At 27.3% G+C, this 40,667-nt stretch carries 40 protein-coding genes and 1 other annotated feature; of the genes, 11 read left to right on the top strand and 29 right to left on the bottom strand.

Annotation, left to right across the window (positions count from 1 at the left end; translation table 11 throughout):
• Positions 1-212 precede the first annotated feature (212 nt).
• Genes dnaJ through hrcA form a run of 4 tightly spaced genes read right to left on the bottom strand, consistent with a single transcriptional unit; the run spans position 213 to position 4,826 of the window.
• Positions 213-1,328 (bottom strand): molecular chaperone DnaJ, encoded by a 1,116-nt coding sequence (gene dnaJ, locus ABGF45_RS07430; protein ID WP_134711939.1) that lies wholly within the window; start codon positions 1,326-1,328, stop codon positions 213-215.
• A gap of 55 nt (positions 1,329-1,383) precedes the next feature.
• A complete protein-coding gene (dnaK, locus tag ABGF45_RS07425; RefSeq protein WP_134711938.1) occupies positions 1,384-3,207 on the bottom strand; it encodes a molecular chaperone DnaK in 1,824 nt (607 codons plus the stop codon).
• A gap of 57 nt (positions 3,208-3,264) precedes the next feature.
• The gene (grpE, locus tag ABGF45_RS07420) at positions 3,265-3,804 is read right to left on the bottom strand and encodes a nucleotide exchange factor GrpE (protein WP_134744228.1); all 540 of its coding nucleotides are present in this window, start codon (positions 3,802-3,804) and stop codon (positions 3,265-3,267) included.
• A 2-nt stretch (positions 3,805-3,806) separates the two neighbouring features.
• Positions 3,807-4,826 carry a heat-inducible transcriptional repressor HrcA gene (gene hrcA, locus ABGF45_RS07415; protein ID WP_134744229.1) on the bottom strand — a complete coding sequence of 340 codons (1,020 nt, stop codon included), beginning with the start codon at positions 4,824-4,826 and terminating at the stop codon, positions 3,807-3,809.
• Between the two features lie 255 nt (positions 4,827-5,081).
• Here hrcA and ABGF45_RS07410 point away from each other — a divergent pair, with 255 nt between their 5' ends.
• Both ABGF45_RS07410 and ABGF45_RS07405 read left to right on the top strand, forming a co-directional pair.
• Positions 5,082-5,522: a hypothetical protein gene (locus tag ABGF45_RS07410; RefSeq protein WP_134744230.1), complete on the top strand. Its 441-nt coding sequence runs from the start codon at positions 5,082-5,084 to the stop codon at positions 5,520-5,522.
• Complete coding sequence (locus ABGF45_RS07405) at positions 5,519-5,929, top strand: hypothetical protein (protein ID WP_134768849.1); 411 nt, start codon at positions 5,519-5,521, stop codon at positions 5,927-5,929. The genes ABGF45_RS07410 and ABGF45_RS07405 overlap by 4 nt, the downstream gene beginning before the upstream one ends.
• A 144-nt stretch (positions 5,930-6,073) precedes the next feature.
• Here ABGF45_RS07405 and ABGF45_RS07400 read toward each other — a convergent pair whose 3' ends face one another.
• Genes ABGF45_RS07400 through lepB (ABGF45_RS07385) form a run of 4 tightly spaced genes read right to left on the bottom strand, consistent with a single transcriptional unit; the run spans position 6,074 to position 10,101 of the window.
• A complete protein-coding gene (locus ABGF45_RS07400; protein WP_167554117.1) occupies positions 6,074-7,114 on the bottom strand; it encodes a hypothetical protein in 1,041 nt (346 codons plus the stop codon).
• On the bottom strand, positions 7,104-8,921 hold the full coding sequence (lepA, locus tag ABGF45_RS07395) for a translation elongation factor 4 (protein WP_134711932.1): 1,818 nt from the start codon (positions 8,919-8,921) through the stop codon (positions 7,104-7,106). The genes ABGF45_RS07400 and lepA overlap by 11 nt, the downstream gene beginning before the upstream one ends.
• A 2-nt stretch (positions 8,922-8,923) precedes the next feature.
• Complete coding sequence (lepB, locus tag ABGF45_RS07390; protein ID WP_167554116.1) at positions 8,924-9,475, bottom strand: signal peptidase I; 552 nt, start codon at positions 9,473-9,475, stop codon at positions 8,924-8,926.
• 2 nt (positions 9,476-9,477) lie between these two features.
• A complete protein-coding gene (lepB, locus tag ABGF45_RS07385) occupies positions 9,478-10,101 on the bottom strand; it encodes a signal peptidase I (RefSeq protein WP_245151240.1) in 624 nt (207 codons plus the stop codon).
• A 151-nt stretch (positions 10,102-10,252) separates the two neighbouring features.
• Here lepB (ABGF45_RS07385) and rpsT point away from each other — a divergent pair, with 151 nt between their 5' ends.
• Complete coding sequence (gene rpsT, locus ABGF45_RS07380) at positions 10,253-10,519, top strand: 30S ribosomal protein S20 (protein WP_134711930.1); 267 nt, start codon at positions 10,253-10,255, stop codon at positions 10,517-10,519.
• Between the two features lie 89 nt (positions 10,520-10,608).
• Here the strand turns inward: rpsT and holA are convergent, their stop codons facing one another.
• The 14 genes from holA to ABGF45_RS07310 form a co-directional block, all read right to left on the bottom strand.
• On the bottom strand, positions 10,609-11,637 hold the full coding sequence (gene holA, locus ABGF45_RS07375; RefSeq protein ID WP_134711929.1) for a DNA polymerase III subunit delta: 1,029 nt from the start codon (positions 11,635-11,637) through the stop codon (positions 10,609-10,611).
• 81 nt (positions 11,638-11,718) lie between these two features.
• Positions 11,719-12,120, bottom strand: coding sequence for a F0F1 ATP synthase subunit epsilon (locus tag ABGF45_RS07370; RefSeq protein ID WP_134711928.1), 402 nt, complete (start codon positions 12,118-12,120; stop codon positions 11,719-11,721).
• Between the two features lie 8 nt (positions 12,121-12,128).
• Positions 12,129-13,526, bottom strand: coding sequence for a F0F1 ATP synthase subunit beta (atpD, locus tag ABGF45_RS07365; RefSeq protein WP_134711940.1), 1,398 nt, complete (start codon positions 13,524-13,526; stop codon positions 12,129-12,131).
• Positions 13,527-13,542: 16 nt separating this feature from the next.
• Positions 13,543-14,406 carry an ATP synthase F1 subunit gamma gene (atpG, locus tag ABGF45_RS07360; RefSeq protein ID WP_408112695.1) on the bottom strand — a complete coding sequence of 288 codons (864 nt, stop codon included), beginning with the start codon at positions 14,404-14,406 and terminating at the stop codon, positions 13,543-13,545.
• A gap of 12 nt (positions 14,407-14,418) precedes the next feature.
• Entirely contained in the window at positions 14,419-15,921 is a 1,503-nt protein-coding gene (gene atpA / locus ABGF45_RS07355) for a F0F1 ATP synthase subunit alpha (RefSeq protein WP_408112696.1), read from the bottom strand.
• Between the two features lie 4 nt (positions 15,922-15,925).
• Positions 15,926-16,462: an ATP synthase F1 subunit delta gene (gene atpH / locus ABGF45_RS07350; protein ID WP_134711925.1), complete on the bottom strand. Its 537-nt coding sequence runs from the start codon at positions 16,460-16,462 to the stop codon at positions 15,926-15,928.
• Entirely contained in the window at positions 16,455-16,961 is a 507-nt protein-coding gene (gene atpF, locus ABGF45_RS07345; protein WP_134711924.1) for a F0F1 ATP synthase subunit B, read from the bottom strand. The genes atpH and atpF overlap by 8 nt, the downstream gene beginning before the upstream one ends.
• Positions 16,962-16,986: 25 nt before the next feature.
• On the bottom strand, positions 16,987-17,247 hold the full coding sequence (atpE, locus tag ABGF45_RS07340) for an ATP synthase F0 subunit C (RefSeq protein WP_134711923.1): 261 nt from the start codon (positions 17,245-17,247) through the stop codon (positions 16,987-16,989).
• A gap of 17 nt (positions 17,248-17,264) precedes the next feature.
• Entirely contained in the window at positions 17,265-17,963 is a 699-nt protein-coding gene (gene atpB, locus ABGF45_RS07335; RefSeq protein WP_134711922.1) for a F0F1 ATP synthase subunit A, read from the bottom strand.
• The gene (locus ABGF45_RS07330; RefSeq protein ID WP_167554115.1) at positions 17,953-18,369 is read right to left on the bottom strand and encodes an ATP synthase subunit I; all 417 of its coding nucleotides are present in this window, start codon (positions 18,367-18,369) and stop codon (positions 17,953-17,955) included. Before ABGF45_RS07330 ends, atpB begins: the two co-directional genes overlap by 11 nt.
• Complete coding sequence (locus tag ABGF45_RS07325; protein ID WP_134711920.1) at positions 18,356-18,580, bottom strand: AtpZ/AtpI family protein; 225 nt, start codon at positions 18,578-18,580, stop codon at positions 18,356-18,358. The genes ABGF45_RS07330 and ABGF45_RS07325 overlap by 14 nt, the downstream gene beginning before the upstream one ends.
• 273 nt (positions 18,581-18,853) lie before the next feature.
• The gene (locus ABGF45_RS07320) at positions 18,854-19,072 is read right to left on the bottom strand and encodes a hypothetical protein (RefSeq protein WP_408112697.1); all 219 of its coding nucleotides are present in this window, start codon (positions 19,070-19,072) and stop codon (positions 18,854-18,856) included.
• 254 nt (positions 19,073-19,326) lie between these two features.
• Positions 19,327-22,419 (bottom strand): isoleucine--tRNA ligase, encoded by a 3,093-nt coding sequence (ileS, locus tag ABGF45_RS07315; protein ID WP_134711919.1) that lies wholly within the window; start codon positions 22,417-22,419, stop codon positions 19,327-19,329.
• A gap of 298 nt (positions 22,420-22,717) precedes the next feature.
• Positions 22,718-22,918, bottom strand: a binding site (T-box leader).
• 136 nt (positions 22,919-23,054) lie between these two features.
• The gene (locus ABGF45_RS07310) at positions 23,055-24,167 is read right to left on the bottom strand and encodes an FtsW/RodA/SpoVE family cell cycle protein (protein ID WP_134711918.1); all 1,113 of its coding nucleotides are present in this window, start codon (positions 24,165-24,167) and stop codon (positions 23,055-23,057) included.
• 111 nt (positions 24,168-24,278) lie between these two features.
• Between ABGF45_RS07310 and nth the strand changes: the two genes are divergently transcribed.
• Positions 24,279-24,935: an endonuclease III gene (gene nth / locus ABGF45_RS07305; RefSeq protein WP_408111815.1), complete on the top strand. Its 657-nt coding sequence runs from the start codon at positions 24,279-24,281 to the stop codon at positions 24,933-24,935.
• Positions 24,936-24,979: 44 nt separating this feature from the next.
• Here the strand turns inward: nth and galU are convergent, their stop codons facing one another.
• Entirely contained in the window at positions 24,980-25,867 is an 888-nt protein-coding gene (gene galU, locus ABGF45_RS07300; RefSeq protein WP_408112698.1) for a UTP--glucose-1-phosphate uridylyltransferase GalU, read from the bottom strand.
• Entirely contained in the window at positions 25,854-27,236 is a 1,383-nt protein-coding gene (locus ABGF45_RS07295) for a hemolysin family protein (protein WP_134711915.1), read from the bottom strand. The genes galU and ABGF45_RS07295 overlap by 14 nt, the downstream gene beginning before the upstream one ends.
• 169 nt (positions 27,237-27,405) lie before the next feature.
• On the opposite strand from ABGF45_RS07295, the gene ABGF45_RS07290 reads away from it, so the two are divergent.
• From ABGF45_RS07290 to ABGF45_RS07265, 6 genes are all read left to right on the top strand, one after another.
• On the top strand, positions 27,406-28,062 hold the full coding sequence (locus tag ABGF45_RS07290; protein ID WP_134711914.1) for a phosphatase PAP2 family protein: 657 nt from the start codon (positions 27,406-27,408) through the stop codon (positions 28,060-28,062).
• A gap of 31 nt (positions 28,063-28,093) precedes the next feature.
• The gene (locus ABGF45_RS07285; protein WP_167554114.1) at positions 28,094-28,240 is read left to right on the top strand and encodes a hypothetical protein; all 147 of its coding nucleotides are present in this window, start codon (positions 28,094-28,096) and stop codon (positions 28,238-28,240) included.
• The gene (locus ABGF45_RS07280; RefSeq protein WP_134711913.1) at positions 28,240-28,860 is read left to right on the top strand and encodes a DUF1307 domain-containing protein; all 621 of its coding nucleotides are present in this window, start codon (positions 28,240-28,242) and stop codon (positions 28,858-28,860) included. Before ABGF45_RS07285 ends, ABGF45_RS07280 begins: the two co-directional genes overlap by 1 nt.
• A gap of 22 nt (positions 28,861-28,882) precedes the next feature.
• Complete coding sequence (locus ABGF45_RS07275) at positions 28,883-29,353, top strand: DUF1307 domain-containing protein (RefSeq protein WP_134711912.1); 471 nt, start codon at positions 28,883-28,885, stop codon at positions 29,351-29,353.
• Between the two features lie 65 nt (positions 29,354-29,418).
• Positions 29,419-31,047: a MutS-related protein gene (locus ABGF45_RS07270; RefSeq protein ID WP_167554113.1), complete on the top strand. Its 1,629-nt coding sequence runs from the start codon at positions 29,419-29,421 to the stop codon at positions 31,045-31,047.
• A gap of 71 nt (positions 31,048-31,118) precedes the next feature.
• The gene (locus ABGF45_RS07265) at positions 31,119-32,444 is read left to right on the top strand and encodes a D-serine ammonia-lyase (RefSeq protein ID WP_134711910.1); all 1,326 of its coding nucleotides are present in this window, start codon (positions 31,119-31,121) and stop codon (positions 32,442-32,444) included.
• A 306-nt stretch (positions 32,445-32,750) separates the two neighbouring features.
• Here the strand turns inward: ABGF45_RS07265 and ABGF45_RS07260 are convergent, their stop codons facing one another.
• The 3 genes from ABGF45_RS07260 to ABGF45_RS07250 are packed head-to-tail and all read right to left on the bottom strand — an operon-like array spanning position 32,751 to position 37,537.
• Positions 32,751-35,477 carry an AAA family ATPase gene (locus tag ABGF45_RS07260; RefSeq protein ID WP_134744237.1) on the bottom strand — a complete coding sequence of 909 codons (2,727 nt, stop codon included), beginning with the start codon at positions 35,475-35,477 and terminating at the stop codon, positions 32,751-32,753.
• The gene (locus ABGF45_RS07255) at positions 35,464-36,603 is read right to left on the bottom strand and encodes an exonuclease SbcCD subunit D (protein ID WP_134711908.1); all 1,140 of its coding nucleotides are present in this window, start codon (positions 36,601-36,603) and stop codon (positions 35,464-35,466) included. Before ABGF45_RS07255 ends, ABGF45_RS07260 begins: the two co-directional genes overlap by 14 nt.
• 1 nt (position 36,604) lies before the next feature.
• Positions 36,605-37,537: an Abi family protein gene (locus ABGF45_RS07250; protein WP_134744238.1), complete on the bottom strand. Its 933-nt coding sequence runs from the start codon at positions 37,535-37,537 to the stop codon at positions 36,605-36,607.
• A gap of 102 nt (positions 37,538-37,639) precedes the next feature.
• Here ABGF45_RS07250 and ABGF45_RS07245 point away from each other — a divergent pair, with 102 nt between their 5' ends.
• Positions 37,640-39,238, top strand: a complete 1,599-nt coding sequence (locus tag ABGF45_RS07245; RefSeq protein WP_134744239.1) for an FAD-binding protein — start codon at positions 37,640-37,642, stop codon at positions 39,236-39,238.
• Between the two features lie 229 nt (positions 39,239-39,467).
• On the opposite strand, the gene ABGF45_RS07240 is transcribed toward ABGF45_RS07245, so the two are convergent.
• Together ABGF45_RS07240 and ABGF45_RS07235 are read right to left on the bottom strand one after the other, a co-directional pair.
• On the bottom strand, positions 39,468-40,181 hold the full coding sequence (locus tag ABGF45_RS07240) for a hypothetical protein (RefSeq protein ID WP_134711905.1): 714 nt from the start codon (positions 40,179-40,181) through the stop codon (positions 39,468-39,470).
• A gap of 313 nt (positions 40,182-40,494) precedes the next feature.
• A complete protein-coding gene (locus ABGF45_RS07235; RefSeq protein WP_408112539.1) occupies positions 40,495-40,617 on the bottom strand; it encodes an NPXTG-anchored protein in 123 nt (40 codons plus the stop codon).
• Between the last annotated feature and the right edge of the window lie 50 nt (positions 40,618-40,667).

The following is a 40,667-nucleotide window of genomic DNA, read 5'->3' as shown; positions in this document are numbered from 1 at the left end:
TCAGCTTTTTTCCATTTTTTTATTATGAAGGGGCTATTTCAAGATTTTTATGTTAACATTAACACACAGGATATAATCCGAGGACTAGCAGCGTAAACAAACTTCTTATTTCTTAAAATTTCATTCATTCTCCATCTATAAAAATAAAAGTTTGTTTAGACACCTCCGCAGGATGTAATCCGAGGACTAGTGACGTAAACAAACTTTTATTTTTAATCAAACCACTCTTTAATCTTTTCAAAAAATCCTTTTTCAGGTTTTACATCTTCACCGGTAACTTCGGCAAATTCTTGAAGTAGTTCTTTTTGTTTTTCATTTAATTTTTTAGGAACGATAACTTTAACATCAAAATATAAATCTCCTTTATATCCCGTTCTTACATCAACCATCCCTTCTTTATCTAATTTAAATCTAGTATCATTTTGTGTGCCTGCAGGAATTTCAAATTTAGTTGTCCCATCTAATGTTGGAATATCTATTTCATTCCCTAAAGCTGCTGTAACAAACGAAATTGGTAATTCATAAAATATATCATTACCATATCTTTTAAAAATTTCATGCTCTTCTACAGAAACCGCAATATATAAATCTCCTGAAGGTCCTCCATTTTCTCCATCATGTCCTTCTCCTCTAACAGGTATCATATTTCCATCTGCAATTCCTGAAGGAATCTTAATCTTGATTTTTGAAGTTTTTAGAACCCTTCCTTCTCCATGACAAGTTTCACATTTTTCCTCAATAACTGTCCCCGCCCCATTACATGTTGGACATGTGTTAACGGTTGAAAATTGACCAAATGGAGTCGATTGAGTACTTCTAACTTGACCTGTTCCATGACAACGAGTACAAGTTTTCTTTGACGTACCGGGTTTTGCCCCAGAACCTTCACATGTATTACATTTTTGATATTTTCTATAGGAAACTTCCTTTTCAACACCGGTGACAGATTCTCTAAATGATATGTTTACATGAATTTGAATATCTTGGCCTCTTTTAGGAGCATTCGGATCCCTTTGTCTTGTTCTGGAAGATCCTCCAAAAAAGTCAGAAAATAAATCTGAGAATATATCTCCCATTCCTCCTGAAAAACCACCAAATCCAGAATTTGGATCAAATGCAGCATCTCCATATCTATCATACTTAGCTCTGTTTTCTTCATCTCCAAGTATAGAATAGGCTTCATTAATTTCTTTTAATTTTTCTTGAGCTTCTTCACTACCACCATTTAAATCTGGATGATATTTTTTAGCTAATTTTCTATACGCTTTTTTTATTTCTTGAGCACTCGCACTTTGCGAAACTCCCAGCACTTCATACGGATTATTCATATTACCACCTTAACTAATAAAGGGGAGCAAGCTCCCCTCCTACTAATTATATATTTTACTTACCTTCTTCATTTTCGTCAACCACTTCATAATCAGCATCAACAACATCATCTTTTTTTTGTTGTCCAGCTTCACTCTTTTGACCAGATTGAGCATAAAGTTTTTCACTCATCTTATTTAACTCTTGAGTTAATTCTTCAATTTTAGCTTTGATTTCATCAACATTTTCAGAACCTAAAACTTTCTTTAATTCTTCATTTTTAGCTTTAATTGCTTCTTTTTCAGAATCTGAAATCTTTCCTTCTAGATCTTTTAATGTTTTTTCTACTTGATAAGAAATACTTTCTCCTTGATTCTTTGTTTCAATCAATTCTTTTTTCTTCTTATCTTCGTCTGCATATTTTTCTGCATCCTTAACTCTTTGATTAATTTCTTCTTCACTTAAATTTGCTGAAGCTGTAATTGTAATTTTTTGTTCTTTACCTGTACCTAAATCTTTAGCAGATACATTTACAATACCATTTGCATCAATATCAAATGTAACTTCAATTTGTGGTACCCCTCTTGGCGCAGCAGGAATATCTGTTAATTGGAAATTACCAATCATTGTATTATCTTTAGACATTTGTCTTTCACCTTGTAATACCTTGATATCTACTGATGTTTGGTTATCTGCTGCTGTTGTAAATACTTGTGATTTCTTTGTAGGAATTGTTGTATTTCTTTCAATCAATACTGTTGTAATATTACCCATTGTTTCAATACCTAATGAAAGTGGTGTAACATCAAGTAATAATAGATCATTTACATCTCCTGCTAAAATTGCCCCTTGTACAGCTGCACCTAAAGCAACAGCCTCATCAGGGTTAATATCTTTTTGAGGAGCTTTTCCTGTTAATTTCTTTACCGCCTCTGCTACAGCAGGAACTCTTGTTGACCCACCAACTAAAAGCACTTTATCTATTTCTGAAGCTTGTAATCCTGCGTCTTTTAAAGCATCTTTTACAGGGATTAATGTTTCGTCAATCAAGTCTGAAATTAGTTCTTCAAATTTAGATCTTGTAATATCCATATTTAAGTGAGCTGGTTGACCATTTATAGCTGTGATGAATGGTAAATTAATTTGAACACTCATTTGAGTTGATAATTCTTTTTTAGCATTTTCTGCTGCATCCTTCAATCTTTGTGCTGATGTTGGATCTTGTAATAAATCCACACCATTTTCTCTCTTAAATTCTGAAGCAATATAATTCATCAATCTGTTATCAAAATCATCCCCACCAAGTCTGTTATTACCTCTTGTTGCCAATACGTCTATAACTCCGTCGTCTACTTCCAAGATAGATACGTCAAATGTACCACCACCTAAGTCGAATACCATTATTTTCATATCATTATTTTCTTTTTGCATTCCGTATGATAATGCAGCTGCTGTTGGTTCATTAACAATTCTCTTAACTTCTAAACCTGCTATTTTCCCAGCATCTTTAGTTGCTTGTCTTTGCTCATTTGTAAAATATGCCGGAACAGTAATAACTGCTTCTGTTACAGTTTCACCTAAATATGCTTCAACATCTGCTTTAATTTTTTGTAAAATCATTGCAGAAATTTCTTCTGGTGAATATGATTTATCATCGATTTTTACTTTATAATCTGTACCCATTTCTCTCTTAATTGATGAAATTGTTTTTTCAGGGTTCATGATTGCTTGTCTTTTAGCTGTTTTACCAACTAATCTTTCTCCGTCTTTTGTAAATGCTACTACTGAAGGTGTAGTTCTATCTCCATCAGCATTAGGAATTATTGTAGCTTGTCCACCTTCCATTACTGCTACTGCTGAGTTTGTTGTACCTAAGTCAATACCTATAATTTTTCCCATAATTTTCTCCTTTTTGTTTAATACTATAATTTACACTTATACATTTTTCTAAATAACTCACTTACTTACTTTCACCATCGCCGGTCTTATTACTTTATCTTTTAATTTATATCCCTTTTGGAATGTTTCAATGATGTGTTCTGATTCAACTTCATCATTTTCTTCCATAAATACTGCATGATGTAAGTTTGCATCAAATTTTTCATTATCGGATACTATTTCTTCAACTCCTTCTTGAGTAAGAATATTTTCCAACTCAGATTTAATCATTACAATTCCTTTTGTTAATGTGTCTTCTTCATCAGCACCTTTCAATGCTCTATCAAAATTATCCATTACAGAAAGTAGTTTAATAACTAAACCTTCTGAAGCATATTTATATATATCCGATTTTTCTTTTTCTTGTCTACGTTTATAATTTGTGAAATCTGCTTGTAATCTTGCAAATGAATCTTTTAATTTTTCAAATTGTTCATTTACCTGTTCAGTATCTTTAGTGATTTCTTCAGAGTTTTCTTTAACTATTTCTTCATTTTTCTCTTCTACAACGTCTTTTGTTTTATCATTTATATCTTCTATCTTTTCTTTTTCATCCATCACTACCTTCTTTCAATATATCCATTTATATACTTACTTACCAATACCAAATCTGCAATTACTTTATCATATTTCATACTATTTGGTCCTAAAACTCCAAGCTTACCTTTGATACCATCACTATTTCTAAATGTAATAGTTATTACACTAAATTTTTCGAATTCCTTTATTCCTAATTCATCTCCAATATATACTTGTAAATCCGTATCCATATTATCAGATAAAACTTCAAGTAAAGGATTATCTTCTTTTATAAAATTTAAAAGATTTTGATTATTTTCTATTAAATCATTATTGTAAACAAACAAGTTTCCAAGTCCTTCATAAATCATCCTTGCCTGAGAATTTTCAAAGGTTGTCTTTTCGATAACCGGTATAATCTCATTTAACACGGAATGCCTTTCTCTTAAAACTTCATAAACTTGTGAATGTAATGCCTCTATCATATTTTTATGATTCAAATCCAATAAAGTCGATGTCAGTAAACTATTTATAAGGTCAATTGTATTTTTATCAACAGGACTTTTCAATCGTATGCTATCACTTATAACTTCTTTTGAGTTATAAATATATATAATAACCAAATCTTTAGGCCCCAAAAATACAACATTTATATATTTCAAATATATTTTTGACATTTCAGGCAACATTGCTAAAGCAGTATAGTTTGTGATAGCTGATAACATCTTAGTTGCATTTCTAATTACATTATCAAATTCTGACGAATCTTTCATATTACTCATATCAAAAATTTGTCTGGGTCCTAACTCAAATGGAATTTCGTCTGATAACAACGCATCTACATAAAGTCTATATCCACTATTAGAAGGAATTCTCCCTGATGAGGTATGTAATTTTTCCAAATATCCAAGTTCTTCCAAATCGCTCATTTCATTTCGTATGGTCGCAGCACTAACTCCTATATTACTATCCTTAGAAAGTAATCTTGAACCTACCGGCTCTTTTGAATCAATATATGACTTTATTATTGAATTTAATATTTTAATCTTTCTATCATCCATATTGATCCTCTTCCTTCAAATTTCATTTTTTGTTATCACTCACTAACCCCGAGTGCTAACTATATTATATACCATATTTTTAAAATGTCAAGTTTTAAATACTATGAGATTGAGAAAAACTTGACAATATGTATATATACATATATAATAAATTTGAAAACGAAGTCATATATTATTTAGGAGGTTATATGAAAAATATTCACAAAAAACATTTTTATAATTTTATTTTCAATATTATTTATATTCAATTCAGTAATGATAACAAATGTAAACGCCAATAAAATAGAAGATATCCCGGATTCGTTTACATATTATGATAATGGAGCATATTGGAAGATATCCAATATATATGATCTAAACAATGTTAAGTTAGAAAGATTATTTAGTGTCGGTATCAGAAGAACATGTTTTCCTGGAGATCCATGTTATCCATATTGTAATTGTTCAAATCCCGATTCAGGTAATGATAAAAGAGATGACCCTATAACAAAGTTTTTAGATTGCGTATTTAATAATATTAAACGAAATATAATAGGTGATTTAAGCTTTAATGCTATATTAAAGGGTTCTCGTGCGATATTAATTAAATATGGCAAAAAAGCTCTTGCAAATCATTTAGCGAAAATTATACCCGGAGTAAATTATGCTTATGCCGTTAAGTTACTTTACGATTCAGCTTATGGTTGTATATTATGATTAAATACTTAAAAAAAATAACTATAAAAAATATAATATTTTTTGTAATATTATATTTTTCAACTTATGTATTAGCAGAAGGATTAAATTTTATATTTTCAACTATTGATATCACTTTAGTATATAAGAACATAATTATAATTTACATATTTTCTCTATTAAACAGTATATTTTTTATTAAAGTAGCATATAAAGAATTTAATATATTAAAAATATTCGGTGCGTCAATTTTCATTACAATAGCACTTTTGCTATTTTCATATATTGGAACATCATTGATACCATTAATCTTTTCTGATAACAAAAAGGATTTTGTGAAATTCTTAAATGATGCTATTTTTATAAGCAGAGTATTCTTTAGTTTTTTAGTTATTGATTATATTATAGAAAATTTAAACAAGGATTAATCCTTACCTATATTAAAAATATTAAGAAATGGGATATTAAATAGTGTCGGTGGATAAAATTCACTTTCACTATTTTTTTTAATAAAAAATTAAACAAGATATAGACTATTGATAATTAATGAATTTTAAGAGTGGGTACCATATTTACAAAACGTCTATAAAAAACTCATTTGATAAATACATCCCTTTATCTGTAAATCTATAATTATCTAGATGTTTTTCTATAATCATATTAGATATAAATTTTTTCAAAGTTTCAGCATACTTAAGCTCAAAATCGATATTAAATTTTTCTTTATATTCTTTAGTATCTATCCCCTCTTTAGTTCCCATTTTTAAAATTATATATGTTTTTTCTAATTTTTCACCATCTAAAAGATCTTTTTCATAGCAAGGGATTTCTTCCAAATTAATTTTATCAAAATACTTTTCAAATTCTAATTCATTTTTATATAATACCCCTTTAATAAAACTACTAGCCCCAAGTCCGATACCTATATATTCATCTAAATTCCAATACTTATAATTGTGTTTAGATTCATATCCTTTTTTACAATAGTGATTAATTTCATAATGAATATAGTCCATTTTTTTTATAAAATTTTGAATAACTGACAATTCTTCCTCTTCTATATCGTTTAAATATCCATCATTTAGAGAGTAAAAAGAAAGATGAGGTATATCAACTAATTTTAAGAAGTTTAATTCAGTAATTTGATTTTTATAAGCAAAATAAATATCTAAGTTAATGTTATAAACACCTTTATTGTTTATATATTCTATCATCTCTAAAATATTTTTTATTAAAATATCCCATTTTTCATTCTTAAAAGGGAATACTTTTATTGAAAATCTATTAACTCCACAGTCAATGTAATTTTTTATTTTTGATAATTCACAATATGGATTAATTTCAATAGTAATTTCACTATTTTTTTCTAGTTTCATACTATTTAATAAGGATGTTATAAAATCAGAATATATACAAGATGGGTCTCCTCCGCCAATATATACGGAATCAATATTATAGTTTTGGATATTCCTAATCTTCATTTCTTTATGTAAATTATCAAAATATTCTTTTTCATACAAATTCATCCCATAATAGGAATTAGTCTGTAAATAATTTACTTCTTCATTTCTAAATGGGATGTGTATATATAGTCCTATATTTTTATTTTTCATCGCCCTCATCATATTTTAGAACCGATAAAAATGCTTCTTGTGGCACTTGTACTTTACCAACAGCTCTCATACGCTTCTTACCTTCTTTTTGTTTTTCCAGAAGTTTTCTCTTACGTGATATATCTCCGCCATAACACTTAGCGATAACGTCTTTTCTGTAAGCTCTAACAGTTTCTCTAGCAATAACTTTTTGTCCTATTGCAGCCTGAACAGGAATTACAAATTGATGTTTCGGTATTTCATCCTTTAGCTTACTTGCTATTTTTCTCCCTCTTTCATAAGCTTTGTCCCTATGAACAATTATAGATAAAGCATCAACACTTTCTCCATTTAACAAAATATCTAGCTTTACTAAATCAGATTTTTCATATTTTAAGAATTCATAATCAAATGATGCATATCCCCTTGTTTTAGACTTTAACGCATCAAAGAAATCATAAATTACCTCATTAAGTGGTAAAACGTAGTTTATTTGAACTCTGTATTTGTCAAGATAAGTCATATCCTTAAACACGCCCCTTCTTTCCTGACATAATTCCATAATAGCCCCTATATATGATTCAGGAGTCATGATATGAGCTTCTACTAATGGTTCCTCTACATAGTCAATAAGTGTTTCATGTGGGAAATCTGTAGGATTTTGAATATCTTTAACTTCTCCACTATTCATGTGAACCCTGTAAATTACTGATGGAGCAGTTGCTATAATATCTAAATCAAATTCTCTATCCAATCTTTCTTGAATGATTTCCATGTGCAAAAGTCCAAGGAAACCAGTTCTAAATCCGTACCCCAAAGCCGCAGATGTTTCAGCTTCAAAATCTAAAGAAGCATCATTTACTTTTAATTTTTCCAAAGCATCTCTAATATTATTATATGATTCACCTTCTGCCGGATATAATCCTGAGTAAACCATTGGAATTGCTTTTTTATAACCCGGAAGCGGTTCAGCAGCCGGATTATTTAAGTCTGTAACCGTATCCCCTACTTGAGCTTGTTTAATATCTTTAATTGAAGCAACCACGTAACCTACATCCCCCGCAGATATAGCATCTGTCTTATATTCACCTTTCATTGAGTAACCAACTTCCGTTACATCAAATTTAGCTCCTGTAGACATCATCTTTATTTGTTGCCCCGGAAATATCTTGCCCTCCTTAACTCTAACATACATTACAACCCCTCTATAAGAGTCATAATATGAATCAAAAATCAAAGCCTTTAATGGAGCATTATCATCTCCTGTTGGAGCCGGAATTCTTTGAACAATAGCTTCTAACACATCTCCTATGTTTAATCCTTCTTTTGCAGAAACACACGGAACCCCTTCAGTATCTATAGCTAATATATCTTCTATCTCTTCTTTTACTTCCTCAATACGAGCAGATGGTAAATCTATCTTATTAATTACAGGAACTATTTCTAAATCTTGATCCATGGCCAAATATGTATTTGCCAATGTCTGTGCTTCTACCCCCTGAGTCGCATCAACAATTAGTAAAGCTCCCTCACATGCCGCCAAAGATCTTGAAACTTCATAATTAAAATCTACGTGTCCCGGTGTATCAATTAAATTTAATGTATATTTATGCCCATCCTTAGCTTCATAAAAAATTTTAATTGCTTTTAACTTAATAGTAATCCCTCTTTCTTTTTCTAATTCCATACTATCAAGCAATCTATCACTCATCTCTCTTTTTGTAACCGCACCGGTCTCTTCAATCAATCTATCAGCTAATGTTGATTTCCCATGATCAATATGAGCTATGATCGAAAAATTTCTTATAAATTCTTTGTTATCTTTCATATTTACCTTTCTGAACTAAAATTATGAATAACCTTTCCGTTAATACTTTTTATATTAACATTTCCCATAATTCTAGAATCCTTAGACATATCTTTTAACCTATTATCCCCCAAAACAAATACTTCATTATCCGTAACAAACCATTTATTTTGGTTGTATACCAATGTTTCCGTTCCTTTAATGTAACCTTCTATTTTTTGAACTCCATTAATAAAAACTTTACCGTTAACAATCTCTATAACATCTCCAGGTATACCTATAACTCTTTTAATATAATTTTTTTCATCATTTCCCTTGAAAGAAATAATATCATCATGATTTAAATCTTTAATATCTATACCTATTTTTTTAATTAACACTTTATCCCCTTGATAAAGTGTTCTTTGCATTGAATCTCCTTCTATTGATACTATGGAGAACAATAATTTATCAATAACAAAAGCTAAAAATATAGCAACTAAAATAACTATAGCTAAAATCTTTAGTACATTAATAATCTTTTTTCTATTTTTCTTTTTTCGCTTAATTTTTTTTAATAATAATATATCTTCCAAAACTATTTAAGCAAACCAAATCCACTAAATGGATAAAATCTAAAGTTTGCAACCCCCTTTATTCTATCAAGTTCAATCGGTCCAAAAACTCTTGAATCAGTACTTCCATTTGGAAGCCTATTATCACCCATTACAAAATATTGGTTGTGACCTAATTTCCACTCGAATCCATTTATTGTTTCTGTATATTGTTGATTTATATATGGTTCTTCATAAACTTTACCGTTTATATATACTTTACCATCAATTATTTGAATATATTCTCCGGGTAATCCTATAATTCTTTTAATATAATCCTTATTTTCATCAAACTTCATTACAATAATATCTTTTCTTTTAATTGGGCTAAACTTCATCGTAATTTTATTTACCAAAACTCTATCATTATCATGAAGAGTATTTAGCATTGAACTTCCGGATATTCTGGTCGGTTCAAATATAAATGTTTTAATTAAAAATGCTAAAATTATAGCTATTAATATCGCTCTGGCCCATTCCATAATTATACTTGTTTTATTTTCTTTTTTCTCATTATAATCTGTATTTTTTTCTTCATTATTTAATTCATTAATATCTTTAACTTTTTCTTGATTATCTTCTAACTCTTGACGTTTATTTTCAGACATAATTAACCTCTTTCTATTTTTTCGATAATATATATTATATCATTTTAATAAAATTTTCTAAAGTATAAATAATATTTTTCTTGATTTAAATACAACATTTTGATATACTTATTGATGTTATCGAAATAGATTATTTACGGGAGGTGACTATATGGCAAATATTAAATCAGCAATAAAAAGAATTGATGTTACTAAAAGACAAACATTAAAAAATAGAGCTAAAAAAAGCGAATTAAAAACTTTAACTAAAAAATTTGATTTAGCTGTTGAAGAAAGTAGATTAGAAGATGCAACAAACTTATTAAAAGTTTTAGATAAAAAATTAAAAAAAGCTGTATCAAAGAGTGTTTTACATAAAAACGCTGCTTCAAGAAGATTAAGTAAATTAAGCTCAAAATTAGGTAAAGCTAAAGCTTAGTTAATAAATTAATATTGAATTTATAAAAGGTGCCTATGTGCATCTTTTTTAATTTTAAAATAAAAAATAGTAAACATATTCTACATTCACTATTTTTTCATACAAAATTCTAATATTAACCTTTCAATTATATCTTCGATTTTCCTTTTTGAAGTTTTAAAATTTCTCTCACTCTTAAAACAAAGATCATGAAGCAATAATAAATCCTTTAATTCATAATTTCTCACTAATTTATCAAGCTTTTTATATTCAAATGGCGATAAATTACAATAAGACTGACCTGTTTGAATATTTAATCGCTTATCATAACAGTCTTTTACACAAATCATATTTCTAACTTGGCGTATTATCATGTAATAAATCATCATTTGATCTTCGTTTTTCATCGTGCTATATGAATATAACGATTTTTTCAAATCTTTACTACTCATATAATCTAATAAACCAAATATTTTTTCCTCAAAAGTATCAATTATACTTTCTTCTATTTCATCATATGTTGGAGATTTACTCTTTATATTATTTAAAAGTTTTGATAATTCATTTTCCACTTCAAACAATGTCTTTTTAGAATCTCTATCTAAATATCTAAGTCTTTCCGTTATTAATCTAATAGAGTTAATATCAATACTAACGCCATTATTAATAAAAAATTTCCTTACAAAGCTAACAAAATTTTTTTGATCTAACCTTGAAAAACAATATATATGTCCAAATTTTTCTATTTGCTTTACAAATTTCCCCTTAAATAACTTATCTGAATTATAAACAAAAAATAAATATGTCATAGTATTGAATTTTTCAAAAAAAGATGAAATGTAATTTAGTAATTCTTCATATTTTTTTAATGAATCTTTGTTGAAATCACAATTATCTATAACAACCAATCTTCTATCAGACATTAAAGGAAGAGTTTCAACCATAGTTTGAAATTTTTCTTTCTCTAATGTTTGAAAATCAACTTTTTCATAATTAAAATCTAAAAAATCATTTCCAATAAAATCATTTTTCAATGTTTTTAAGCTCAAATCAAGAAAATATTTATCTTCCACTTGTAATAAGTTTATATTTTTTAAATTATTTTTATCTATGTTATTTAACAAATCTATATAATTCATGACTACCTCAAAAGTGTTTTAACATAAAAAATAGCTGTTGCTTAATAACTGGTAGTGTTATTTTGCAACAGTTATTCCATTTTAATAATTATCTTTAACATTTAATCTATTTAATGCTTTTTTCAAAGAAATTTCCGCTTTATCTATATCGGATGATTCTTTTGCTTCCTTAATACGTCTTTCAGCCCTTTCTTTAGCTTCTAGTGCTCTATTTTTATCAATTTCTTCTGTCCATTCACAAGCATCTGACATTATTGTAATTTCATTATTTTTATAAGTTAAATATCCCCCAGCAATAGCAGCATATCTAAACTCTCCATTAATTTTAATTTTTAATGCTCTTATATCTAACGATGCAATTAACGGAACATGATTTTTCAAAATTGCAAAATCTCCGTTTAAGCCTCTAGCTATCAACATATCAATGCCATCATCATAAAACAATCTATCCGGAGTAACTATTTTTAAATGTAAATTTTCCATAGCTCCTCCTATTCCATAGTTTTAGCTTTTTCCACCGCTTCATCTATTGTCCCAACAAATAGAAATGCTCCTTCCGGCAAGTCATCATGCTTACCTTCTAGAATTTCTTCAAATCCTCTTATAGTTTCTTCAATTGGTACATATTTACCATTTAAGCCTGTAAATTGTTCAGCTACAAAGAATGGTTGTGATAAGAATCTTTGTACTCTTCTTGCTCTAGCAACTGTGATCTTATCATCTTCAGATAACTCATCCATACCTAAGATTGAGATGATATCTTGTAAATCTTTATATCTTTGTAATGTTTCTTGAACTTTTCTAGCACATTCATAATGTCTTTTCCCAACAATATCTTCTGATAAAATTCTAGATGTTGAATCTAGAGGATCTACAGCCGGGTAAATACCCAATTCCGAAATTGATCTGGATAATACTGTTGTAGCATCTAAGTGTGAGAATGTTGTAGCTGGAGCAGGGTCTGTTAAGTCATCCGCAGGCACGTAAACAGCTTGAACGGATGTAATGGAACCTGTTTTTGTTGATGTAATTCTTTCTTGTAAAGCTCCCATTTCTGAAGCTAATGTAGGTTGATAACCTACAGCAGATGGCATACGACCTAAAAGTGCTGAAACTTCAGAACCTGCTTGTGTAAATCTAAAGATATTGTCTATAAATAATAGCACATCTTGATTTTGTTTATCTCTAAAATATTCAGCCATTGTTAAACCAGTTAAAGCTACTCTCATTCTAGCTCCCGGAGGTTCATTCATTTGCCCAAATACTAGAGATGTCTTATCAATAACTCCTGATTCCTTCATTTCGTAGTAAAGGTCATTACCTTCTCTTGTTCTTTCTCCAACCCCGGCAAATACAGACAATCCACCGTGTTCTTTTGCTATATTATTTATTAATTCTTGAATTAAAACAGTTTTTCCTACACCGGCACCACCAAATAATCCAACCTTACCACCTTTTGCATATGGAGCCATAAGGTCAATAACCTTAATTCCCGTTTCAAATATTTCTGTTGAAGGTGATAAGTCTTCAAAAACCGGAGCTTTTCTATGTATTGGAGCTTTTTCAACTTTTTCCAATCCAGCTTCATTATCTATAGTTTCACCTAGCACATTGAAAAGTCTTCCTAAAGTCGCATTACCAACCGGGACTGATATCGGACCACCTGTGTCGACAGCTTTATCTCCTCTAACCAATCCATCAGTAGATGTCATAGCTATACATCTAACTACATCATCACCAATATGTTGCGAAACTTCAGCAATAATTGTTTTATCTTTATTTTTAATTTCAATGGCATTTAATAAATTAGGCAAGTTACCTAAAGAAAACTTAATATCAAGTACAGGTCCTATAACTTGGACTACTTTACCTATATTTTCATTCGCCATATTTATTCCTTTCTTCTTAGTTAAGAGCATTTGCTCCACCAACTATTTCAGATATTTCCTGAGTAATTGATGCTTGTCTTGCTCTATTAAATTCTAATTGTAAATTTTCAAGTAAATCTTCTCCATTAGAAGTTGCATTTTCCATAGCTGTACGTCTTGATGCTTGTTCTGAAGCAGATGATTCCAACAAACAGCCGTAAATTGTTACATTTACATATTGTTTAATCATTTGAGTTAAGACTGTAGAAACAGATGGTTCAAAATCAAAATCAAATTTTTTAATGCTTTTTTTCCCTTCGGCTTCAAATCCTGTAGCAGGCAATAATTTTATAATCTTAGGTACAAATGACACCATAGAATCAAATTTTGTATAAACAATAACTACTTCATCATAAACTTTTTCTATATATTTATTTACAAAAAATGATCCCATAGCTGATGCATCTTCTATAATCGGATCATTATCAATATGTGTAAAATCCTTATTTACATCAAATCCTTTTCTTTTTAACAATTCTATAGATCTTATACCTGTAGTATAAATTACAGTATTTTCAGCATCACTATTTTTTACATATTCTAATGCCTTATTTACAGCATTTATATTATATCCTCCAGCAAGCCCCTTATCACTTGAAACCAAAATAACTGCTCTATTTTTAACTTCTCTTTTCTCCATTAATGAAGAATTAGCTGAAGTAGCAGCTAATATATCATTTATATTTTCAAACACTGTTTCAAAATACGGTTTAGTGATTTCCAATCTTTCCCTTGACTTTCTTAACTTAGCTGATGCAACTAATTCCATGGCATTTGTAATTTGCATTATGCTTCCGATACCTTGAATTCTTCTCTTAATATCTTTTGTACTTTGTGCCATTTTTTCCTCTTTCTAAGCGTAAGATTTCTTAAATTCTACAATCATGTCATGTATTTCTTGTTGTAATTCTTTTGAAAACTCTTCTGTTAAAATCTTTTCTCTTAATTCAGAATAGTTATTTTGTGCATATTCAATTAAGTTTGCTTCAAAATCTTTAATTCTTTCAACTTCGATATCATCTAATAGTCTATTTGTTGTAGCATATAGAATAATTACTTGATCTCTAACGTCAACCGGTGAATTTTGAGGTTGTTTCATTATTTCCATTACTCTCTTACCATGATCTAATTTAGATTTTGTTGATTTATCTAATTCCGAACCGAATTGTGAAAATGATTCCAATTCTCTAAATTGAGCTAGTTCAAGTTTAATACCACCTGAAACCTTCTTCATCGGCTTTAATTGAGCTGATCCCCCTACTCTAGAAACGGATAGTCCTGAGTTTACCGCAGGTCTTTGTCCTGAGAAGAATAATTCTGATTCTAAGAATATTTGTCCATCTGTAATAGAAATTACATTTGTAGGAATATATGCCGAAATATCTCCGGCTTGTGTTTCGATAATAGGAAGTGCAGTTATTGAACCTCCTCCCAATTTATCACTTAATTTTGCAGCTCTTTCCAATAATCTTGAATGCAAGTAAAATACATCTCCGGGATATGCTTCACGTCCCGGTGGTCTTCTAAGCAACAAGGACATGGCTCTATATGCAACGGCGTGTTTACTTAAATCATCGTAAACTATTAATACATCTTTTCCTTGATGCATAAAATATTCACCCATTGCCACACCTGAATACGGCGCTAAATATTGCAATGGTGCCAGTCTTGATGCAGATTCAGATACAACAATTGTATATTCCATCGCACCTTTCTTTTCAAAAAGATTTACAATACCTGCTACTGTAGACTCTTTTTGTCCGATAGCCACATAAATACAAATTACATCTTTACCTTTTTGATTAATAATTGTATCAGTTGCAATTGTAGTTTTACCTGTTTGTCTATCACCTATAATTAATTCTCTTTGTCCTTTTCCAATCGGTATTAATGCATCTATAGCTTTTATACCAGTTTGAAGTGGTTCATTAACTGATTTTCTGTCTATAACTTGAGGTGCCGGAGATTCTACAGGTCTAAATTCTGTAGTTTCAATCTTTCCTTTACCATCAATAGGTTGTCCTAAAGCATTAACAACTCTACCAATCATATTTTCTCCAACGGGAACTTCAGCAATACGTCCCGTTCTCTTTACTTTTCCACCTTCTTTTAAGTTATTATCATCACCTAAAAGTACAGCCCCTATATTGTTTTCTTCAAGGTTAAGAGCCATTCCATATACCCCACCTTCAAATTCCAACAACTCTCCCGCCATACAATCTTCTAGTCCATGAACACGTGAAATACCATCTCCGACTTCAATAATTGTACCTTCGTCAACTATTTCAGTTTTTTGATCATATTTATCAATCATAGTTTTAATGATTGAACTGATCTCTTCCGGTTTTAGTTTCATCTATTCACCCTCTTTCTTTAAGTGAGCTTCTCAAAACTTCAAGTCTTGACTTAATACTATTGTCTATTCTCTTTCCATCAATAAATACGGAAATTCCACCAATTAGTGTTTCATCAATTTTATTTTCAAGCTCAACTTTTTTTTCGAATTTTTTTTCTAATATTAATATTAAATTGTTTAGATCAGATTGATCCAGCTTATTCGCTGAATAAACTATTCCTTCCGCTATATTTTTATTAATATTATAATTTTTTCTATATTCTTTTACTAATTCCTTAAATACTAAAAACCTTGATTTATCAATTAATACCTTTAGCAAATTTAATGTATCTACATCAATATCTGAAAAAACTTTTGATATTAATTGCTTTTTATCATCTTTTGTAACATTAGGATTTAACAATAATTGATTAATTTCTTCATATTCATTCAAAACTTTTTCAATTTCAAGTAAATCCTTTTTATGAATATCAAGTTTGTCCTTTTCTAAGGATAATGTGAAAAATGCTTCTGAATAAACTTTACTTACACGATTATTCATAAGACTCCTCCAAATCCTTAATAAATGATTTTACCAAGTTTTTATCAGTATCTGTATTTACCTTTTCTCTTAATACTTTTTCCGCAGCACTAATTGCCATATCAGCAATTTCATCATTCATTGATTTCATTACTTTGATTTTTTCAGTTTCTAAAGCTAATACACCTTTTTCATATTCAACTTTAGCCAATTCTTTGGATTCTTGTATTGCTTTATTTTTAATTTCTTCTCCATAAGATCTTGCCTTTGAAATGATTTCAGATGATTCTTGCTTAGCTTCTAAAATCTTTGTATCATACTCTGCTTTGATTCTTTGTGCTTCGGCATTAGCATATTCACTATCTCTTATACTTTTTTCAATAAATGCCTGTCTTTTTTCTAGTAAGTCCTTTACAGGTTTATATAAGAAATATCTAACAACTAAGAATAAAATCAATGTCGCTGCTAATTGTATTAATACTCCAGGAAACTCAGGAATAATCTTTACTTCAATTCCCATTTATATTCCTTTCTAAATACTTATATTATCCTAATAATGGTTTTAAGAATAATAATATTGATGCGATAATTAATGAATAAATACCTGTTGATTCAGCAACAGCACATCCTGTTAGTAAAACTTGTATGATATCTCCTTTTGCTTCAGGTTGTCTACCTACCGCTTCTACAGCTTTACCTGCTGCAAAACCTTGTCCGATACCAGGTCCTAACCCTGCGATCATTGCTATTCCAGCTCCTAAAGCTGACATCCCTAAAATAAACGCTTCACTACTAATGTTTCCCATATTTTCCTCCTAAATTTTTAAATAATTTCTCTATCTCCTATTGCCAATGATACATTTACCATTGTCAACATTATAAATACAAATGTTTGAATTAAGCCTGCAAAAACATCAAAGTATGCGTGGAACACCGGCGTAATAAATGGTGTTAAAAACACCGAGATACTATTTAGCGCCGCATAAAGTAATGTTGTTACTATGACCCCACTCAATATATTACCAAACAAACGGAATGATAATGATATTGGATTAGCTAATTCCCCTAATAAATTAATAGGTAATAAAACTGGTATGGGTTCAATATATCCTTTAAGATATGCTCCTATACCATTAAATCTTATATTATTAATATGTATCATCAATGTTGTAATTATTGCTAAAGTAAATGGCACTGTATAATTTGATGTTGGAGGTTTAAGACCTAACAACCCTAACAAATTTGATGTTGCTAAAAACATTGCCAAACTTGTAATATAAGGTGTAAATCCAACATTCGCTTTTCCCATGGTAACAGTAACCAGATTTTCCATTCCTTCAACAAAAATTTCCGCTAATAGTAAAATACCTTTCGGCTTTTCTTTAAAATTAGCACGTTTAGCTTTAATTCCTATAATTATGGAAATTAAACTCAAAACAAAAACAACAAGTACTGAATTAACTAATTCTGGAGAAATAGTATAAATTTTACCATTTAGTACAATATCTATACTAATGTTCATCTTTACCATCCTTTCTGACAGAATTATTTTTTCTTTCTTCGATAAAAGAAAACAAATTATTTATATAAAAAACAAATTTAATTGACAACATGCCAATTAAACATGTAAATATATTTAAATAAATTGACTTGGCTGCAATAAAAAATATTAATCCTGAAATTAAATACCTGACTGAATAATTTATAGCCATATACCTTTTAGCCTGTGCTTCACTTTTTTCAATTGCCACAACAATGTTAAGGTAAAGTATTTTAAAAAATGCTATACTAACAAATCCACCAAGTAAAAGTCCTAATATTTTAGGCAGAACCTTATCAAAAAATATCAATATAATAGTACTTTCAACAATCAAAAGAATAAGAACTTTAATTATGATACTATTTACATATTTTTCATTTTCTATCACATTCTTTTTCACCTTTCTCAGTAGAATTAAGAGACATAATCAATTTATATGAATTAATAAATCCTGATGCAACACCCATTATTAACAATATTATAGAAAATATCCATTTAGTCCCAATCCATTTATCAATATAATTACCAAGTAAAAGTCCTAAAATAATAGGAACAGACATAGTAATTGCTAATTGTGTAATTAAAACTAAATTTTTCATATTTCACCTCTTGTCTATTACATTTTATCTAATAATGAAGTAAATATCAATAATAAATAAAAACAAAAAATGTTACAATTATTTAATTAAAATTGAATATTCAATTTTAATAATAATATAAAATATTCAATTACATTTTATTCTTCTTTATTTAAGCAACCACAATAAATTTCCAAAATTAAAGTATCTGCAATTCCTAACATTCCATCAAAATATTCTGTTTTTTGTGCAAATTCAATTATTAAATTTTCAGATAGTTCTATAATTAAATCTCTATATTTTTTTATTATACATAAACAACAATTTTATAAATCCTGTGCTCCCTGAATCAATGTAAGGAGATCCTGTATTACTTCTTATAGGGATAACCCTATTACCATTTATTGTAATTAATTTATTAATAATTTTATTTATTCCGTAATCAACTAAATAAGGATTATATGATTTACCTTTCGACTTAATATAATTAAATAAACCCCCCTGAAAGTCCATATATTCCTAATCTGTTTCTTTATCAAACATATATATAATATTTTCAAATTCATTAAAATTATATTCATTATTAAATTCAATAAATATATTATTTTTTATATTAATTTTGTATTAAAATATTAGCAAAATTCTAAAATATTAACCTTCGATTTATCTTACAAAAACTTGCAATATTGTAAAAAAACAAAAATCCCACTAGCCACCTCAGCATCTACTTCGCAGCGAGGACTCGTGGCTTTATGGGATTTTTGGTTTTATTTTTTATTTAACTTCAATTTCACAACTTTATCATTCAATGGTATTTCATCTTCAAATAATTCAATTTTTTCTAATTTAACAGCCAAAGTTTCCTTCATTATTTCTGAACCAAATGATTCTAATACAGAACTTAATTCATCGTCTGCTTCATAAAAAATTTCAATTGAATCCATTACTTCATACCCGTTAGATTTTCTCATTTGTTGAACTTTTGAGATGAATTCTCTCATGTAACCTTCTTTTAATAACTCAGGTGTTAATTCTGTATCTAAAATTACAAATAGATTTTTATCCATCTTAATATCAAAGCCTTCTTTACTTGAGATTCTAATATCAACATATTCTTTCTTAATTTCAAATTCTTCACCGTTAATATCCATCATTAAAGAACCTTCTTCAAGTTTTTCAACTAACTCTCTAGCATCGGCATTTTTTAATACTTGACCAAATTGACCTACATATTTGCCCAGTATAGCTCCTGCAATCTTAAAGTTTGGCTTTAATTCAAAATTCATAAATTCTTGTATGTGATCACTGAAAACAACTTCTTTAACATTCAACTCTTCTTTAATCAATGAAACTAGAGTTTCTAAATCATTTTTATACTTTTTATCTAATAGAATTTCGCTAAGCGGTTGTCTTACTTTAATAGCAGCATCTTCTCTTGATGATCTACCAAGTGTAACAATTCTTCTTGCTATATCCATCTTTTCTTCCAATTTTTCATCGATTAAACTTTCATCTAACTGTGGTAATTTTTCCAAATGAACTGATTTTTCTCCAACAAGTTTTCTATATAATTCTTCAGAAGTGAATGGTATCATAGGAGCAAGTAATTTTGTTAGTCCAACTAATACTTCATAAGTTGTATTGTATACTGATTTCTTATCATCATTTATTTCCGATTTCCAGAATCTTCTCCTATTTCTTCTAATGTACCAATTTGATAAATCTTCAACTAGAAAATCTAATACTTTTCTTGCAACATTAGTATATTCAAATACATCCATTTCCCTGTCATAATATTTAATTAATGAATGATATTTTGAAATTAGCCATCTGTCAATTTCAGGTCTATCCTTATAGTCTACAAAAAATGATGTAGGGTCAACCTTATCTGTTTGTGCATATAATTGGAAGAATGAATATGTGTTTCTCAATGTTCTAAATAATTTAGCTTCAACTTCTCTTACACCGTCTTCATCAAATTTTGTTGGCACCCATGCCGGTGAAACATAAATTGAGTAAAATCTAATTGCATCTGCACCATGTTTGTCAAACATTTCAAATACGTCAAGAGTATTTCCTCTTGATTTAGACATTTTCTTCCCTTCTTTGTCTAAAACTAAGTCATTTACTAAAACGTTTTTATATGGTGCAACTCCCTTATACATTGTTGAAATTGCCATCAACGTATAGAACCATCCTCTTGTTTGATCTATTCCTTCTGAAATAAAGTCAGCTGGAAACAGATTTTCAAATTTGTCTGTATTTTCAAACGGATAATGATTTTGCGCGAATGGCATTGCTCCTGAATCAAACCATACGTCCATAACATCCGGGACTCTTGTATATACTGAGCCATCTTCACCTCTTAAGTGAATATTATCAACAAATGGTCTATGCATATCTAAAGTTTCAATATTAACATCTTCTATTGCCTTTTCCGCTAATTCTTTTCTTGAACCGACAGTCATGATATCACCAGCTTCATTTTTCCAAACAGGAAGTGGAGTCCCCCAATATCTTGATCTTGAAATTGCCCAGTCTTTTAGATTTTCCAACCAATTTCCAAACCTCTTTTCTCCTGTAAATGCTGGGAACCAGTTTACACCTTTATTGTTTTCAACCATTTTATCTTTAACATCAGTTACTCTCAAGTACCATGATGGTTTTGAATAGTAAATCAGTGGTGTACCACATCTCCAACAATGTGGGTAATTGTGTTCCATTTTTTGTTTCGAAAATAATTTATTATTTTCTCCAAGGTAAATCACGATATCTAAATCACAATCCATTACAAATTTACCTTTCCATGGTGTTTCCTTAAATTTACCTTCTTCATCAACCGGATTTACTAATGGTAAATTGTACTTTAATCCTACTTGATAGTCATCCTCACCAAATGCAGGTGCAGAGTGAACTATACCCGTACCATCTTCAATACTTACATAGTCAGCTAATGTTACAAAAAACGCCTTTTTATTAACATTGATATATGGAAGAAGTTGTTCATATTCCATATATTCCATATCTTTACCTCTTAAATTTTCAACTACTTCGTAATCTTCACCAAGAACTTTTGTAGCTAATTTTTCAGCAAGATAATAGTACTCATCACCTTTCTTAACTTTTACATAATCAATTTCCGGACCTACAGTCAAAGCAACGTTTGAAGGTAGTGTCCATGGAGTTGTTGTCCACGCTAAAAAATATTCATTTTCTTTATCTTTTAATTTAAATTTAACTGTTGCAGTTTGAGATTTAATAATTTTATATCCTTGTGCAACCTCATGAGAAGCAAGTCCTGTACCACATCTTGGACAATATGGTAAAATCTTAGCTCCTTCATATAGCAATCCTTTTTTATTAAAATCATCTAATAAATGCCATGCTGTTTCAATATAATCATTATCCAATGTAATATATGGATTATCCATATCAGCTAAAAATGCCATTCTATCTGACATATCTTTCCACATTCCACTATATGTAAATACTGATTCTCTACACACTTTATTAAATTTTTCAACACCATATTCTTCAATTTCTTTTTTTGAATTTAGGTGTAATTTCTTTTCAGCTTCAATTTCAACAGGCAATCCGTGAGTATCCCATCCTGCCTTTCTTTCAACATAATATCCTCTCATAGTTTTATATCTACAGGTCATATCTTTTAAGGTTCTGGATATAACGTGATGAATACCGGGTTTGCCATTAGCTGTTGGTGGTCCATCAAAAAATACATAACTAGGTCCATCTTTTCTAGTTTCTGTTGATTGTTTCAACAAATCAATTTCTTTCCAATAATCAGAAATCTGTTTTTCTCTATCTTTAACGGAACTTTCTGATAATGCTTCAAATTTCATAACTACCTCCAATTTTTATTTTTACATTATATTTTACACATTTAGTAGGAATGTTAATAATTTCAATTTAATTAATATTATAAATAATTGCGTTTGACGTACTTTTGTCTTCAGTCGATGCTTCGCATCGTCTGATACTTCTCCCCTTACGTCATTTCCCGCCTGCTACCTTCAATTCAAAGCTCCCTCTTCGGTCGCTTTTCATTGGGTAGCTTTGCGTTTGACGTACTTTTGTCTTCAGTCGATGCTTCGCATCGTCTGAGCGACAAAGTTACGTCATAAAAAAATCCCTGCAAAATGCAGGGACGAAAATCCGTGGTACCACCCAAATTTACTATTTATAATAGCCTCATAGCATAACGCCGCCAAGCGAATTTCCTTAATTATTTCAGGAAATTATCTCATAAGTGATTTTCATTAATAGCTTCAGTATCTTTTTCAGCTAACAAGATCTCTCTATTCATCCACCATTAATTACTGTCTTAGTCTCAGATTTTCATATCATTTTAATAATATATATTTTTCATGATTTTGTCAATTTTTTAATATTTTGTTTAGAAGTATTTTAAATCATTTAATTTATACATTTTAAGTTTTCCTGTCAAATTAAAACAAATAAATTTATATAAATATAGTTAAAATTCTAATGATTTCTTATTCATACTGATTGAAAGGACAAATCCCATCAATAATAAATTAATTAATTGGAATGTTCCCCCATGCGAGAAAAATGGAAGCGGGATACCCGTTACAGGCATAATTTTCATAGTCATCCCCATATTTTCAAATACGTGTACAAATAAGAGTGCTAATACCCCTATAACAAATGTAGTATGATAGAGATCATCTGATTTATATGCTATTAAAACCATTCTGGTGAATATAATAAAATAAAGCAGCATAGCAAAAGCTCCACCTAAAAATCCAAAGTCCTCTACCAGCACAGGAAATATAAAATCTGTATGTTGCTCCGGTATGTATCTATTTTGAGAAAATGGCCCGGATTTATATCCTCTTCCTAATAATTGTCCAGAGCCTAAGGCGATTAAACCTCTATCAGTTTGATGTGTTGATGTTGATAAATTTCTGGATGAATCCTTAAAATCTAAAATCCTGTCCTTTGCATATCCTGCAAGATTTGACCATATAAACGGAAGACTTATTACAAGAGCTAAAATCGCAACTCCTAGTAATATACCGATTTTTTTCCATTTTAATCCTGAAACAAAAAGCATTGAAACAACTATAAATAAAACAACCATAGCTGTACCTAAATCTCTTTGAACAATTATCAAGCCTACTGGAAATAAAGCTAAAATTAAGTATTTAAAAATAAATTTCCAACTATTTATATTATTTTTATTCTCTCCTAATAAAATCGACAAAAATAATATATGTAATACTTTTGATATTTCGCTGGGTTGTAAATTTATCGGTCCAATCCTTAACCATAAATTAGCCCCCCAACTATCTCCACCATATCCAAAAAATATTGTCATAAGAATTAATCCAACTGAAACAATGTAAATTAGCCACTTTAATTTCTTGAATATATCCAAATTTAATATAAATATAAAACCCATCCCTATAAATCCAAATATAGTCGATATAATCTGAGATTTAATAGTCCTTCCTACCGGTGTTATCGCAGCATTTAATACTACAAGTCCAAATACAACCAGTATAATTAGTGAAAAGAGTAATATGAAATCTAATTTTTTTATATTTTTCCACGAAAAATTAAACATTAATGAAACTCCTTGATATAACTACAAAATAATTTGTATTATTTTTTTATGATATAATTTATTATAGACCAAATAATAATTAAAAAAAAGTAAAATTTTACAGGAGTTTAAATGAAAAATAAATTATCAAAAAAAGAAAAACTGGAAGCATTACAAATTTTATATGATTACTTTCCTGATGCAAAAGCCGAATTAAATTTTTCAAACGAATTTGAACTTTTAATTGCCGTTATGCTATCTGCTCAATGTACTGATGAACGTGTAAATATTGTAACTTCAAGTCTTTTTAAAAAATATCACATTCCTGAAGATTACATTAATGCTGACATTAAGGACATTGAAAACGAGATAAAATCATTAGGCCTATATAAAAATAAAGCAAAGAACTTAAAAAAAATGTGCGAAATTTTAGTTTCAGATTTTAACGGAAAAGTCCCGAACAATAAAGAAAATCTTATTAAATTGCCAGGTGTAGGAAGAAAAACAGCAAATGTTGTAATGTCTGTAGCTTTTGGTATACCCACAATTGCTGTTGATACACATGTACACAGAACCGCCAACAGAATTGGGCTTGTAAACTCTGAAAATGTATTAGATACCGAAAAACAACTTATGGAACTTATACCTAAAAAAGATTGGTCTAAAGCTCATCATGTTTTAATTTTTTATGGAAGAAGAATTTCAAAATCAAGAAATCCAGATTGTGAAAATGACCCAATAAAGCACATTAGCTTACATTGCAGAAAAATGCTGAATTTAGACAAATAAAAATCGACAATGTATTTCAAATGCGATACATTGTCGATTTAATTTTACAATTCTTTACATATACCTTTTAGATATTCTCTAAATTCATCTTTAAGTTCATTATCTCTTAAAGCATATTCAACAGTTGCTTCTAAAAATCCAATTTTACTACCAATATCATATCTTTTTCCATTATAGATATAACCCAAAACACCTTCATTTTTAGCAAGCAAATCAATTGCATCTGTAATTTGAATTTCTCCACCTTTTCCTGGTTTTGTTTCTTCAATATATTTAAAGATATCCTTAGTAAAAACATATCTTCCTAATATAGCAACATCTGATGGTGCTTCCTCTGGCTTTGGTTTTTCAACACACCATTTTATTTTATATGTTCTATCATCTAATTTATAAGCTTCTATCGCTCCATATTTATCAATTTCTCTTATAGGAACTTTTTTACATCCAACAACACTTTTTTCTACTTTATTAAATTTTTCAATAAGTTGCCCAATAGCTGGTTGTTTAGGATTATAAACAATATCATCACCTAAAACAACAGCAAATGCATCATTACCTACAAATTCTTTTGCTTGTAAAATAGCATGTCCTAATCCTTTAGTTTCTTTTTGTCTTTTATAATAAAAATTAGCTTGATCTGCAATTTTTCTAATAGCTTCATATTCTTTCTCTTTTCCATTTTTTTGAAGAGAGTGTTCTAATTCAATTGTATAATCAAAATGATCTTCTATTTCATGCTTATTTCTATTTGTAATGAATAAAATTTCTTCAATGCCGGATTCTACTAATTCTTCAACAATTAATTGAATAGTAGGAATATCTACTATCGGCAACATTTCTTTTGGAACAGCCTTTGTAAATGGTAAAAATCTAGTTCCAAATCCTGCAACTGGTACTACAGCCTTTTTTACATTTAAATTATTTGTCTTCATTTTCTCCGTCCTCTTTTTTATGAGTAAACTCATCAAACACTGTAATTTTAGCTTCTACTATCCTTTTATCTTTTACTTCCAATACTTCCACTCTCAAATTTTCAAAATCAAATGAAGGTTTTTCCCCATCTTCGGGTATGTATCCTAAATGATAAATTATAAATCCTCCTATAGTGTCGTAATCTTCCGAATCATCATCTATTTGACTTCCTGTTTGATTGTTAAAATCTTTTATAGAAATAGATGCAACAACTTTATACACATCATCTGATATTTCAATTAATTCAGGCTCATCATAATCATATTCATCATCTATATTACCTACTATTTCTTCAATCAAATCTTCCATAGTTACAATTCCTGCAAATCCGCCATATTCATCAATAAGTAGTGCCATATATTTATTATTTGTTTGTAACTCCGAAAATAATTCATTTATATTTTTTCTTTCAGGTACAAAATACGCCGGCTTTAAAATTTTCTTTATATCAACATTTTCAAAACCAACACTATAACTTTCCAAAAGATAATCTTTTAAATATAGAATTCCTTTTATGTTATCTACATCATCCTCATAAACCGGGATCCTGGAATATTTTAAAGACATCATATCATCTTTGTAATTTACAAATTCATCATTAATGTCTATCATAAAAACTTCCGTACGAGGAGTCATTATCTCTTCTGCGTAAGTCTCATCAAAACTTATTACCGAATTAATCATTTCACTTTCAACTTTATCTATCACGCCCTGTGAATGACCTAATTGTACTAAGGACTTAATATCATTAATTGTAATTTTAGAATCTAATTCATCAGTTTCAATGCCTAAAATCTTCATGAACACTTTTGTTATACCTGATATAAACCAAACTATCGGCTTAAAAATAAATATAATTAAAGACACAAAACCTATGGAGAATTTTGCAAAACTTTCAATATTTCCAAAAGCAATTCTTCTAGGAATCAATTCTCCAAATATTATTATAACCAAGGTTAAAATCAAAGTAACTAATATTTGTGCTAATAACAACGGATAAGGTATATTAATTTTGTTAAAATATAACGCTAATCTTGGCGAAATCAATAAAGCGGTAAGTGTAACATTTAAAAACGACACTAAAGTAGATACTAAATGCATTACTGACAAAAACTTAGTCTGATTTTCCAAAATCAATAATATTTTTTTTGCTCTTATATCCCCGTCTGATGATTTTTCTTCAAGTAAATTCTGATCTACCGAAGATATTGCAAGTTCAGATGCTGATAAAAAAGCATTTATTAAAACTAAAATTATAGATAATATTATATATCCTGTTAATGATCCGCTATAGAGATGAATATCTTGAACGGCCTGCGGTAATTCCATATTTCCTCCAAATAATCTTTATATTTTTACATTATAATATCACAATAATAAGCTTTATTCAATTTTCAAATAGACTACTATTATTACAATTTTTTTATTTTACTTGAAATTATTACATTAAAGTTGATATTATATTTGTGAATATTATTACAATTTATTTAGGAGAAATATGAAACAAAAAACATCTACAATTTTAAAAATAAAAAATATACTATTTGAGAAAAAATATGCTTTCTCATGGCTAATCATTTATATATTATTTTGTGCGGCAACATATGAATTATTCAATAGACCATTTGGTACAGTTAGAAACATTAAAATACCATTAGATGATATGATTCCTCTTATAAAAGAGTTTATAATTCCATATCATACCTATATCCCAGCATTAATAGTTGCAGCTTATATAATCTATAAAAGGAATTTTAACGAATACAAAAAATTGATTTTATCGCTATTTTTAGCTCAAATAACAGCTTATATTGTATTTATGTTATTTCAAACATATGTGCCACGATATGATATTAATCTTTTAGGAAATGATATTTTTTCTCAACTAATCAAACAAACATATTTAATTGACGGCACATATTCCGGAGCCCCTTCTATGCACGTATGTGTAATGAGCTTGGGAATTTTCTACTTATTAAAAATAAAATTTAATAACATTGCTAAAATACTATTAATTGCATATATGACATTAGTATGTGCTACAACTGTTTTAGTAAAACAACACGTATTTTTAGATATTCCTTTCGGATTTTTGCATGCATTTTTAAATTATTTAGCAATTGAATTGATATTTTTAACAAAATCAAAGAATTGATATGATATAATAAAAGAAAAAGGAGAATGTTATGGATATAAATAGACAAAAAATGGAAAATGATCTAATAATTGAAAAAGAAGTTGAATTAGATCAAGAAATTACAGAAAAACAAGAAGGTAATTTAGAAAAAGAAGACTTAGAAAAAGAAGACGAAAAAGAAAAAAAGGATAAATAATGAAATTAAAATTTAAATTGTTAATTCTTTCATTTGCGTTAGTTTCACTAGTAGCTTGTGGCAAAAATAATGTAAAAAATATACAAGAAACAAAAATAGAAATAAAAAAAGATACTAAGTCGGAAGTGAAAAAAGAAACTAATTCAGAAAATAAAAAGGATACTAAAAAAGAAACCAATTCAGAAAATAAGATTGATAATAAAAAAGAAACTAATTCAGAAAAATTAGGAAAAGAAGAATTAAAAGGAATTGTCACCTCTGATAAAAATGGTTCTGTAACTAAAACAAATTATTATGCAATTAATAATATTGTTACAAAAGTTGAACAAATAACGGATGCAGATTTATCTAAATTTGATCCGGAAACTGTAAAAATTTTTAAGGAAAACATAGAACCAACTAAACAAAAGTATTCTAAAATAAAAGGTATAGAGTATTCCGTTAATATCGAAAATAATAATCTTCATGAGGTTTTAGTCATGCATGTAGATAATCCTGAAATATTAAAAAATCTAATAGCTTCAAGATTAATAGCAGTTGAAAAAGGTACTACTCAAATTCAATTGGATAAGATATTAAATCAATTCGAAAAAGCTGGATTTAATGTAGAAAGAAGATAATTAAGGAGTATAAATTAAATATATGTGGAAAAAAATAATTTCAATATCATTATCAATATTTATGATTTTTTCATTAAGCGCTTGTTCAAATAAGACAATAAATACTAATGCTGATGCTATTGCAACTTATGAACAAGATGGGAAAAAAACTAAAATAGAATATTTTAAAAATGGAGATAAGGTTTCTAAAATAATTCATACAAATATATTAAAATTAGATAAAATCGATTCTAAAACTCTTGAAAATATTGAAAAAATAGCAAAAAAATTTGAAGATACTCAAAAAAGTATAAAAGGATTAAAATACAATTTTTCAAAGTATGACAAAGAAATAAAAGAAATATTAAATTTAGATTTAAGCAGTAAAGAAAATATTAAAAGCTTGATAGATAATCAATTATTACCATCTGAAGCATCTGAAGAAAAAAATATTAATTTAAATAACATATTAAATAAGCTTAAAGAAAATGGATGGAAAATAGAAAAAAAATAAAATTTAAAATGATGTGGCAACCTAACCTTGTGTTTTTGCGACATCATTTTTTTGAAAGGAATACCATGGAAAATTTGACTGAAATTTTTATATTTTTAGCTATTTCAGCTTCTATTATCATATTTTCTGCGATAGCTAATTATAAATATATAATCAAAAAAATCTCTTCTTCATGGGGAAAATATAGACTTTATGAATTTTCACCTCCAGAAAATGAAGAATTTTTAAATTATTCTTACTATACATTAAAAAAATATTCAAATTCAAATACCTATATCGATGATTTAACATGGAATGATTTAGATATGACTAAAATATTTAATAAGATTAATACTACTTATTCAAGTGTTGGAAGTGCCATATTATATTACAGATTAAGAAATTTAAATCCCTCAAAAGAAGATAAAGAAATTTTTGAAAACATTCAAAATTATTATTCTAAATATGATAAAGATAGGATTAAAACACAATATAATTTTTACAAATTAGGTAAATTTGAAAATAACAAAGTATTGGAATTTGTGGATAATGCTAAGTCTAAAAAGTTTTATGAAGTTTATTTATATATAATCTTAGGTTTGCTTCCTATTTTTATACTATTAGGATATTTTTTTATATCTGAAACTTTTATAGCATTTTTATTACCATCTTTAGCAATTAATGCCGGTTTTTCATATTATAAAAAACTTAATACCGAATCTGATTTTAACAATATTAATTACATTATTAGTGTAGTTAAAACTGCTAAAAAAATTTCAAAATTTAATTTACAAATTACAAATAAAATAAAACAAAATATATCAAAATTAAATAAACTAACTAAAATGATTTTAGTTGCCGAATCACATGCTTCTTCGTCTGTTGATTTTTTAGCATATTTCTTAAATAAAATATTTATGACTCAACTTATTTTTCATAAACTTGCATTAAAAGAAATATCTAAAAATAAAACTGAAATTTTTGATTTATGGAAAAATTTAGGTGATGTTGAATCAGGAATAGCTATATTAAATTTTAAAAATATTGTAAAAGATTATTGTATTCCTAGTTTTTCAAAAAAATATGAAGTTTATGGAAAAAACATATACCACCCACTTATCAAAAATCCTATAAAAAATGATGTAGATTGGAAAGAAAATATCTTGATTTCAGGATCTAATGCATCAGGAAAATCTACATATGTAAAATCTGTTGCCATTAATATAATATTTTCTCAAACAATTTATATGGCATTAGCTTCTGAATTTATTTTAAAACCGGAAAATGTATTAACCTCAATGGCTATAAAAGACAATATAGATTCTGGAGAAAGCTATTTTATTGCAGAAATCAAATCCTTAAAAAGAATTATGGACGATATAGCGATTAATAAATCATATTATTTTATTGATGAAATACTAAAAGGTACAAATACTACAGAAAGAATTGCAGCATCTTCAAGTATTATTGAATATTTTATTGATAAAAATGTTCTTTCATTTATAGCTACACATGATATTGAGTTGACTCAAAAGTTTGAAAATAAGCTTGTAAATTTACATTTCAGGGAATCATTTACAGATAATAATAATTTAATATTTGATTATAAAGTACATAAAGGTGCATCTAAAACAAAAAATGCAATAAAATTACTAGAAATAATGAATTTTCCTAAAGAAATAGTAGAACATTCTAAAAAAGAAGTATTATCTTAATAAAGTATTTATATTTTAGAAATTTATTGATAAAATATATATTTGTAGATATTAATTAAGGAGTAAATAAAATGCATACAAAAGAAGAATTAATTTCAATTAATCCTCTACTAGAAAAAGTTGCAAATTTAGAGCCAACAGTTTGGATAAATCCAGATAGAGAAACAGGTGAAAAAGCATGGGCAAATGTTGAATTTACTATAGACGATATAATTGATGCTGAAAAGAGAATGAAAAGATTTGCACCATTGATGGTAAAACTTTTTTCGGCTGTTGAAGGTGTTGAAGAATCAAAAGGAATATTAGAATCTCCTTTAGTACACTTAGAAAATTTAGAAAAAAAATATAAGGATGAAAAAAACTTAAAAGGAAACTTATACCTAAAACTTGATTCTCACTTACCTGTTTGTGGTTCTATAAAAGCTAGAGGTGGATTATATGAAGTTTTAGTTTTTGCTGAGACTTTAGCAAAAGAAAATAATTTAATAGACGATTCAAAAGATTATAGTCAATTTTCAGATAAAAATTTTAAAAAATTATTTTCAAAATATACAGTTCAAGTTGCTTCTACCGGTAATTTAGGAATTTCAGTTGGAGTAATGGGAGCTGCATTAGGTTTTAATACAATAGTACACATGTCAAATGATGCTAAAGAATGGAAAAAAACTCACTTAAGAAATAAAGGTGCAACTGTTATAGAATATGATGGAGAATTTTCTAGTGCAATAACTCAAGCAAGAGAAATTTCTATTAAAGATCCTTATAGTTATTTTGTTGATGATGAGAACTCTAAAACATTATTTAAAGGATATTCTGTAGCTGCATTAAGAGTAAAAAAACAATTGGAAGAAATGAATATAAAAGTTGATGAAAACCATCCTATATTCTTATACATGCCATGCGGGGTAGGTGGATCATCAGGAGGTGTTGCATTTGGATTTAGAAAGGTTTTAGGAGATAATGTTCACGCATTTTTTGTTGAAACTACACACATTCCAAGTTTCTTAATTGGAGCATCCACTAAATTACACTCTGAAGTTTCTGTACATGATTTAGGAATTGACGGTATTACAGAAGCTGATGGATTATCCGTAGCAAGACCATCAAAATTCTCAGGATTCACAATGGAAACACTTCTAAGCGGTATATTCACTTGTAATGATGATGTATTATTTGAACATTTGAAAAAATTAAATGAATTAGAAGATATAAGAATTGAACCATCTTCATGTGCATCAATTGATGGTGCTGTTGATTTATTTAATTATGAAAACGCAAAAGAATATTTGGAAAATCATAATTTAATGGATAAATTAGATAATATTACTCACATTTGTTGGGCAACCGGTGGAAATTTAGTCCCTGAAGATGTTATGAATGAATACCTTTCAAAATAGTACCATTTTTTTAAAAAAGTATTAAATTTTTGTAACAATAATGACATTAACAAATTATAAAATCTGTTGTAATATATAAATATGGAGTTGATATCACTAACACTTCCTTTAGTCCTCTCTAAAAGAAGTGTTTGTTTAAGGTGGAGTCACCGCCATCTTAGATACCATGCTATTTAGAGCTGTCAATAGTATATTGAATTTATAATTTTATCTCTATGGATTACTCTCACCCATATTTATAAATTCATAGGTGACATCGATCGAGTAAATAAAGGAGCCCAAAGCTCCTTTTTTATGTTTTAAATATTAAATTACTCTAGAAATTCCATCAACAGACTTTTCCACTATTATTTTCTTATCTATTTGCTCTTTAAGCATTTCCACGTGAGAAATTATACCTATTAATTTATTATCTTGACTAATATCGAATAATGTAGACATAACTTTGGAAAGTGTATCTCTATCTAATGTTCCAAATCCTTCATCAATAAACATTGAATTTAATTCAATACCCCCTCTTTGCATTTGAACTACATCTGATAATCCCAATGCAAGTGATAATGCAGCTTGAAATGATTCTCCCCCTGATAATGTATTTATATCTCTTTGACTTTTATTATGATGGTCTACTACCTCTAAATCCAATCCCCACTGTTCCATAAGATTACTTGCTTCAGTCTTTCTCCTTAAACTATACTTTTCATTAGTCATCTTATTAAACCTCAAATTTGCATGATACAAAATCTCATCCAAAAATATTGTTTGTACAAAGGTTTCAAACTTAATTCTTGATGTACCACTAACTTTACCTTTAATAACATCATTAAGTTCAAGTATACTTAAATATTTATTTTCTACACTCTTAAAACTATCTGAATTACTTTTCAATTTTTTCAATTGTGTTTTATTATTTTCCAAATTAAAATGAATATCGGATAATTTCATATTTTTATCTTTTAATTGAATTTCCAATCCCTTCAATTCACTTTCCAACCCATTAATATCAATATTATATTTTTCATCAAGTTGTGATTTTAGTATATCTAATGTTTTAGAAATTTCTGTATAATATTTTGAATATTCAAAATATTTATCTCTCACATCTTTTATTTCCATCGTAAGAATATTTTTATTTTGAACTAATCTATCTATTTCATTTTCAACATCTATTTCTGATTTATTTCCTAATTTGATACTTTCTTCAAATTTTTGTTCATTTAAATTTTTAATATTTTGTTCATTTTTAATCAAATCATCATTTAATTCTTTTAATTCATTTTCAAAATTTTTCTTACTTATTAAAATTCTTTCCTTTTCATAAATTTTCTCATCAATTAGTTTTTTTATATTTTCTAAATTTGATTTTTCGTTTTTCAATAAATTATAATCATTATTTAATTTTTCACTTAAAATTAGTGATTCATTGTTATTTAAATCTTTATATTCCTCAAATTCTGAAATTTGCTTATTATATATACTAATAGTTTTATCGGAAGAATTTATTTCATTTTTTAAGTTTTCTAGTTCTTTTCGAGATTTTTCAAAATCTTTTTTTAATTTTTCTACAGATTTTTTATCAGGTAAGTCGTCCTTAAAAATTGCTAATTTAGGATGTTCTATAGAACCACAGACCGGACAAGGTCTACCTTTTTCTAAATTTTTTGCTAAAATGCCTGCTTGGGATTCAAAAAATATCTCTTCTGCTTCTTCATATTTTGATTGTTTCTCTTTAATAATCGGCTTCAACTTTTCATAGTCTATTATTAAATTATCTTTATTATTTGTTTCTTTTAGTATATTATTTATTATTTCTATATACTTTCCTAAACGCTCAATAGATAATTCTAAATCTTTTATTTTTAGCTTATTATCAGATATTTGTTTTTCAATATTTTTATTTTCTTTTAAAAAGTTTTCTATATCCAAAATTTTAATATCAATGTTATATATATCTTCCTTTTTCAAGACTAAATTTTGATATATATTTTCATTATTTTTTTGTTCAGATTCTATTTTATTTGTAATTTCATTTAATTTAGTAAATTTATCCTTTTCAATATTAAGCAAGTTTATATTCGCATTTATATTTTCCATTTCATTTTCAATAGTTGAGATATTATTATATTTTTCTTTATACTCAATAAAATTTTTATTTATATTTTTAAATTCTTTTTCTAATTTAATTATTTGCTCTTTTGTTAAATTATATGATTTCACATTTTCCAATGAATGTTTCTTTAAGTCAATATCTTCTTGTAATTTTTCAATTTCTCTATTTAACACTTCATATTGTGTACTATATTCAACATTTACTCTTTCTATATTATTTATCACTTCTTCAACAGAAATATTTTTTAAATCTTCAAATTCATCGTCATTCTTATAATTATATCTAAAATTACTAAAAATTTCTTCTCGAATATAAATTAATTCATCTCTTTTTTTAGATATTTCCTTTAGTTTATTTGCTATTTCAAATTCCAGTTTATTATACTTTTCCGTAAAAAATATTTTTCTAAAGAGTCTTGATTTTTCTTCATTTGATGCTTTTAATAATTTCATAAAATTTCCTTGAGCTAACATAACTATTTGTCTAAACTGGATAGAATCCACACCTAACAAATTTATTATAAATTGATCTGCTTGCTTTAAATCATCTATTATTTTTCCATCAGATAATTTAATAATTGTTTTTTTACTACCTTTTGAAGTAAAACCTTCTCCTCTTTTTTTCGCCCTTTCATATTTAGGTGTACGTCTAATATTAATAACTTTACTTTTATATTCAAATTCCAATTGAACATAAGTTTCAACATTAGGGTCTGATGCAATATATCTAATCATACTTTCATCTCTTTCCCCACCACTTGAATCTCCAAACAATGCAAATGTTATCGCATCAAAAATAGTAGTTTTACCTGAACCTGTATTTCCACTTATTAAATATACTCCATTATTAAATTTATCAAAATCAATGCTTATTTTATCCCTGAAAGGACCAAATGCTTGCATTGTAAGATTAATTATTTTCATTATCACTCCATATTTTTTCAATTATATCCTTCATAATTTTTTTCTTATCATCACTTAAATCTTTACCTGTTCTTTGTTGATAAAATTCTTCAAAAATTTCCAAAGGATTTTTATTTTTAATAGTTTTTTGTAAGCTGTCAAAATCATCATTTCCATATGTTTTATTTATATATTTCATAGTTAATGTATTTGGATATATTTTTCTGATTTTCTGCATTCCATCTAATATATCATCTTCATCCTCTAAAACTAGGTGAATGTAATCATCCTTATTTCTATCATTAATTGAATTCTTTATAATTTCCTCAAATTTACCTTTAATAGTTCTCATATCTCTCAAATAATTAATTTTTTTCTCATATATTTCTATATTTCCCTTTTCCTTAAAATCAACTAACGTAATAGATTTATCATAACCTGTTTCACTAGCAGAATACTTTAATAGTGAGCCGGGATATCTCAATTTTCCATTTAAAAATGATTGTTTTTTATGAATATGTCCCATAGCAATATAATCAAATTTTTCATAGTAATAATCCGGCACAGCTTCTAAAAGTCCGGCATATATTTCTTCAGATTCTGAAAGTTTCGCATTTAATATAAATTGGTGTGATAATATTACATTTCTCTCATTTCTATTAATTTCAACATTTTCTAAAACTATTCTTACTGCATCACTGTAATCTTCAATTTTCTCTTCCGGATAAAACTGCTTAACATGAATAGGCTTAACATAAGGGAATAAATAAAAATTAATTTTTCCATATTTATCACTAAAAGTTACTTTTTGAATCTCTCTATTATATGGTCTGGAAATATATATATCGGCACTTGATAAAATATCAGACGCAAATGCCAATCTTTCTGATGAATCATGATTACCACTAATAATTAAAATTTTAATATTTAATCTTTTTACTGACGTTATAAAATCATCAAAAACCTTAATAGCTTCTGCCGACGGCACAGAATTTTGATATATATCTCCTGCGATTAAAAGAACATCCACTTCTTCTTTTTCTAATAGATTTACAATTTCTTTTAAAGCATAAATTTGATCTTCTATCATAGAGTATCCGTCTACATTTTTACCTATGTGTAAATCTGCCAAATGCATTATCTTCATTTTAACCTCTTTTATATCCTACTTGATTCATAACTTTATCAAATACTGATTTATCAATATTTTGTCTTAATTTTTCAACTTCATACTTAATTTTCATTTCAGTTTCTACATAATATTTTTTAGGCAATAATGCTTGTAATACTACTACGGTATCAAATAATCTATTTCTTTTATAAGTTTGATTGATGCCATATACTTCATGGATAGCCGAAAAATACTCAATAGGATTAAATTCAAAATCTAAAATTAAATTATCGTGAGCACAAATATTTCTAATATCTTTAGCATTCTTCAAAAATGATTCTAACTGTGATGGGGTCAAATGACCCTCTATATTTTTTTCAATATTTTCTTCAACAAATTTTTGAAATTCATCTGCTATTTTTTCCTTTAATGAAAAGTCAAAAGTTTCATATATATTTATTATATTTCCAAAGGTCATAAAGTTTATAATAAACCAAAATGGTACAGAATTATATTTTGACAAATAATATTTTATACTTCTATTATAATTTTTCTCTTCTTCAAACTTTTTAATTGATTCCTTCATTCTTTCAATATTAATATTTACAAGCTCTAAATCTTTACAATCAAAGTTTTTTCGATTTAAATATTCACCCGGTTCTTGAAATTTTTCAACAAATTTATATGAAATGATACTTCTGGCAATTCTCTCAATTTCTAACATAGCTGCTATCAAAATTTTTTTTAACTCTTTATCAAACTCATGTAAATCTACCAAATCATTAAATTTTGTACCTTTCTTATACATATTTGTTTTTTTATCAATTAAAAATTTATATGTACCATTTATAATTTTATAATAGTTATATCTTAACAAAATATCCCTTGCATAATCTTCATTATCTATAACTAATCCTCTTGATTTTAAAATATTAATTTGTTCATCTATAGTTTTAAAATAATTTGACATAAGCACCCCTTTTACTACATTTTATCATAATATTAAAATTAATCCTTTATTATTTAATATTTGCTTAGTATAATAAATATATATCTAAAAAGTGAGGAAGAAATGCTTTACAGTTTAAAAGAAAAATACGTAGAATATGAAAAAAATATAAAAAATTGGACAAATAAATTTTTAATAAAAAATACATTCTCAAAAAAAACAATAAAAAAGTTAAAAAAAGACAAGTTGTTTGGATTTCATAGTCCTAAGATATATGGAAGCTTTGGAAGAGATTATCTAAATCATGTTTTAGCAATCCAAGAAATATCTAAATTTAATTCTAATACCTCATTTAGTATTATTTCAAATAATTATTTTATAAATGGACTATTTAAATATGGCAATTTTAATCAAAAAATAAAATATTTATCTCCTGTTGATAATGGTGAATTAATTGCTTCAGTACTATTATCGGAAGAAAAAGATAATTTAGACTTAAAAAAATCAAAAACATCAATAATTAAAAATAAAACTAGATTAATACTTAATGGCAAAAAATATTTTCCATATAATTCAAATGAAGCTGATGTATTTCTTGTTTTAGCTAAAAATAAATCAAAAAATTTAACTCTTCTAATTGTTGAAAAAGATTTAAATGGAATAAAAATAGAAAATATTGGTAAAGATATATATATTTCATTTGATAATGTAGAAATACCGGAGACGAATGTATTAGGTGATTTTAATAGTGGTTATGAAATTTGCATAAATTTACTTATTGAAAATCATCTTTCATTAGCCGCACATTACTTGGGTATTTCTCTAGATTACTATGATAAAATAATTTCGTCATTAACTAAAATTAAAAATTTAAGTAATAATTCAAAAATTCTTGAAAGTTTTTCAAAAATAAGTGCAAATATTGAGGCAGCAAAATTGCTTACATATAAGGCAGCAGAAATAAAATCAAATGGCTTAGATTCCTCTAAAGATTCATTATTAGCTAAATTATTTAATGAAAACTTAGCTTTAGAAATTATAAATTTTGAAATTCAGCTAAATTATAATAATGAAAAATTAATAAGTGAACTTAGATCTAAAAAAGATATTAACTTTAATAATATTTTCAATTCAAATTTAGAAAATATAAATTTAATTATCACTGATAAAATAATTGAAAAAATTGCATGTGTAGATGTTTTAAATAAAAACTCAAATGATATAAACACAAAAAAAAGAAAATCCATCATTTTCGAAGATAATGATTTAGAACAAAACGTAGACAACCTTATTGAATATATTATAAATGATATAAAAAATTCAAAAAACTCTGAGAAATTATACGGTAATATAGAGTCAGCTGAAAATGTTGTTTCATTTGGGTTAGGAATTGAAGATAAAGATAATATAATAGAAGTTGAAAAACTTGCTAAAAGTATCAGTGCTACAATCGCTTGCACAAAACCTATTTCAGAAGAACTTGAATGGTTACCAAATGAACGCTATATAGGTTCTACCGGTAAAAAATTTAATGGCAAGATTTATTTTGCACTTGGAATATCAGGTTCCATTTACCACTTAAATGCCATAAATGCTGATACAATAATTGCAGTTAATACAGATAGACATGCAAAAATATTTGGTAATTGTGATTATGGTATAGTTGCAGACTTAAAAGAGTTTATCATCATTTTCTTAAAAAAATTAAAAGAAAAAATATAGATATTTTAAACTCTAATATACTAAGCTTCACATAATTAGATAAAATAAAAATACCGAAATTAAAAAGATTAATAAATAAAATTGCTTAAACATCAATATACTAATATATAAAATTATTACGATCTCTATTTACATTGCCAAACCCAAAGTCAAGGGTTCATTTTACCCAAAATCCCCCCTTGACTGTGTCTTTAGTTTTGTATAACTAAAATTATGAAAATTTGATAAATTATTTTACATTCAATGCTTCAGTTGGAATTTTAATTTCACCATTAACTTTCTTAATTTCAGATGTATTTAGTTGCATATTTTTATTGAATAGTTTTATTTCTTTAATAAAATAATTTGAAGCATCTACTCTAATTTCAACTTTATTATCATCATTAAACATTTCATCTTTTTTTAATAAATCTCTATCAAAATCACCTAATAATTCTTCTTTGATTTTTACCATAGTTGTAGCTAAAACATAAGTAGAATTTTCTTTTGAAACAGTAAATGCTTTGCGTTCAAATAATTGATTTATTAGAGAAGTAATTTTTTCTTCGTTTGATTTACCAGATATTTTTGCCTTATCTATGATTTGGGTTAAATCTTGTTGTATTTTATTCCATTTTCCAAATATATTAACATAAAATTTAGCACTATTTAATGTAGATAAATCAGAATAGATTGAAGCTACAAAATCTTGATTTTTTAAATTTGCAAAAATTTTTTTATTTGAATCAATTTTAAGCTTAACTTTTAAATCTTCTTTAATGTTTTTTACTTTATTATTTTTTTGCTTAATATATAAATCCAACTCTAACATTTTATAATTTTTATAGTAATTCATTATTCCTTGTTTAATTTGCTTTGGTGTCTTATTACCAAATAAACCGCATGAAGTTAATAAGATAATGAAACAAAAAAATAACAAATTTAATTTTTTAATTTTTTTCATAACATCCTCTCCTATATATATTATAGGTTATTTATAATATATAACATTTATAAATACAAATATTTAACAAAAAAGTAATTAATAAAATATTCTACTAAAAATACAAACTTATTACTTAATCCTAATATCTAGTAAAAATTTGGACTCTTTTCTACAATATTTTATAAACACTACTCCATCATGCTAACATTATAACATTTATACGCAAAAAGATTAGAAATCCTTCAATCTCTAATCTTTTCACTATTATTTAATAAGCATTATTTGCCTATCATTAAATAAAAATTAATTTTAATATATTTAAATATTTCTATTAATCTTTTTTCTTTTTAATCCCTACAAATGCAGCAGCTGCTGTAACTAATGTAGCAATTGATGAAAATATTGATGAATCTCCTGTATTTGGATTTGGATTAGAATTTACAGTTGTATTTATGTTTCCAATTTCATATGTTACAACATTTTCAAATACTAAGTCTTTTCCTG

Source organism: Helcococcus sp. KG196 (genome assembly GCF_046035495.1).
Classification (GTDB): domain Bacteria; phylum Bacillota; class Clostridia; order Tissierellales; family Peptoniphilaceae; genus Helcococcus; species Helcococcus ovis.
This window is presented reverse-complemented; position numbering and strand designations above follow the sequence as displayed.

What these genes read in the sequence shown, in the direction of transcription:
- ABGF45_RS07285 (WP_167554114.1), top strand. Translation starts at nt 28,094, where the DNA reads ATGGATATAAATAGACAAAAAATGGAAAATGATCTAATAATTGAAAAA.
- atpE (WP_134711923.1), bottom strand. Translation starts at nt 17,247, where the DNA reads ATGGGAAACATTAGTAGTGAAGCGTTTATTTTAGGGATGTCAGCTTTA.
- dnaJ (WP_134711939.1), bottom strand. Translation starts at nt 1,328, where the DNA reads ATGAATAATCCGTATGAAGTGCTGGGAGTTTCGCAAAGTGCGAGTGCT.
- hrcA (WP_134744229.1), bottom strand. Translation starts at nt 4,826, where the DNA reads ATGGATGATAGAAAGATTAAAATATTAAATTCAATAATAAAGTCATAT.
- holA (WP_134711929.1), bottom strand. Translation starts at nt 11,637, where the DNA reads ATGAATTATATAGATTTGTTAAATAACATAGATAAAAATAATTTAAAA.
- ABGF45_RS07400 (WP_167554117.1), bottom strand. Translation starts at nt 7,114, where the DNA reads ATGAAAAATAAAAATATAGGACTATATATACACATCCCATTTAGAAAT.
- dnaK (WP_134711938.1), bottom strand. Translation starts at nt 3,207, where the DNA reads ATGGGAAAAATTATAGGTATTGACTTAGGTACAACAAACTCAGCAGTA.
- ABGF45_RS07280 (WP_134711913.1), top strand. Translation starts at nt 28,240, where the DNA reads ATGAAATTAAAATTTAAATTGTTAATTCTTTCATTTGCGTTAGTTTCA.
- ABGF45_RS07370 (WP_134711928.1), bottom strand. Translation starts at nt 12,120, where the DNA reads ATGGAAAATTTACATTTAAAAATAGTTACTCCGGATAGATTGTTTTAT.
- lepA (WP_134711932.1), bottom strand. Translation starts at nt 8,921, where the DNA reads ATGAAAGATAACAAAGAATTTATAAGAAATTTTTCGATCATAGCTCAT.
- rpsT (WP_134711930.1), top strand. Translation starts at nt 10,253, where the DNA reads ATGGCAAATATTAAATCAGCAATAAAAAGAATTGATGTTACTAAAAGA.
- ABGF45_RS07325 (WP_134711920.1), bottom strand. Translation starts at nt 18,580, where the DNA reads ATGAAAAATTTAGTTTTAATTACACAATTAGCAATTACTATGTCTGTT.
- ABGF45_RS07320 (WP_408112697.1), bottom strand. Translation starts at nt 19,072, where the DNA reads ATGGACTTTCAGGGGGGTTTATTTAATTATATTAAGTCGAAAGGTAAA.
- atpH (WP_134711925.1), bottom strand. Translation starts at nt 16,462, where the DNA reads ATGAATAATCGTGTAAGTAAAGTTTATTCAGAAGCATTTTTCACATTA.
- ABGF45_RS07405 (WP_134768849.1), top strand. Translation starts at nt 5,519, where the DNA reads ATGATTAAATACTTAAAAAAAATAACTATAAAAAATATAATATTTTTT.
- ABGF45_RS07255 (WP_134711908.1), bottom strand. Translation starts at nt 36,603, where the DNA reads ATGAAGATAATGCATTTGGCAGATTTACACATAGGTAAAAATGTAGAC.
- ABGF45_RS07265 (WP_134711910.1), top strand. Translation starts at nt 31,119, where the DNA reads ATGCATACAAAAGAAGAATTAATTTCAATTAATCCTCTACTAGAAAAA.
- galU (WP_408112698.1), bottom strand. Translation starts at nt 25,867, where the DNA reads ATGAAGACAAATAATTTAAATGTAAAAAAGGCTGTAGTACCAGTTGCA.
- ABGF45_RS07245 (WP_134744239.1), top strand. Translation starts at nt 37,640, where the DNA reads ATGCTTTACAGTTTAAAAGAAAAATACGTAGAATATGAAAAAAATATA.
- atpF (WP_134711924.1), bottom strand. Translation starts at nt 16,961, where the DNA reads ATGGGAATTGAAGTAAAGATTATTCCTGAGTTTCCTGGAGTATTAATA.
- nth (WP_408111815.1), top strand. Translation starts at nt 24,279, where the DNA reads ATGAAAAATAAATTATCAAAAAAAGAAAAACTGGAAGCATTACAAATT.
- lepB (WP_245151240.1), bottom strand. Translation starts at nt 10,101, where the DNA reads ATGTCTGAAAATAAACGTCAAGAGTTAGAAGATAATCAAGAAAAAGTT.
- atpG (WP_408112695.1), bottom strand. Translation starts at nt 14,406, where the DNA reads ATGGCACAAAGTACAAAAGATATTAAGAGAAGAATTCAAGGTATCGGA.
- ABGF45_RS07250 (WP_134744238.1), bottom strand. Translation starts at nt 37,537, where the DNA reads ATGTCAAATTATTTTAAAACTATAGATGAACAAATTAATATTTTAAAA.
- ABGF45_RS07410 (WP_134744230.1), top strand. Translation starts at nt 5,082, where the DNA reads ATGATAACAAATGTAAACGCCAATAAAATAGAAGATATCCCGGATTCG.
- atpA (WP_408112696.1), bottom strand. Translation starts at nt 15,921, where the DNA reads ATGAAACTAAAACCGGAAGAGATCAGTTCAATCATTAAAACTATGATT.
- ABGF45_RS07270 (WP_167554113.1), top strand. Translation starts at nt 29,419, where the DNA reads ATGGAAAATTTGACTGAAATTTTTATATTTTTAGCTATTTCAGCTTCT.
- ABGF45_RS07310 (WP_134711918.1), bottom strand. Translation starts at nt 24,167, where the DNA reads ATGTTTAATTTTTCGTGGAAAAATATAAAAAAATTAGATTTCATATTA.
- ABGF45_RS07275 (WP_134711912.1), top strand. Translation starts at nt 28,883, where the DNA reads ATGTGGAAAAAAATAATTTCAATATCATTATCAATATTTATGATTTTT.
- atpD (WP_134711940.1), bottom strand. Translation starts at nt 13,526, where the DNA reads ATGGCGAATGAAAATATAGGTAAAGTAGTCCAAGTTATAGGACCTGTA.
- ABGF45_RS07260 (WP_134744237.1), bottom strand. Translation starts at nt 35,477, where the DNA reads ATGAAAATAATTAATCTTACAATGCAAGCATTTGGTCCTTTCAGGGAT.
- ileS (WP_134711919.1), bottom strand. Translation starts at nt 22,419, where the DNA reads ATGAAATTTGAAGCATTATCAGAAAGTTCCGTTAAAGATAGAGAAAAA.
- ABGF45_RS07240 (WP_134711905.1), bottom strand. Translation starts at nt 40,181, where the DNA reads ATGAAAAAAATTAAAAAATTAAATTTGTTATTTTTTTGTTTCATTATC.
- atpB (WP_134711922.1), bottom strand. Translation starts at nt 17,963, where the DNA reads ATGAACATTAGTATAGATATTGTACTAAATGGTAAAATTTATACTATT.
- ABGF45_RS07295 (WP_134711915.1), bottom strand. Translation starts at nt 27,236, where the DNA reads ATGGAATTACCGCAGGCCGTTCAAGATATTCATCTCTATAGCGGATCA.
- grpE (WP_134744228.1), bottom strand. Translation starts at nt 3,804, where the DNA reads ATGGATGAAAAAGAAAAGATAGAAGATATAAATGATAAAACAAAAGAC.
- ABGF45_RS07290 (WP_134711914.1), top strand. Translation starts at nt 27,406, where the DNA reads ATGAAACAAAAAACATCTACAATTTTAAAAATAAAAAATATACTATTT.